The organism is Mesorhizobium sp. AA23 (genome assembly GCF_001672435.1).
Lineage (GTDB): Bacteria > Pseudomonadota > Alphaproteobacteria > Rhizobiales > Rhizobiaceae > Mesorhizobium.
The window spans coordinates 164,549-219,912 of the sequence record NZ_LYTP01000012.1 but is presented as its reverse complement, the minus strand read 5'-3'; the positions used below and the strand labels follow the sequence as shown (position 1 = coordinate 219,912).

Here is a 55,364-nt window from a genome sequence, read left to right as displayed (position 1 = left end):
GTTTTCACCCGCAACTCGCCCTTGATGCCGTGCGCGGCGCCGATCACGGCCATCTGTACAGGGTTCTCGAGCTTCGACATCGGCATCACTTCCTTTGCCCTGCTCTAACCCTCTGAAGCCGCCATTTCAATGATCGGCTCTTCACCGCTTCCTAACCTGACTGCCCGAAAATGCCCGCATGCAGGAATTCCTCATCCCGGCAAAACCCGACCTCCAGGCGGCGCGCGAGAGCTGGCTCAAGATGCTGGCGCGCGAGCGCCGGCTGTCGCCCGAAACGGTCGAAGCCTATGAGCGCGACACGCGCCAGTTCCTGCATTTCCTGACCGGGCATTGCGGCGGCCCGCCCGGCATCTCCGATATCGCCGACCTGCAGCCGGCCGACCTGCGCGGCTTCCTCGCCGCGCGCCGCAACGGCGGCGCCGGCGCCCGCACGCTCGGCCGCGGCCTGGCCGGCATCCGTTCGCTGCTGCGGTTTCTCGAAAAGCGCGGCCTCGTCAACGCGGCGGGTGCGGCCGCCCTGCGCGCGCCGCGCCAGCCGAAATCGCTACCGAAACCACTGACGGCGAGCGATGCCAAGCAGGTCGTGACTGTCGAGGGCCAACTGGCGGAAGAACCCTGGATCGCCGCCCGCAACGCCGCCGTGCTGACGCTGCTCTACGGCTCCGGGCTGCGCATCTCGGAAGCGCTGGGCCTGACCGGGGCCGATCTCGCCACCGAGGCCGACACGGTGCTGCGCATCACCGGCAAGGGCGGCAAGACAAGGCTGGTGCCGGTGCTGCCGGTGGCGCTCAGGGCGGTCGCCGAATACCGGCGGCTGTGTCCCTTCCACATCGATCCGAAAGAGCTGCTGTTCCGCGGCGCTCGCGGCGGCCCGCTCAATCCGGCCATCGTCCAGCGCGAGATGGCGAAGCTGCGCTCGGCCCTCAACCTGCCGGAAACCGCGACGCCGCATGCCTTGCGCCATTCCTTCGCCACTCATCTGCTCGGCCGTGGCGGCGACCTGCGCACCATCCAGGAACTGCTCGGCCATGCCAGCCTGTCGACCACCCAGATCTATACCGGCGTCGACACGGCAAGGCTGCTCGACATTTACGACCGGGCGCATCCAAGGGCGTGAAGCGTTTGACGGAGCCACCCCGCTTCCTCGTGCCAAGACGGAGCAACGAGCGGAGTGAACCCTGAAATCGAGGCTGCAGGTCGAAATCGGCGGCTGTCGAGCAGCTGCAGGTAGCCTGACCCAACCTTGACATTCTTCGAAAGGCGGCCGCCCGTTTCCCGGCGGCCGCCTTTCGAATACCCTGGATCAGCGCATCACATAGACGATGCGCCGCGTGCCCGGATCAACCAGCGCCGGCTGGTTGTTCACATAGACATAGCGGTAGTTGTAATCCGGGATCTCGCGCAGCTCGACCGTGTCGGGCAGCACCGCGCCGGTCACCACTTCGCCCTCGAGATAGACCGGTTCGACCCGGTGCGTGGTGACATAGGTGCCGACCTCGGCCGGCGGCCTGGCGATCGGCTCGATGGCGTCGTCGCCGGAAACGATGGCGCCGGTGTAGGTGTCAGTGGTGTAGATATCATCGGTCGGCGGAGCCACGACGGCAATGCCGGCATCGGCCGGCCGGCGTGTCACCACAACACGGCTGCCGCCGAATTCGGCAGTCACATAGTCGGAATAGACCCAACCTTTGCCGCCGGCTTCGGCGATGGTGCACCATTTGCTGCCTTCGATGCAGCCTCTGAGCGTCGCCGACTGGCCGGCAGCCAGCACGCCGATAACGGGATATTGCGGGCCGGGGCCGGCGCGGACATTCAGATCCGTCACTGCCGAGACGGGCGTGTCGGCAAGCGCCGCGCCCGACATGGCAAGCAGCGCACCGGCAAGTGCCGGAAACAATAGACTTTTCATGATTTCTCTCCGTTCTCAACGCTCCCTCGGGCTCGAAAACGAACCAGAACCTTATGCGTTCCGGCTAAAGTGCCGTCGCCTGCTCACAAATTGTTCCATTTGTTTTGGGCAAGTCGGTCAAAAGCTGGTGAACGAAGGCCAGTTTTTGCGCCGTCACCTCCGAAATGACGAAGGGATAAAGGTCGGGCAGACCCATGCAGCGGTTGATCGAATTGGAGGCCTCCGACAGCACCAGCCAGCGGGCGAGGATCCTTTCGAACGGTTCCGGCGCCGGATCGGGTTCGGCGGGCTCCCGCAGCGGATCTCCCCCTGTATCGCCAGGCGGCAGGTCGTTGGCTTCCACTGTCTCCAGCCGGCCGAGCGGAAAATTCAGCGCATGCACCATCTCCAGCGTGTCCGTGATGTGCAGGTGGTGCGCCCAGGTCTCGGCCCAGTCTTCCCAGGGGTGGGACGCCGCATAGGCCGAGATGTGGCGCTGCTCCCAGTCCGGCGGCGCGCCCTTGGCGTAGTGGGCCTTCAGCGCTTGCTCGTAGTCAACCCGCTCGTCGCCGAACAGAGCGCGAAAGCTCGAAAGTCGCTCGGGATCGTCGCGGATCAGCCGGTCCCAGTAATAATGGCCGAGCTCGTGGCGGAAGTGACCGAGCAAGGTGCGGTAGTTCTCGCCCATTTCGACGCGCCGCCGCTCGCGCTCGGCGGAATCGGCCTCGGCGACGTTGAGGGTGATCCTGCCGTTGTCGTGGCCGGTCAGGATGCGCTCGCCGCCTGGTCCGCCGCCGATCGGATCGGCGAGGAAGTCGAAAGCGAGCCCGGCCTCGTCCTGCGGTCCGGCCTTGGGCGCGACCGGCAAGCCGAAGGCAAGCAGCGAATAGACGGCGCGTTTCTTGGCCGCCTCGACGCGGATCCAGCGCCGGCGGTTGCCCTCCACCGAAAGGTCGGGGATCAATTGGTTGAGCGCGCAAGCGCGGCAGAAAATCCTGCCCGGCTCGGCCCGCCAGTTGCAGGCACACTCGTCGGCATTTCCGCATGGAACGGCGTCGCCGCCGGAAAGCACGAAACACGCCCGCTCCGGATCGTAAAGCACCAGGCTTGAACAGTTCAGGCATTGCGCGTTCTCGAAATAGAGACGGTGGCCGCAATGAGGGCAGTCGAACAGCTTCATCGGTCGTCGAACCGCGGGAAAAAGGTCAACGAAGTTGGGCAACGCCCAAACGCCCGTCGCCGGCCGTCGTTCCGTTTCTATTTCGTCGCGAGCAGGGCGACGCCCCGCCTGGCCACGCTTTCGCCTGACAATGTCGCACCGCCACAAGTCTGGATGAGCGGTCCGGCGACATGCTCGCCGGCGAAGAAGATCTTCTCCGCCACCGCCTGCAACAGTGTGGCGCGCGCTTCGGAACGGTCTGATTGGGCAGCCGCATAGGCGAGCCTGCGCCAATGATCACAACATCGACGTCTTCCCAAAAGACACACACAATAAATCCTTGCGCCATAATTTATGCTTGATCGTGGGCAAATTCCCCGGCATTCGCCAGCTTCAAGCGCCGCGCAGCCCGCGCGGGCGGTGACAACCGGGCGCTTCACTGGCAGATTTGCAGCCGGGACGTGATTCAGGCAACCAGGAGAACGATATGGCATTTTTTGCCAAGGGAAGGATTTTCATGGCCGCCGTTGTGGCGGCTTTCGGGCTGGCGACAGGCGCGCAGGCCGCGGCCAGCTGCGGCAAGAACGGCGCCGGCTTCGACGCATGGAAACAGCAGTTTGCCGCGGAAGCACAAGCCGAGGGCGTGGGCCAGAGGGGTCTGTCCGCGTTGGCCGGCGCGACTTACGCGACAAGGACGATCGCTGCCGACCGCGCGATCCACAAGGCTTTCAGCGGCTCGGTGGAAGCGTTCATGCAGCGTCGTGGCGGGGCCGCGATTATTTCCAAGGGCCGTGCGTTGAAGAAGCAGAACGCGGCGATGTTCGACAGGATCGAACAGACTTACGGCGTGCCGCCGGGCGTCCTGCTTGCGATCTGGGGCATGGAGACTGGCTTCGGCGCGTCGATGGGCAACCAGAACACGGTCTCCGCCATTCTGACGCTGGCCTATGATTGCCGCCGCCCGGACTATTTCACCCCCCATGCCATCGCCGCCCTGAAGCTGGTCGATCGCGGCGCGCTGACCGCCTCCTCGGTCGGCGCCATGCATGGCGAGATCGGCCATACGCAGTTCCTGCCCGGAAATGTTCTGAAGTATGGCGTCGGCAACGGAAATCTGCGCGACAGGAACACCGCGCTGGCTTCCACCGCCAACTTCCTCAAAGCCCATGGCTGGCAGGCCGGCGCGGGATATGAGGCGAATATGGGCGCCATCGCCGGCTGGAATTCGGCAAGCGTCTACCAGCAGGCCATCGCCCGCATCGCCGAGGCGATCGACGCCAACTGATGCAATATCTCCATTCCAACGAGAAGCCCGGCCTGCGCCGGGCTTTTTGTTACGGAGCAAGGATCAAAACCCAACCACCCGGAACGACCAGGTTCGATCTCATCACCTAACTCTCAATCGTTCGCGTAGCCGCTCAATGGACATTTCCGGGAAACGGGAATCTGGAAGGTACCGGTAGTGCCGTTGCAGGTACGGAATTTGGGTTCCGCGGCGCTGAAGGAGCCGCCTTTGGCCTGTCCTCGATCACCGTCGGGACTCCGGCAGCTTGCGAGTAGCTGCCGCCTAAGGGGCATTTCTCGGAAGCGGCAACCTCGAAGGAGCCGGTGATAACATTTGAGCAGGTACGGAATTTAGAGTTCCGCGGCGCCGTTGTGGCCGCAGCAGCCGCCTTGGACTTGCCCTTGATGACCAACCAGATTTCGGTCGGTTGGTCGAGCTGCAGCCTGTTTATGTCGGAGTAGCTGATGCGGCCGCTGCGTATCCCCTCGGCTATGCGCTGGCAGAACAAGGCCGGCATGCGCTCCTGCGAGACGCCCATGAAGGAGGCGATTTCGTGCTTGAACGTGATGCTCCATAAATGGACAGCCGAGATGCACCCGTCCAAATTAGCCGCAGACGCCTGCTTCGTGGCTGCTTGCGAGGACCCGCACGTCATCAAGGTCAACGCCGTCGCGACCAGAAGAGAAATACTACTTTTCACTGTTGAAACCCCCCGCATCCCGCTGGGAACTTAATTGGAGCGGCGGAAAGGTCAAACGATAATTTCTCTGAAGTGGTCTGAACTTTTCTTAGATTAGATACGCGAAATAAAACCCGGCGTCTCCGCCGGGTTTTCCCGCTTATCTCAACTTTCGACGTTCGGATATCAGCCTTCGCGGTTCCTTGCCGCCAGCGTCCGCAACCGCAGCGCGTTGAGACGGATGAAGCCGGCGGCGTCCTTCTGGTCGTAAGCGCCGCGGTCGTCCTCGAAGGTGACCAGCGCATCGGAATAGAGCGTCTTCTTCGACCTGCGGCCGGTGACGATGACATTGCCCTTGTAGAGCTTCAGCCGCACCGCGCCTTCGACGTCTTCCTGGCTCTTGTCGATCATTGCCTGCAGCATCACGCGCTCGGGCGAGAACCAGAAGCCGTTGTAGATCAGCTCGGCATAGCGCGGCATGAACTCGTCCTTGAGGTGCGCGGCACCGCGGTCGAGCGTGATCGATTCGATCGCCCGGTGGGCGGCGATCAGGATGGTGCCGCCGGGGGTCTCGTAGACGCCGCGCGACTTCATGCCGACGAAGCGGTTTTCGACAAGGTCGAGACGGCCGATGCCGTTGTCGCGGCCGAGGTCGTTGAGCGCCGCCAGCATGGCAGCCGGCGACAGCTTCTTGCCATTGAGCGCGACCGGATCGCCCTTCAGGAACTCGATCTCGATCTCGGTGACGACGTCCGGCGCGTCCATCGGCGAGACGGTGCGCTGGTGGACGAATTCCGGCGGCTCGCTCCACGGATCCTCGAGCACCTTGCCTTCCGAGGAGGAATGCAAAAGGTTGGCGTCGACCGAGAACGGCGCATCGCCGCGCTTGTCCTTCGGCACCGGGATCTGATGCTGCTCGGCGAAGTTGATGAGATCGGTGCGCGACTTGAACGACCAGTCGCGCCACGGCGCGATGACCTTGATGTCGGGGTTCAGCGCGTAAGCCGACAATTCGAAGCGAACCTGGTCATTGCCCTTGCCCGTGGCGCCGTGGGCGATCGCGTCGGCGCCGGTCTCCTTGGCGATCTCGACCAGGTGCTTCGAGATCAGCGGCCGGGCGATCGAGGTGCCGAGCAAATAGGTGCCTTCATAGACGGCATTGGCGCGGAACATCGGGAAGACGAAGTCGGCGACGAATTCCTCGCGCACGTCGACGATGCGGATGTCCTTGATGCCCATCATCTCGGCTTTGCGGCGCGCGGGCTCCAGCTCGCCGCCCTGGCCGAGATCGGCGGTGAAGGTGACGACCTCGGCGCCGAGCTCGGTCTGCAGCCACTTCAGGATGATGGAGGTGTCGAGGCCGCCGGAATAGGCGAGCACGACTTTCTTGACGTTCTTGGTCTTGGACATTTTTGGCGGTTCCGCGGGAAAAGAGCTTCGCGGGCGAGGTATCACGGCCTTTCCGGGCGGCGCAAGAGACGAAGCTGCGCCTCGCCATGGCACAGGCTGGGCCAGATGTTTGCTCCGGCAGGGGCTGGCGAGGGAAAAAACGCCGCGCTATAGGCAGTGCGATCCAGTCCGAGGCGACCCCCAAGGCGACCCATGTCCTTCATTCCCGACACTTCGACGCTCATCCAGTTCGCCATCGCCACGGTCATCCTGGCGATCACGCCGGGACCGGACATGACGCTGTTCGTGTCGCGCACGCTGAGCCAGGGCCGCGCCACCGGCTTCGCCTCGATGGCAGGCGCGCTATGCGGCACGTTGGTCCACACCACGCTGGTGGTGGTCGGCGTCTCGGCGCTGATCGTGGCCTCTCCCATGGCTTTCTTTGCGCTGAAGATTTTCGGCGCCGGCTATCTGGTGTTCCTGGCCTGGCAGGCGATCGCCAAGGGCTCGGCCTTTTCGCCGGAGAAGAAGACGGGACCGCAAATCTCGCTGTTCCGCAGCTGGGCGGCCGGGCTCGGGGTCAATCTCCTCAACCCGAAGATCATCCTGTTCTTCATGACCTTCCTGCCGCAATTCGTCTCCGCGCATGACCCGAACGCACCCGGCAAGCTGTTCTTCCTCGGCATCACATTCATCGTGCTGTCGATCCCGGTGACGGCGCCGATGGTGCTCGCGGCGGAGAAATTCGCGGCGGCGATGAAGGCGAGCCCGCGCGTCACGCGCGTGGTCGATTATCTGTTCGGCGGCGTGTTCTCGGCCTTCGCGCTCAAGATCCTGACGGCACAGGCGAAGTAGAGCCCGCGCCGAGCTCAGGGCTCCAGATCGGGCAGCGCCTCGCGGCGCCAGCTTCCGGCCCAGCGGCCGGCAGAGAGCCAATAGAAGATGCCGCCGACCATGCCGCTGCCGATCAGCGCGAGCCTGACATTGTTGTCGGCGACATCGAAATCGCCGTCGCCGATGTTATGCGCGAAGCCGAGGAAGACGACGGCGATGACGGCGCCGCCCAGCGCATAGAACAGCCAGTCGCGGCGGCCGAGCACTTCCGCGATCAGGATGACGATCGCTGCCGGCATGAAGCCGAAATAGGCGACGAACAATGCCAGGAAAGGCACCGAAAAATAGAGCGCGGGCGCGATCGTCTGATGTCCGGGCTCCGGCGCATAGCCGAAATAGCCGAGGAACAGCACGTTGAGAAAGGCGCTCGCCGCCAGCGAGGCGATCACATAGCCGATCAGGATGGCGGCGAAGCGGACGAGATAGGCGATGATACGCTTCACGCCTCGCCGTGCCCCGCGATCATCATCGCTTCAAGCGCCAGCCGGTCGACCTTGCGCATGCGTTCCGATTCCGACTTGAGCTGGCCGCAGGCGGCGAGGATGTCGCGGCCGCGGGGGGTGCGGATCGGCGAGGCGTAGCCGGCATTGTTGATGTAGTCGGCGAACCTCTCGATCGTCTCCCAGTCCGAGCACTGATAGTTGGTGCCGGGCCACGGGTTGAACGGGATCAGGTTTATCTTGGCCGGAATGCCCTTGAGCAGCTTGACCAGCGCCTTGGCGTCCTCGAGGGAATCGTTGACGTCCTTCAGCATCACATATTCGAAGGTGATGCGGCGGGCGTTGGAGAGACCCGGATAGGCGCGGCAGGCAGCGATCAGCTCCTTCAGCGGATACTTCTTGTTGATCGGCACCAGCAGGTCGCGCAGGTCGTCATTGGTGGCATGCAGCGAGATCGCCAGCATAACGCCGATCTCCTTGCCGGTGCGGGCAATCTCCGGCACGACGCCCGAGGTCGACAGCGTGATGCGTCTTTTCGACAGGGAAAGTCCGTCGCCGTCGGAAGCGATCAGCAGCGCCTTCTTCACCGCCTCGAAATTGTAGAGCGGCTCGCCCATGCCCATCATGACGATGTTGGATACCTTGCGGCCCTCGGCCGGCACGATGGCGCCGTCCGGCGTGCCGCGGTCGGGGAAGTCCCCGAGCCGGTCGCGCGCGGTAAGCAGCTGCGCCAGGATCTCTTCCGTCGTCAGGTTGCGCACCAGCTTCTGCGTGCCGGTGTGGCAGAAGGAGCAGGTCAGCGTGCAGCCGACCTGCGAGGAGATGCAGAGCGTGCCGCGGCCTTCCTCCGGAATATAGACGGTCTCGATCTCGACCGGACGGCCGGCGCCGCGCGGCGGAAAGCGAAACAGCCATTTGCGCGTGCCGTCGGAAGAGATCTGCTCCTCGACGATCTCGGGCCGCGCGACGGTGAAATGCTTGTCGAGCTCGGCGCGCAGATCCTTGGAGATGTTGAACATATGGGCGAAGTCGGAGATCCCGCGCACATACATCCAGTGCCAGAGCTGCTGGGCGCGCATCTTCGCCTGGCGCTCCGGCACGATGCCGGCCTCAACCAGAGCGGCGCCAAGCTCGGCTCGCGTCAGGCCGATCAGCGACGGCTTTTCGGCCGGCGTGGCGCGGGCGCGCAAGGCGTCGCGGGCGCCTTCGGCGGTCAGATCGAATGAAAGGGTCATGGTTGCGCCAATATAAGCGGTTTGCGGCCGATTTCAGCATCGTGCCTGAAATGAAGCGCGGCGCATAGCACAGCTTGCGGCCGGAGTCATGTCGGCGGCACAGGCGGCCGGTGTCGCTATTCCCGCCCCGGCTGAGATCACATATTCGTGTTGGCGTAACAGCTCGAAGCGCACCCGCGAACCTGAAAGGGGCGAGCATGCCCTTGCAGAAATGGGAGTACGCGGAATGCATTCGATCAAGCTTGTTGCCATCGCCGGTCTCGCAAGCCTTTTTGCCTCGCAGGCGTTTGCCGAGGATACGATGGGCACGATGACCATGATGAAGGGTGGGCAAATGACGGCGATCATGCCCGACGGCCATATGGGCACCATGATGCCTGACGCCAAGATGAGCGCCGAAATGATGAAGATGGCGAAGCCGATCAAGCATTGCATGATGATAATCACCGACGCCAAAGGCAAAGCCTACATGATCGATACGTCGACCAAGAAGGCCCAGGCCGAATGTGAAAAGATGGCGATGTGAGAATGGTGGGACTCGCCAGCCCTGCTGCCCGCCGGCGCAGGCCGGCGGGATATCCAAACCGCGGTCCTGCCCTGGCTCCTCGATCTCCGATTTTCGTCGCTCGCCTCGACCTGACCTGACCTCGCAGGCTTGATCCTCCCTCTCAGTGTGCTAGGGGCGGGTCATCACCCAGAGGACAGGCATGGCCGGCATATCGCGTAGATACCCGATGCTGCGGCGCTCGCAGGCTATGTGGGCGTCGCGCCGCGTCTGGCAGCCGCGCCTTGTGTTCTGGGCCGGCGCCATCTCGATCGGCTTGATCAGCGTGCTGTTCGCCCTGCTGGCCGACCGGGCGCAGGCGCTGTTCCACGTCGTCACCGGCGGCGATAGCGGCAGCTGGCGCTTTTATCTGCCGCTGGTCATGACGCCCGCGGGCTTCGTGATTTGCGCCTGGCTTGCCCATTCCTTCTTTCCGGGATCGCAAGGCAGCGGCATTCCGCAGGCGATCGCCGCCCGTCACCTGCGCGATGACGAGGATCGCGGCCACCTTCTTTCGCTGCGCCTGGCAGCGGGCAAGGTTGCGCTTACCGTCATCGGTCTCGCCTGCGGCGGATCGATCGGCCGCGAGGGCCCGACGGTGCAGGTCGGCGCGTCGCTCATGCTTCAGGCGGCGCGCTGGGGCGGCATGGCGCAGGCGCGCGGCCTGATCCTGGCCGGCTCGGCTGCCGGCGTCGCCGCCGCCTTCAACACGCCGCTCGCCGGCATCGTCTTCGCCATCGAGGAGATGGGTCGCGCCTATGAGTCGCGCACCAACGGGCTGGTGCTGACGGCGGTGATCCTCGCCGGCCTCGCCTCGCTCGGCCTGCTCGGCAACTACACCTATTTCGGCGTCGCCAGGGACACGGTGGCCTTCGCCACCGACTGGCCGCTGGTGATTGCCTGCGGCGTCATCGGCGGCGGCTTCGGCGCGCTGTTTTCGCTGTTGGCGCTGAGGATCACGCGACGCGTCCGACGCTGGAATGGCCTGCAGCCATTGTGGCGCGCGCTGCTCGTGGCAGGCATCTGCGGCCTGGCGGTTGCCGCGATCGGTCTCGTCTCGGGGGGCCTTACGTTCGGAACCGGCTACGCTCAGGCCCGCGGCGCCGTCGAAGGCGCGCCGCTACCCGCGTTCTTCTTCCTGGAAAAATTCGCGGCCGGCGTGCTGTCGATGGTGTCGGGCATTCCGGGCGGCATCTTCGCGCCGTCGCTGGCGGTGGGCGCCGGTCTCGGCAGCACGCTTGGCCTGGCGTTCGGCGCCGGAACAGGCCTCGCCGCGCTGCTCGGCATGGCCGGTTATTTCGCCGGCGTCGTGCAGGCGCCGATGACGGCCTTCGTCATCATCCTCGAAATGACCGGCAACCACGACAACGTCATCGCGCTGATGTGCGCGGCGATGCTGGGCTACGGCACGGCGCGGCTGATCTCCAACGAGCCGCTCTATCACGCGCTGTCACGCGTGTTCATCGCCGAGGCGATCAGGCGGCGCAGGGCCGTCGAGCAGCAAGGCTGAATGGCGAGCTTGGCGCTGTCGCCTTATTCGCTTGTCCCTGGCAGCACTTGCGGGAGGCGGACTTCCATATTGCCATCCTCCACCAAGGGAGCCTCAGCCTATTTGCACTTGGCGATCGAGGCCAGCGCGGCCGAGATGCCCTTCAGAGAAAAGACGTAGGAAGTCGGGTTGCCGCGACCGGACTTCGCCTGCACCTTCATGTCGGTACCCGTCTTCATGGCGGCGATCAGCACCGGCTCTTCAGCGGCGTTCTCGACCCAGGCCGACTTGCCGCGGGTGAACATCGAGAAGGACTTCTTGTCGATGGTGACGGTGGCCTTGGAGCCTTCCTGGAAGTTGTAGCCGGCGATGAACTGCGGCTCATAGGACACCTGCTGCCCGGGCCGTTGGCTGACGAAGAAGAACATGTCGCCATGGTCGAGCTTTGGCGGCTGCTTGTCGGTCGGCACCGTCAGCACATAGCAGACCTTGCCGCCTGCCGACTGATAGCTGTAGGTGCCCCAGGCGTTGTGCTGGCCGATCTTGGTCGCCTGCTGCGCCAGCGCCGGCGCCGCGAAGGCGGCCGCCAGGACCAGGCTGGAAACTGTAGCAATCAATCCGCGCATCGTTCTTCCCGTATTCCGAAATGGTGCGGAGGCGGGCCGCATGGCGTCCTGCCGTCGCTTCATTTTGATTTAATCAGGGTTACCAAACGGTGAATTTTTCCCAACAAAAGGAACTCACCCCAGGAAACCGCCGCCATTCGCGCCGCCGCTTCCACGCGGCGGTCGCGATGTCCCGGCGCGAACTTGGAGGGCACGAAAGCGGCAAGAGTTTGTCTTTTCGCGCGGGCGGTTTCGCGGTTTCGTTGTGGCGAAAAGTCAGCCAGGATCAACCTTTGTCGGCGAGGGCGTCCCTGGCGGCCTGCCGGTGCGCCGGGGTGATATGGGCGCTGACGGCGGTGATTGCCGCGGTGAGCACGGCAAGGTCATCGGTGAACCCGAGACCGAGCACGAAGTCGGGGATGAAATCCACCGGCAGCACGAAATAGCCGAGCGCGGCAAGCAGGGTACCCTTGGTGCGCAGCGGCGTGTCCTTGTCCATGGCACAATAGTAGGCGGCGACCACCTCTTCCATGAACGGGATCTGCCGGGCAGCCTTCTTGGCCGTGCGCCAGAACTTCTCGCGCACCTCGCCTTCGCCGGCGAGCGTGTCGCCGAAGCCAAAGAAATCGAAACGGGATTCCTGCGCCATCAATCTCTCCTCGGCCACGCGCCAGCTTGCGTTGCGGCCACCGCGGAAGATGTGGTGAAAGCGGCATCCCCCTGCAAGGTCTCCACCGTTGCCAGCCCGGCAAATCGGAATCGGACTTATCGGCAGTCGTCAGCCGAAATAGCGGTTCATCCGCTTCGCCAGTTCGATGTCGAGCGCCGTGACGCCGCCGGCGTCATGCGTGTTCAGCGTGACGTCGACGGTCTTGTAGACGTTCGACCAATCGGGGTGGTGGTCCATCTTCTCGGCGGCCAGCGCCACGCGGGTCATGAAGGCGAAGGCCTCGGAGAAGTTCTTGAAGCCGAAGCTGCGCTTGATGGAGGCGCCGTCGGCCGCCAGCGACCAGCCTTCGAGTTCCGCCAGCGCTGCGGTGATCGCTTCCTTGTTGAGTTTTTCCCTGGTCATGTCGGGTTCCCGTGCTATTCGGAGGTATTCCAACCATAGCGCCGGATCGATGAGCGCAAAGCCCATAAAATCCATTCTGTTCGTCTGCCTCGGCAACATCTGCCGCTCGCCCTTGGCCGAAGGCGTCTTCCGCGCCGTGTGGGCCGAGCGCGGGGAAGGTCGGGACATCCTGCTCGATTCGGCCGCGACCAGCGGCTGGGAGGTCGGCTCCGCGCCCGATCCGCGTTCGATCGCGGTTGCCACAAGGCACGGCATCGACATTTCCGCGCAAAAGGCGCAGGATAGCGCTGGACGATTTCTCGCGCTTCGACCTGATTCTCGGCATGGACCGGACAAATGTGCGCGATCTGAAGGCGTTAGCGCCGCAGGCCGCGCGCGACCGCATCCATCTCTTCCTGGAGTTTGCCAGCGGAAATGCGCGCGATGTGCCGGACCCCTATTACGAAGACCAGCAGGCCTTCGTTTCGGTCTACCGCATGATCCGCGAGGCGTCGGAGGCGCTGGCGAAGCGGCTGGAAGCGAGCGGATCGGCGCCAACCAGCGGCCAGGCTTCCTCGACGATGTAGGGGCCGCCGCCGACCGAATCGCGCGACGACATCAAGACGAAGCGGCCGACCCGGAAGGGCAGCGTGGAAAAGTTGCCGCGCGCCGACAGATATTGCGCGACATCCGCCGGGCTCGAATTGCGCAGGCGCGCGAGCGTCACATGCGGCGAGAATTTGCGCGGATCGGCCGGCAGGCCGAGCCGCTGGCAGATGCGGTCGATCTCGCCCTGCAGCGCTACCAGGTCCGGCGAGGCGGACACGCCGGCCCATACGGCGTGCGGCTTCTTGCCGCCGAAAGCGCCCACGCCGGAGAGCGCCAGGGGGAAGGAGGGACGGTTGACGCGATCGAGCGCATTGGCGATGTCGTCGGCGATATGGCCCTCCACATCGCCGATGAAGCGCAGCGTCAGATGATAGTTTTCGACGTCGATCCAGCGGGCTCCGGGCAGGCCGCCCCGGAGCAGCGAGAGTGAAAGCGCGGCATCACGCGGAATTTCGAGGGCGGTGAAAAGACGTGGCATGGGAAGCCTCCTGTCCTCGAATCGAAACTCTCGCCCCTAGCGAATCATCGATAGCCATGCGGGGCAAGCGGTTTGTTGTCCACAAGCTTTCCCCTGGGGAAACCGTGGCGTTTTGGTCCCATCACGCGCCGCCCTTGGCGGCGATGGCCTTTTCCACGACCGGTAGAATGCCTTTGACCATGACGTCTATTCCCTTCGGGTTGGGATGAAGACCGTCCTCCAGCTGCATGGCCGGGTGGCCGGCGACCCCGTCAAGAAAAAACGGATAGAGCGGAACGGCGTATTTCGCGGCAAGCTTCGGGTAGATGGCGTCGAAGGCCTTCTGGTACTCGGCGCCCAGATTGGGCGCTGCAAGCATGCCTGCCAGGAGCACCGGGATGTTCCGCTGCTTCAACTTGGCCAACATAGCGTCGAGATTTTTCTCGGCGATCTCGGGCGACACGCCGCGCAGCATGTCGTTGGCGCCGAGCTCGAGGATGACGAGCCCGGTGCCGTCAGGCACCGACCAGTCGAGCCGCGCGAGGCCGCCGCTTGTGGTGTCGCCGGAAACCCCGGCATTGCCGACGGCCACGTCGAGGCCTTTTGCCTTCAAGGCCGCCTGCAATTTATCGGTGAAGCCCTCATCGGGACCAAGGCTGAACCCCGCCATCAGGCTGTCGCCGAAGCCGACGATCTTGAACGTATCGGCGCGCGCCGGCGAAATGGCACCGCAAACCACCAGGAGAAGAGTGAGGGCTGCGGCAGCTGAGTGTTTGAAAGCCATGCGGCGAGCCCCATATGACCGACACGATTCATGCAAAGGAGACATTTTTTGCCTCCTTCTTCCACCATATAGGGCGCATTCATTGTGACAGAAGCCGTCATCGCATTGAGGGATGTCTCGCTGACGCTCGGCGAGGGCGCCTCCTCCGTCCATGTGCTGAAGGGCGTCAGCCTCGATGTGGCCGCCGGCGAAGCCACCGGCATCGTCGGCCCGTCGGGATCCGGCAAATCCACCTTGCTGATGGTTCTGGCCGGGCTGGAAAGGGTCGATTCGGGCACGGTGCGGATCGCCGGCGAATTGCTCAACGGCAAAAGCGAGGACCAGATTGCTTCGTTTCGAGGGCGAAACATCGGCATTGTCTTCCAGTCCTTCCACCTCATCCCCAACATGACGGCGCTCGAGAATGTCGCGGTGCCGCTGGAGCTCGCCGGGCACAACGACCCGTTCGGCGTGGCCGCGCAGGAACTCGCGGCGGTCGGCTTGAGCGACCGCGTGACGCACTATCCGGGAGAGCTTTCGGGCGGCGAGCAGCAGCGCGTGGCGATCGCCAGGGCGCTGGCGCCCTCGCCGCGCATCCTCATTGCCGACGAGCCGACCGGCAACCTCGACCAGGCGACGGGAAAGCAGATCGCCGACCTCCTCTTCGCCAAGGCGGCCGAGCGCGGCATGACGCTGGTGCTGGTCACGCATGATCCGGCGCTTGCGGGCCGCTGCTCGCGTCAGGTGTCGATGCGCTCGGGACGCATCGAGGACGCGCCAAGACAGGCTAGGGTGCCGGCCTGATGCGGACTTTGAGGCTGGCCCTCCGCTTCTCGCTGCGCGAGATGCGCGGCGGCCTGTCCGGCTTCATGATCTTCCTCGCCTGCATCGCGCTTGGCGTCGCGGCGATCGGCGGCGTCAATTCGGTGGCGCAGGCGATTACCGCCGGCGTCGCCAACCAGGGCCAGACGCTGCTCGGCGGCGACCTGCGCTTCCAGATCAACCAGCGCAGCGCTTCGGACGCCGAGCTCGGCTTCATCAAGAGCCTCGGCACGGTCTCGCTGAATTCCGGCATGCGCTCGATGGCGCGGCTCGAGGACGGCTCCGACCAGGCGCTGGTCGAAGCCAAGGCGGTCGACGACGCCTATCCGCTTTACGGCACGCTGGAGACCGATCCGCCGCTGCCCAGGAATGAATTGTTCGGCGAAAGATCCGGCATCTTCGGCGCCGCCGCGCCCGCTCTCTTGTTCGATCGCCTCAATCTGCATATCGGCGACCGCTTGAAGCTTGGCGGCGCAACGTTCGAGCTGAGGGCCCGATTGGTCAGCGAACCCGACGCGATTTCCGACGGTTTCGGCTTCGCGCCGCGGCTGATGATTTCGCACGACGGGCTGGTCGCGTCAGGGCTGGTTCAGCCCGGCAGCCTGGTCGAGAACGCCTATAAGATCCGACTGCCCGATGGCGCGAGCGAGGCGCGGATCAAAGGCATACAAGCCGAAGCGGCGAAGGATTTTCCGCAGGCCGGCTGGTCGATTCGCACGCGCAGCAACGCAGCACCGGCGCTTTCCGCCAACATCCAGCGCTTCTCGCAGTTCCTGACGCTGGTCGGGCTGACGGCGCTTGTGGTCGGCGGCGTCGGCGTGGCGAATGCGGTCCGCGCCTATCTCGACGGCAAGCGCGGCGTCATCGCCACCTTCAAGAGCCTCGGCGCCTCCGGGGGCTTCGTCTTCGCCATCTATCTCGTGCAGATCCTTTTGATTGCCGGCCTCGGCATCGTGCTCGGCCTGATCCTGGGTGCGGCAATGCCGTTCGTGGCGAGCGCGCTCCTGCAGTCGGTCATTCCGGTGCCGGCGCAAGGCGGCTTTTATCCCGGCGCGCTTGCGATCGCGGCCCTGTTCGGCCTTTTGGTGACGCTGGCCTTCGCGCTGCTGCCGCTCGGCCGCGCCCGCGACGTGCCGGCAACGGCGCTGTTTCGCGAAATGGGGTTCGAAAGCCGCGGCCTGCCGCGCCTGCCCTATGTCGGCGCCGCGCTGACGATCGTGCTTGCGCTGGCGGCGCTCGCCATCCTTTCCGCCGACGATCGGCGCATCGCCTCGATCTTCGTCGGCGCCACCGTCTTTGCCTTCCTGGTGCTGCGGCTGGTGGCGGCGCTGGTCCAATGGCTGGCCCGGCGAAGCCCGCGGCTGCGGTCGGTCTCTCTCAGGCTGGCGCTCGGCAATATCCATCGGCCCGGCGCGCTCACGCCATCGGTGGTGCTGTCGCTCGGGCTCGGCCTGACGCTGCTGGTGACGCTGGCGCTGATCGACGGGAATCTCAGACGCCAGATCTCCGGCAGCCTGCCGGAGCGGGCGCCGAACTTCTTCTTCGTCGACATCCAGAGCAGCGATGTCGATGCCTTTGCCGGCCTGGTCGAAAAGGAAGCGCCGCAAGGGATGCTGGTCAAGGTGCCGATGCTGCGCGGCCGCATCATGGCGCTCAACGGCATCGCCGTCGACAAGGTGAAGGTCCCGGCCGACGGCGCATGGGTGCTGCGCGGCGACCGCGGGCTGACCTATGACGCAAAGCAGCCGGAAAACGCTACGCTGACCGAAGGCAAATGGTGGCCGCAGGACTATTCCGGCGAGCCGCTGGTGTCGTTCTCGGCCGAGGAAGGCAAAGCGATCGGGCTGAAGCTCGGCGACACCGTCACGGTCAACGTGCTCGGCCGCAACGTGACGGCAAGAATAGCCAGCTTCCGCCAGGTCGAGTGGGAAACCATGGGTATCAATTTCGTCATGATCTTCTCGCCCAATACGTTCGCCGGCGCGCCGCATGGCTGGCTGGCGACGCTGACCGACAGAAAGGCCACCACGGCCGACGACGCGCGGCTGCTCAACGCTGTCACCCGCGCCTTTCCGGCAGTGACGACGGTGAGGGTCAAGGACGCGCTCGACATCGTCAACCGGCTGGTCGCACAGCTGGGCACTGCGATCCGCGCCGCAGCCGGCGTGGCGCTGATCGCCTCCGTGCTGGTGCTCTCCGGGGCTTTGGCCGCCGGCAACCGGGCGCGCATCCACGACGCGGTGGTGCTGAAGACGCTCGGCGCGACAAGGAGGACGCTGATTGCGGCCTTCTCGCTGGAATATGTGCTGATCGGTCTTGCGACCGCGCTGTTCGCGCTTGCCGCGGGCGGCGTCGCGGCGTGGTTCGTGGTGGCCCGCATCATGACGCTGCCGTCGCACTTCATGCCGGAAGTTGCGGTGGCGACGATCCTCGTCTCGCTCGCCGTCACCGTCGGCATCGGCCTTGCCGGCACCTGGCGGGTGCTTGGCCACAAGGCGGCGCCGGTGCTGCGCGAGCTTTGATCCGGCAGCGCCCTTCGGTGGCCTGTCTGCGTTAAATCTTGGTAAGAATGCCGGCGGGAAAAGGCTGAAAATCGGGCTTTTGCCTTCTCACGAAGCGTTACCGCTCGTTACCGTCTTGTTCTTGAGGTCGAGAACGCTCATATTTCGCGCTAGGCATGCTGGAGTCCCGCCAGCGGCGCCTGGTCCAAGGAGGTCGCTCCAAGGACCTGTCACCGGACGGGGCAGAAGCAATAGAGGATTTCCAATGGCTGATCCCATTCGCAACTACCAGACGTCCGCCGCCTCCGGCGCGCGCGTCGATATCGATCAGGGCCTGCGGGCCTATATGATCAAAGTCTATAACCTGATGGGGCTTGGCCTGCTCATCACAGGCATTGCCGCCTGGGGCGCATTCCAGCTGGCCGTCACCGGCGACGGCCAGCTCACCGCCTTCGGCCAGCTCATCTATGCTAGCGCGTTCCGCTGGGTCGTTATCCTGGCGCCTCTCGCTGCCGTGATGTTCCTGTCCTTCAGGATCCAATCGATGAGCGTGGCTGCGGCGCAGACCACATTCTGGGTTTATGCCGGCCTTGTCGGCCTGTCGCTGTCGACGATCTTCCTCGTCTACACCGGCACCAGCATCACCCAGACCTTCTTTGCCACGGCCGCGGCCTTCGGCGGCCTGTCGCTCTACGGCTACACGACCAGGCGCGATTTGAGCGCGTTCGGCTCGTTCCTGATCATGGGCGTGATCGGCCTGCTGATCGCGATGGTCATCAACATCTTCCTGGCGTCGTCGGCGCTGGCCTTCGCCATTTCGGCGATCGGCGTGCTGGTGTTCGCGGGTCTGACCGCCTACGACACGCAGCGCATCAAGGAGATGTATTTCGAGGGTGACGTCGCGGATGTCGCCGGCCGCAAGGCGATCATGGGCGCGCTGCAGCTCTATCTCGACTTCATCAACCTGTTCATGTTCCTGCTGCAGTTCATGGGCGACCGCCGCTAAACGGTAGCCGTCCGGCTGGACCATAGACTTCGGAAAGGGCGGCCCAACGGCCGCCCTTTCCTTTTGTGCGCTCCTCTGCTGATATTGAGGCAACAGGAAGAACTGCACAAATTATGAGCAATCTGGCGATCAGAGCCGCTACTGCGGCCGACCTCGACCGAATAACCGAAATCTATGCGGACGCGGTCACGCACGGCACCGCAAGCTACGAACTGGAGCCGCCCAGCCGCGCCGAAATGGGCGATCGATTCGACAGTTTGGCACGAGGCGGCTTTCCCTATCTTGTGGCTGAAAGGGAGGGCGTCGTGCTCGGCTACGCCTATGCCGGACCGTTCCGGCCCCGGCCCGCCTATCGCTTCACCGTCGAGGACTCGGTCTATGTGGCGCCCGAGGCCAAGGGCCAGGGCATCGGCCGCCTGCTGATGCTGGCGCTCATCGAGGCGGCACGCCTGGCCGGCTTTCGCCAGATCGTCGCGGTGATCGGCGACGGACATGCCGACAGCGCCTCGGTGCGCCTGCACGAGAAGCTCGGCTTTCGTCACTCCGGGCGCCTGGAAGGCTCCGGCTACAAGCATGGGCGCTGGCTGGATACCGTGTTCATGCAGCTGCCGCTCAACGGCGGCGCGGAAGTGCCGCCGGATCCGGAGTCACTGCCGGAGCGGAGATTTCGCGGCAAATTGGATAGTTAAGCTTCGACCAGCTTCAGCTTGGAATCGAAGACGCGGAGCACGCGGCCGAGTTCCTGACTGCGCTTGAGGATGCGTCCGCCGGCGGCGATGACGGCGAAGGCGCCCTGTCGGCGCGCCAATTTCGGGTCCTTGACGATCTGGAACAGCGGCACTTCGCTGGCGCGGCGGAAGACCGAAAAGACAGCGCGATCGGAAAGATGGTCGATCGCATAGTCGCGCCATTCATTGGCCGCCACCATGCGTCCGTAAAGCCTTAGGATCTGGTCGAGCTCGCGCCGGTCGAAGCGCACCGGCTGGTCGAGGCGTGCGCTGCGCGCCTCATGCAGCGGGATCAGTATTCCGGATGCTTCCCCATCCTCCGTCCCGCTGCTGTGATCGGTCATGCCGCGATCCTTCGATTGAATCTTGCGCCGGCCAAGGTTCGCGCTTTCGCGGCCGAATTGCAAGGGCCGGCGAAGCAGGCTTGCGGCCCGCCGTTTCCGAAAGGTCCAGTCACGTTTGCAAAACGCGTGTTGGAATTGGTGATGCTCTGCCACATTGTCGCCACAAATTATCCGCGCTCATGCCCCAATGTCCGACGAGTTTACCCGCGTTGCCTGAGACGGTTCGGTCCGGCACCGGCTCGTAAACCCCAAGCCCCCCGCCCACGGGTCAGCGTCGGATCGAACCAACCTCGGTTTTTCCTTGGAAAAATCAGGTGCGACGATCCCAAAACCTGAATAACCGGCGTCAGAAGCAAGCTGACGCCGGTTTTTTCATGCCTGTCCGCTCTGGCCCGCCGGCCCCTGTCTCGCGGCCCGGCGGGCGTCATCACAATGCACGCTCAGGGAAGAGAGCTGGAACCGCTGCGCTGGATGAGCGACGAGTCCTAAGGAGCGCATACAGGATCTCATCGCGCCAGATGCCGCCGACACGCAGATGATCACGCAGTAGGCCTTCGCGCCCGAATCTGAGTTTCTCGACCAATTTGCGCGACGGGGTGTTGTTGGGATCGATGAACGCCTGCAGACGGTGCAGGCCGAGATCGTCGAAACAGAAGTCGAGCATCGCCGAGACAGCCTCGGTGGCCATGCCTCGGCTCTGATATGCGGGGTTGATGAAATAGCCGATGGCCGCACGCTTGTTGCGGATGTGGCCATCGTGATAGCTGACGAGGCCGAGGCAGCGGTCAGTCTCAATGTCGGCGACCGCCCAGTGCCGATGGTAGGACGGGGTGCAGGCGACATATCTGAGCACGGTGCGCTCGGTCTCGGTCCGCTTGGTGTGGACTGGTGCGTTCCAAAACCGCATCGCCTCCGGGTCGGCAAAGCATTCGTGCATCGCATCCGTGTCCTCAGCCCTGAACTGACGCAGGCGCAGCCGCGTCGTTAGGAGAATCGGGTGCGGCTCGGGTCGCTTTGCCATGGATGCTCTGCTTCGTGGGCCCCGGCCGGCTTTCGTCGGCGATCAGGTTTTGTCAGCGGAGCCGTCAGAGCCGGTCAGGCTTGCGGATGAGCGCGGCGCCGAGAATCGGTCCCGGGACGCCGTCTTTGCCGACGGACTGCAGCAGCACGGCACAGCCGCCCTTCTTCGCAATCTCCGTCATCGGCAGCTCGTAACGCTGCGCCTTGCCGTTCCACATGCCGGCGATCTGGATGTCGGAAACGGCGTTCCAATAGGTCATGTTGCGGCCGCTGTTTTCGCCCTGGCCGATCTTCACCATCTGCGGCGGATCGAAATAGACGATCACCACATGGGCGTCGGTCGGCCCATTGCCGGCATCGCCGGCGTCAATCATGACCCGATCGCTGGTGCGGCTCACCTTGATGCCGACCCGCATGCCCTCGCCGGCCCTGTCCATGCGGGCCAGCGCGCCGTCTATCTCCTTGCGGTTGGCGCCGTTGACATGGCTGCGGCCGTTGATGACGGCTTGCGGGGTGTAGACCGAACGGCTGCCGAAGGCGCGCATATAGTCATACTGCCGCTCGGTGTTCTCTTTGTTGCTCAGCGTGTCCTGCCAGCCCAGGTAGTCCCAGTAATTGACGTGATAAGCGAGCGCGACGACATTTTCCTTCGCCGCCAGCTCGGCAAAGAATTCATCGGCCGGCGGACAGGAGCTGCAGCCCTGGCTGGTGAACAACTCGACGACGCCCAAAGGCTTTTCAGTCTGCGGCTTGCCGGTCGCGACTTTCTCAAGCTCGGCTGCTGAGGCCACGCGGCTCAACGCCGTGAGGACCAGCGCAACTGCCGTAAGCCGCAATGGTCCTCGCAATGCCATGACCGTTCCAATTCCCGCCGGTCACGCCGGCCTTGTTCTGGTTGCTAAAATATGTGGCAGAACGGACAGTCAACGGGAAGTCACGTTGCGGTGAAATTTTGTCGCCGCGACCGCAGGTAAGGCGGCGACAGGAGGGGCCGCTGCATTTTTCGACCCGGTTCGATTTCGGGACCGCATCGCCGCGTTGGGGTAAGTTTGCTGCTGCCGGAGGATTTCTATTGCGCGCCAATCGGACTTGGACTTTGAGCCGGGCGGAGAATGCTTGGCCTGCCGCAGTTTAACTAGGACGTCAGTAGGCACCAGGCAGTGGGAAAATCTCCCCCTGCCTATGCCTACCGCCTATTCCCTGTCGCTACGCAGCCAAATCGCGCAGCACGTATTGCAGGATGCCGCCGTTCTTGAAGTAGTCGAGTTCGTCCAGCGTATCGATGCGACAGATGATCGGCACGTTCTTCAGCGTACCGTCGCCATAGGTGACCTTGGCCGTCATCTTCTGGCGCGGCTTGATGGCATCCAGGCCGTCGATCTCGACCAGCTCGTCGCCCTTGAGGTTGAGGGAAGCCCATGAGGTGCCGTCCTCGAAGACGAAGGGGATGACCCCCATGCCGACCAGGTTCGAGCGGTGGATGCGCTCGAAGGACTGGGCGATGACGGCGCGGACACCAAGGAGGTTGGTTCCCTTGGCTGCCCAATCGCGCGAGGAGCCGTTGCCATATTCGACGCCGGCGAAGATGACTAGCGGCACGCCTTCCTTCTTGTATTCCATGGCCGCGTCGTAGATCGACATCTCCTCCTTCGAAGGATAGTGGATCGTGTAGCCGCCTTCGCGGCCGTTCTCGCCCAGCATGTGATTGCGGATGCGGATGTTGGCGAAGGTGCCGCGCATCATCACCTCATGGTTGCCGCGCCGCGTGCCGTACTGGTTGAAGTCGGCGACGCCGACGCCGTGCTCGGTGAGGTACTTGCCTGCCGGCGAAGCCGCCTTGATCGAGCCGGCCGGCGAGATGTGGTCGGTGGTGATCTTGTCGCCGAAGAGACCAAGCACGCGCGCGCCCTTGATGTCGCCGACCTTGCCGAAGGCGCGGCCCATGCCGGCGAAATAAGGCGGGTTCTGCACATAGGTCGAATGATCGTCCCAGGCATAGGTCTGGCCTTCCGGCGCCTTCACCTTCTGCCAATATTCGTCGCCCTTGAAGACGTCGGCATATTTGCGGGCGAAAAGCTCGCGCGTGACGTTCTTCTCGATGAACTCCTGGATCTCGGCCGAGGTCGGCCAGATGTCCTTGAGATAGACCGGCTTGCCGTCGCTGCCCTCGCCGAGCGGCTCGGTGGTGAGGTCCTTGGTGACGGTGCCGGCCAGCGCATGCGCCACCACCAGCGGCGGCGAGGCGAGATAGTTCGCCTGGACGTCCGGAGAAACCCGGCCTTCGAAGTTGCGGTTGCCGGACAACACCGCGGCAGCAATCAGGCCTTTGTCGTTGATGGTCTTGGAGATCGGCGCCGGCAGTGGGCCGGAATTGCCGATGCAGGTGGTGCAGCCGAAGCCGACCAGGTTGAAGCCGATCTGGTCGAGTTCCTTCTGCAGGCCGGATTTCTCGAGATATTCGGCGACCACCTGGCTTCCGGGCGCCAGCGAGGTCTTCACCCACGGCTTCTGCTTCAGGCCGCGCCGGTTGGCATTGCGAGCCAACAGGCCGGCGCCGATCAAGACGCTTGGGTTGGAGGTGTTGGTGCACGACGTGATGGCGGCGATCACGACGTCGCCATGGCCGAGATCGTGAGCGGTGCCTTCGACGGCGTAACGCTTCGAGATCTCGACGGCCTTTTTGTACTCGGTCTCCATCGCCTTGGCGAAGCCGGCGGGAATATCCTGCAGCGCGACGCGGCCTTCCGGGCGCTTCGGGCCGGCCATCGACGGCACGACGTCGCCGAGATCGAGCTCGAGCAGATCGGTAAAGACCGGATCGGCCGAGCCGGCGTCGCGCCACATGCCCTGCGCCTTGGAATAGGCCTCGACCAGCGCGATGCGGCTTTCCTCGCGGCCGGACATTGTCAGATAGCGGATGGTCTCGCTATCGACCGGGAAAAAGCCGCAGGTGGCGCCATATTCCGGCGCCATGTTGCCGATGGTGGCGCGGTCGGCCAGCGTCATGTTGGACAGGCCTGGGCCGAAGAACTCGACGAACTTGCCGACGACGCCCTTCTTGCGCAGCATCTGGGTGACGGTGAGCACGAGGTCGGTGGCGGTGACGCCTTCCTTGAGCCTGCCGGTGAGGCGGAAGCCGATCACCTCCGGCAGAAGCATGGAGACCGGCTGGCCAAGCATCGCGGCCTCGGCCTCGATGCCGCCGACGCCCCAGCCGAGCACGCCCAGGCCGTTGATCATGGTGGTGTGCGAATCGGTGCCGACACAGGTGTCGGGATAGGCTGTGGTCTCGCCCTCTTCCGCGTTGGTCCACACCACCTGTCCCAGATATTCGAGATTGACCTGGTGGCAGATGCCGGTGCCCGGCGGCACGACGCGGAAGTTGCGGAAGGCCTGCTGGCCCCACTTCAGGAACTTGTAGCGCTCCTCGTTGCGCTCATATTCGAGCTCGACATTGCGGGCGAAGGCCATCGGCGTGCCGAATTCGTCGACGATGACGGAGTGGTCGATGACGAGATCCACAGGCACCAACGGGTTGATCTTCTCCGGATCGCCGCCGAGCGCCCTGATGCCGTCGCGCATGGCCGCGAGATCGACAACGGCCGGAACGCCGGTGAAATCCTGCATCAGCACGCGCGCCGGGCGGTAGGCGATCTCGACGCCGGCAGTGCCCTTGTCGGTGAGCCATGCCGCGACCGCCTGGATGCTTTCCTTGGTGACCGAGCGGCCGTCTTCGTTGCGCAGCAGGTTCTCCAGCAGCACCTTCATCGAATAGGGCAGCTGGGCAATGCCGCCAAGGCCGTTTTTCTCCGCCTCTGCGAGGTCGAAATAGACATAGTCCGCGCCCCCCACGGTCAGGGTGCGGCGGCAGTTGAAACTATCGAGGGATTTCGTCACGGCGATCCGTCCTTGTCTGTTCAGCCTGAAAGGGAACGGACGCCGTTGGCATGCAATCACGCGCAAAGGTGCGGGTACGGCCATTTCCGCTGTCCGCTCCCGAGCAACCCGAGCCGTTGAAGGCGGCGCGTGCGCTGGTTCGGCGCTAATTCTGTTCCCGCGCCGACCGCTGGCACGGATGAACCGCATATAGAGAATTTTCTGGAATAGTTCTAGACAGTCGAAAAGCAAATTTGTGCGATGCGGCGGCGGCCGCGAAACGGTGCTTTCGGGACGGGCAAGGATGCGGCTGATCGCCGAAAATCTGGGCGGCGAGCGCGGCGGCGAGACGGTTTTTTCCGGCATCGAATTCGCCCTCGACAGGGGCGAGGCACTCGTCGTCACCGGGCCGAACGGCGCCGGCAAATCGACCCTTTTGCGGGCCATCGCCGGCTTGCTGCCGCCGGCCGAAGGCAAGGTGAAGGTCGAGGGCGGCGGCGACGAGTTTCCATCGGTCGCTTCGGCCTCGCACTATCTCGGCCATCTCAATGCGATGAAGACCGCCCTCAGCGTCGAAGAAAACCTGGGCTTCTGGCGCGCCTTCCAGGGCGAGACTGGTTTGAGCGTGGGGCAGGCGCTGGAGACGGTCGGCTTGGATGGGCTCGGGCACCTGCCGTTCGGCTACCTTTCGACCGGGCAAAGGCGGCGCGCCTCGATCGCGAAGCTCCTGGTCAGCCCCCGGCCGGTCTGGCTGCTCGACGAACCGACCGCGGGATTGGACAAGGCCTCGGAGGAACGATTCGCGGGATTGATGAGAGGGCATTGCCGAGAGGGAGGCATCATCGTGGCGGCCACGCATTTGCCGCTCGGGCTCGAGGGAGCAAAGACGTTGAGGATGGGTGACTGATGTCGGCGCGAGGCACCCCTGGGCGAAGGCATATCAAGTCATGCTAGCCCTCTTCCTCCGCGATGTCCGCCTCTCCGTCCGCGCCGGCGGCGGCGCGCTGATTGGCGTCATCTTCTTCTTGGCGGTGATTGCCACGGTCCCGTTCGGCGTCGGGCCCGACCTCAACCTGTTGTCGCGCATCGGTCCGGCGATCCTGTGGATCGCCGCCCTGCTCGCCTGCCTGCTTGGGCTCGACCGCCTCTTCCAGGCCGATCGGGAGGACGGCTCGCTCGATCTTCTGGTGCTCAACAGCGACCGTCACATGCTGGCGTTGACGGTGCTGACCAAGTGTCTGGCGCATTGGGCGGGCAGCGTGCTGCCGCTGGTGATCGCGGCACCTTTGCTCGGCCTGTTCATGAACATGGAGCCGCTCGGTATCGGCGCGACGGCATTTACGCTTCTTGTCGGCACGCCGGCCATAACCTTCATCGGCGCCGCCGGAGCGGCTGTGGCTGTGGCGCTGCCGCGCGGCGGGCTCTTGATCTCCGTGCTGGTGCTGCCGCTCACCATTCCAGTGCTGATCTTCGGCGTCTCGGCGAGCTATGGCGCGGTGGCCGATCCCGCGCCGTTCCTGCAGCCCTTCCTCATTCTTGCCGCGCTGACGCTGTTTCTTGCCGTGGTGGGGCCGCTGGCCGCGGCGCTGGCGTTGCGGCACGGGACGGATTGAGGCGCTGGGGCGTTTCTCAACTGCGGCACCGCGCCTGATTGCGCGGCATGTGACGCAGAGTTAAGGGAAGGCATGGTCGAACGGATTGGCATGGCAGGCGCGAAAGGTGCCCAGATGGAGCGGCTGATATGAGTGCTCATGCTCTCTATGTCGCCGCAGCCTATGCCATCAGCGCGATCGTGCTCGTCGGGCTGATCGCCTGGATCCTGCTTGACCGACGGGCGCGCAAGCGTGAGCTCGCGGCGCTCGACGCGGCCGGCGTGCGGCGGCGCTCCGACAAGGCCGGGACGGCGAAGCCGTGAGCGCCGAAACCGGAGCCCCGGCGTCGCCCCGTCGCCGCCTGTTCGTGCTGCTTCCGCTGCTGGTATTCCTGGGCTTGGCGGGGTTGTTCCTGTCGCAGCTTTTGTCCGGCCGCGACGAGTCTGAAATTCCCTCGGCTCTGATCGGCCTGCCGGCGCCGCAGACGAACCTGCCGCCGCTCGGAGGCTCGAACCTGCCGGGGCTGGACTCAAGATCCTTCGCCGGCAAAGTGACGCTGGTCAACGTCTTCGCATCTTGGTGCGCGCCGTGTCGGGAAGAGCATCCGGTGCTTCTGGCGTTGTCGCAGGACAAGCGGTTCACGCTTGCCGCGCTGAACTACAAGGACGAGCCGGCAAACGCCCGTCGCTTCCTTGGCGATCTCGGCAATCCCTACCAGGCGATCGGCGTCGATCCGGCCGGGCGCGCGGCGATCGACTGGGGCGTCTACGGCGTGCCGGAGACCTTCGTCATCGGCAAGGACGGCAAGATTGCCTACAAGCATGTCGGGCCGCTGACGCCGGAATCGGCGAAGGATTTGCTGTTGCCGCAGATCGAGAAGGCCCTGGCGGTTTCGGGTTAGGCGCCCCTTGCGTCGTCATTCCAGTGCGAGGCAAGGAGCGAAGCGACGCGGCGCAAAGGCCGGCTCGACCGGCTTCGAACTCAACCGTAAATCTGCTTGTGGATCTGGTAGAGCATCTCGGAGCGGTCGGCACGCAGATCGGCGAGATCGCGGCTCGACAGGTTCTCGATTTCTGCGACGAGACGATTGTAGTGGCGGCGCTTGGCGAGGTTGGTGCGAGCGCGGGTGACGAGGTTGTCGAAGATCATGACGAGGTTCCTTCTGAGTTATTCCTCCCTGATCTATTGCGAGAATGACATAGGAATGGTGCATTGCAAAAGAAAGATGTTGCAATGCACCATTGCAAGCAGCGCATAGCCGGTTAATGGCGTGTTAGCCCCTCCACGCGTCAACATGCCGTGAGAGGCATCCGCGATCTTGCCTTCTCCTCTCTGTGCTGGCTTGATCGCGCGTCTTTTGATTGCCGGGAGGGAAAGCATGACGGCCGCTGACTATGAACTTCTCGATCCGCGTTTTTCGCGGCTGTTCAACGCCAATGAGCGGGTTGAGAAGCTGTTCACCGGGTGCCGGTGGGCGGAAGGCCCGGCCTGGTTCGCCGCCGGCCGCTACCTCGTCTGGTCCGACATCCCCAACAACCGCATGCTGCGCTACGATGAGACCGATGGCAGCGTCAGCGTCTTCCGCCAGCCGTCCGGCAATTCCAACGGCAACACCGTCGACCGTCAGGGCCGGCTGATCACCTGCGAGCATTCGGGCCGCCGCGTCAGCCGCACCGAGCCTGACGGTTCGGTCACCACCGTCGCCGACAAATGGCGCGGCAAGCGGCTCAACTCGCCCAACGACGTCGTCGTCCGTTCCGACGGCTCGATCTGGTTCACCGATCCCGCCTACGGCATCGACAGCGATTATGAAGGCGATCACGCCGAGAGCGAGATCGGCGCCTGCAATGTCTACCGCGTCGACCCCGGCACGGGCGAGATCGATGCCGTCATCACCGACATGGTCAGGCCCAATGGGCTCGCCTTCTCGCTCGATGAAAGCCTGCTTTATGTCGCCGACACGGGCCGCACCCATGGCGCCAAGAACCCCGCGCATATCCGCGTCTTCAATGTCGGCAAGGCCGGCAAGAAGGTCTCGGGCGGCAAGGTCTTCGCCGACTGCACGGCCGGCCTGTTCGACGGCTTCCGGCTGGACGAAAGCGGGCGCATCTGGACGAGCGCCGCCGACGGCATCCATTGCTACGATCCGGATGGTACGCTGATCGGCAAGGTCAAAGTGCCGGAAGTCGTCGCCAATTGCGTCTTCGGCGGCGCCAAGCGCAACCGCCTTTACATCTGCGGCACCACCTCGCTCTATGTGGTCTGGCTGATGGTGAATGGGGCCAAGACGTATTGACCGGCAACGGCGTCAGCGGGGGCGGATAAAGCCGGCGAAAACCTGAAGTGCCTCGCGCATCGCCTGTCGGTTCGACGGCTCAGCCAGGATTTCTTCCACCTCCGGCGGCTTCTTGCCGAGCAGCGCGATCTCGAGCGCGGTCTCTTCGTAAAGCGCGAAGGACATCGTGCCCATGATCTCGGCAAGGGCGGCGCGGGCAAAGAGCGAGCGCGGCGAGGCGTGCACCAGCAACGCCGGCTTGCCGACGGCGGCGTCGCGCGACACCAGCCAGTCGAGCGCGTTCTTCATGCCGCCCGGCACGCCATGGGCGTATTCGGGACAGGAGACGATGACGCCATCGGCGCGGGTGACGGCCTCGATCAGGTATCTTGCCTCACACGGCGTGCGCTCGCCCTCTTCATCCGGGTTGAAGATCGGCAAGCGGCCGAGCCCGTCATAGACGGTGACGCGGCAATCCGCAGGCACGTTGGCGGCAAGCGCCGCGACAAGGGCCGAATTCGTCGAGGCGGCGCGCAGGCTGCCGGATATGGCGAGGAGGTTCAGCAAGGGTGACGGGGGCGGTTCGGACGAATCGTGCCCGGGAGCCTACCACATGGTCTGCCGGTAATCGTCGTCCAGTTCGCGGTCGATCTCGCCGGCGCTCTCTGTAAGCGCCAGCTGGTCGCGGATGATCTGGCCGAGCGTCGGCAGGCTCGCGCGGTCATACCAAGTCTCCGGCTCCCACAGCTCGGAGCGCATAAAGGCCTTGGCGCAGTGCATGTAAGCGGCCTTGACCGTCACCACGATGACGCTCAGCGGCTCCTTGCCGTCGACGGCCAGTCGGGCGCGCAGTCCGGCGTCGATGGTTATGTGGGCTTCGCCGTTGACGCGCAGCGTCTCGTTCATGCCGGGAATGAGGAAGAGCAGCCCTACCGACGGGTAACGAACGATGTTTTCCAGCGTGTCCAGCCGGTTGTTGCCTGGACGGTCAGGGATGGCGATGGTGGAACTGTCGAGGATGGCGGTGAAGCCGGGCTTGTCGCCCTTCGGGGTCACGTCGGCATTGCCGGCGCCGTCGGAGGAGCCGATCAGCACGAATGGGCTCTTGCCGATGAAGGAACGGCAGTGGCCATCGAGCGCCTTGAGTTCCTTGCGGATCGACCCGTCGGTCGGCCGCGGCGTCTTGTAGATCGTCCTCAGCTCATCGCGCGTGGTGAGGAATTCCATGCCGCCCCCTCCCCGGAACCTGCTCTATTTACTCGCCTGCTCTTCCTTGGCTTTTTCCTCCAGCGAATGGCGCATGATCAGCGGCATCTGGCTGAAGGTGAAGAGAAGCGTGATCGGCATGATGCCCCAGACCTTGAAGGTAACCCAGGCATCGGTTGAAAAATTCCGCCACACGACTTCATTGACGAGGGCCAGGAAGAGGAAGAACAGGCCCCAGCGGAAGGTGAGCTTGCGCCAGCCTTCGGCATCGAGGCTGAAAGCCGAGTCGAAGACATAGCCAAGCAGCGACTTGCCGAAGAAAAGGCCGCCGAGCAGCACGCCGCCGAACAGCGTGTTGACGATGGTCGGCTTCATCTTGATGAAGACGTCGTCCTGCAAATAGAGCGTCAGCGCGCCGAAGATAAGGACGACGACGCCCGACACCAGCGGCATGATCGGCAAGGTGCGGGTGAGCAGCCACGAGGCGATCAGCGCCAACGCGGTGGCGGCCATGAACAGGCCGGTGGCGACGAAGATCGGGCCGCCGAGCTCGGCCAAGGCCGGAAATTTCTGCGCCAGCCATTCGCCGCGCGCATTGGCGAAGAAGAAGACCAGCAGCGGCCCGAGCTCGAGCACCAGCTTGAGCTGGGGGTTGATGCCCTCCTTCTTCTGTTTCTGCGGGTCGGACGGGTCGCGTTCGAGGATGTTCATGAAAGTCCTTGTTGTCCCGAAAGTCGGCGCTTTTGGGATCGTTCAAGCAACGCCGGCGATCGCTCTGGCGAATTCGCTGGCCGAGAAGGGTTCGAGGTCGTCGACCTGCTCGCCGACGCCGATAAAATAGACCGGCAATCCATGCTTGGCGGCGATCGCCACCAGAATACCGCCGCGCGCCGTGCCGTCCAGCTTGGTCATCACCAGGCCGTTGACGCCGGCGACGTTGCGGAAGATCTCGACCTGGCTGAGCGCATTCTGACCGGTGGTGGCGTCGACGGTCTGCAGCACGGTGTGCGGCGCCTCCGGATCGAGCTTGCCCAGCACGCGCACGATCTTTTCCAGCTCCGCCATCAGCTCGGTCTTGTTCTGCAGGCGGCCGGCCGTGTCGATGATCAGCACGTCGGAGCCTGCCTCCTTCGCCTTCTCGAAGGCATCGTAGGCGAGGCCGGCAGCGTCGGCGCCAAGCTTGGTGGCGATGACCGGCGACTTCGTGCGTTCGCCCCAGATCTTCAGCTGCTCGATGGCGGCCGCGCGGAACGTGTCGCCGGCCGCCAGCATGACCGAAAGCCCGCCTTCGGTCAGCTTGGCCGCCAGCTTGCCGATGGTCGTGGTCTTGCCGGTGCCGTTGACGCCGACGACCAGGATGACATGCGGCTTGTGGCTGAGATCGAGCTCGAGCGGCTTGGCGACCGGGGTCAGGACTTTTTCGACTTCCGCCGCCATCACGGCGCGGACCTCCGAGTCGGAAACGTCCTTGCCGTATCGGCTTGAGGCGAGAGAATCGGTGACGCGCAGCGCCGTCTCGACGCCAAGATCGGCGCGGATCAGCACGTCCTCCAGATCCTGCAGCGTGTCTTCGTCCAGCTTGCGCTTGGTGAAGACGCCGGCGATGTTGCCGGTGAGCTCGCGCGAGGAACGGGCAAGCCCGTCGCGCATGCGCTGGAACCAGGAGCGTCGCGGCGCCGGCTCCGGTGCCTTCTGCGGCTCGGCCTTCTGCTCGACCTTTTTGGCGACCGTCACCTTGCCGGCAGCGGGGGTCGGCGGCGGCGCGGGGACGGCTTCCGGCTCGGGCGCGATCTCGGCAAGGATCCGCCCCGGCTCGACCGGCGCAGCCTGGCGAATGGGAGGCAGGGCTTCCGCCGGCGGAGCCGGCTCCGGTGGCGGCAAATCCTCCGCAGGCTGACGCTGCGCCTCACCCTCATCCTCTCCCCGTGAAGAACGGGGAGAAGGGGGCGTTGGCGTTGGCGCTTCTTCCTTCTCCCCGTCACTATACGGGGAGAAGGTGCCGGCAGGCGGATGGGGCGCGGCGCCGACCTCTAAAGATGGCTCGATAGAAGGTGCCTCGCCCGGTGGAACTTCGATCGGCGCTGGCGCCTCGGCCGGGACTTCGCTGGGCGTCGTCGGCACTTCGACGGGCCCCGGCACCGGCTGCGGCTCCGGACGCGAAGGCTCGATCTCCGGCTCGGCCGGCGCGGGTGCAGGCACCTCCTGCGGTGCCGGCGCGGGCACCGGCTCAGGTGCAGGTCCGGGCGGAGCGGGCACTTCCTCGGGTGCAGGCGGCTGCGGCTGCTCCGGGGCGGGCCGCGGCTCTTCTTCCGGCTGGGGCTGCGGCAGCGGCTCCGGCTCGGATGGAACGACCGGCTCCGGTGCCGGCGGGATGACGGGTTCCGGCGCCGGCGGAATGTCCGGTGCGGGTTCGGGCTTCGGCTCCTCGGGAACCGGTTGTGGCGCAGGTCCTGCCTCCCCCTCGATGGGGGAGGTCCCGAGCGCAGCTCGAGGGTGATTGGCGCCGGCGTCGGCGCTGCGGGACGCAGGCTCCTGCTCGGTTTCCGGTTTCAGCGCCTCGAGCGCGTCCCATTTGATCGGCGGCAGGGGCGCGGTCTCGTCGACGCGCTCCTCGACGACTTCCTTCTTGCCGAACGAAAATATCTTTTTGAAGAAACCAGCCATACGTCTTGCAGTCTCAGGCGGCTTGCGCGGCGAGCGGCGCCGCGATCAGCCGGGCGCCGTCATGGCCGGTGACAACCGCCTCGACGATCTCGCCCGGCTGTCCAACGCCAATCGCGGCAAGCGTGAAACCTTCGGTGCGGCCGAGCCCGTCGCGCTCGATCAGGATCGACTGCCGCGTGCCGGCAAGGGCGGCCAGATGGCGGCGATAGGCGGCCTCGCCGGCGGCGCGCAGCCGTGCGGCGCGCTCTTTCACCACCTCGCGGCGCAGCTGCGGCATGCGCGCGGCGGGCGTGCCCTCGCGCGGGCTGAACGGGAAGACGTGAAGATGCGTCAGGCCGCATTCCTCGACGATTTTCTCCGAGTTTTTGAACATAGCCTCGGTCTCGGTCGGGAAGCCGGCGATGATGTCGGCTCCGAAGACGATGCCGGGACGGAGCTTCCGCACGTCCTCGCAGAAGCGGATCGACTGATCGCGCAAATGCCGCCGCTTCATGCGCTTCAGGATCATGTCGTCGCCCGATTGCAGCGACAGATGCAAATGCGGCATCAGCCGCGGCTCGGTGGCAATCGCGTCGAGCAGCTCGTCGTCGGCTTCTATCGAATCGATCGACGACAGCCTCAGGCGCTTCACCTCGGGCACCTGGCGCAGGATCGTCTTCACCAGCTTCCCAAGCTTCGGGCTGCCCGGCAAGTCGGCGCCGAAGCTGGTCATGTCGACGCCGGTGAGCACGATCTCGGCATAGCCGTTGCCTGCGAGACGCTTGACCTGCTCGACCACGACGCCCATCGGCACCGAGCGCGAATTGCCGCGGCCGTAAGGAATGATGCAGAAGGTGCAGCGATGGTCGCAGCCATTCTGCACCTGCACGAAGGCGCGCGCCCGGCCCTCAATGGCGTCGACCATGTGGCTCGCCGTCTCGCGCACCGAGAAGATGTCGTTGACGCGCGCCTTCTCGGTATCGTTGACGCCGAAGTCCGGCAGCGCGCGGTAGGAGTTCGCCTTGAGCTTCTCCTCATTGCCGAGCACCAGGTCTACCTCGTCCATGGCGACGAAGTTCTGCGGCTCGGTCTGCGCGGCGCAGCCGGTGACGATGATGCGCGCTTCAGGGTTCTCGCGACGGGCCTTGCGGATCGCCTGCTTGGCCTGGCGCACGGCTTCGGCGGTGACGGCGCAGGTGTTGAAGATGACGGCGCCGCCTTCCCGCGCGCCGAGGCCGGCGCTCTCGGCCTCGCGGCGCATCACCTCCGATTCATAGGTGTTGAGGCGGCAGCCGAACGTGACCACGTCGATACCGTTGCCGATAGGCCCTTCGGGCGCCGGGCCCTTTTGAAGAGCGGACATCAGGCGGCGCTTTCGGTGTCGCGGGCCCAGGCGCCGTTCGAAGGGTCGAAGCTGCCGGAAAACTCCCATTCGGCGGCGCCAGTCAAAATGACGTGATCGTCGTCGCGCCACTCGACATTGAGCTCGCCGCCGCCGGGCGTGACCAGCGACACGCTGCGGCCGGTGCGCTTGGTGCGGGCGGCTGCCACCACGGCGGCGCAGGCCGCGGAGCCGCAGGCCTTGGTGAGACCCGCGCCGCGCTCCCAGGTGCGGATGATCATCGTCTCCGGCGAGGTGACCTGAGCGATGGTGATGTTGGCGCGCTCGGGAAAGATCGGATGGTTCTCGAGCAGCGGACCGAATCGGTCGAGCTCGTAGGACCAGACGTCGCGGTCGACCCAGAAGATCGCGTGCGGATTGCCCATCGAGACGACCGAAGGCGAGTGCAGCACCGGCGCATCGATCGGGCCGATCTGCAGTTCGATCATGCGAGTGTCGCGGAACTCCTCGGCAAGCGGGATCTCCTGCCAGCCGAAACGCGGCTTGCCCATGTCGACCGAGATCGAGCCGTCGGCATGTTCCTGAGCATTGAGAATGCCGGCGCGGGTTTCGAAGGTGAAGGTCTTTTGGCCGGTCTCGGCCGCAAGCGCCTGCACGACGCAGCGCATGCCATTGCCGCAGGCCTGCGCACCGGTGCCGTCCGAATTCAAGATGTCGACGTAATAAGCAGTGCCGGTCGTGCGCGGATCATGGATCGCCATGATCTGATCGAACTTGGTCGCCGCGTCGGCATTGAGGGCAATCGCCGCGGCTGCGGTCACCTTGTCGCCACGGCCGCGCATATCGGCGACGATGATCTCGTTGCCGATGCCGTTCATCTTGGCGAATGGGGCAGTGCCTGCCATCTAACCGGTCGTTCCAATTCCGTTTGGCGCTATATGGCGGAAACGGGCGGGAATTACCAGTGCAACGCGACTCCTGGCCAGGAACGCGGCTCTGGCCTGCCGCGGCGAATATGCGAGCTAAGTCACGGCGAAGACGCCGAGCACGATCAGCAGGAAGATGATCAGCACAATACCGATCAGGATGCGGGCACCTGTGGCGGCGGCGCCGGCGAGCGCGGGCATGCCAAGCAGGCTTGCCGCAGCGGCAACGATAAGAAGGATGATGATCCACTTGATCATGGAAAGCTCCGAGGCGGATTTGCGCTGTGCAACCAACGCGTTTGCCCGGGCTGGGTTCCTTAGCCAGGCGGCGGCACATCCCATGCTTCGCCCGGGCGCATGGCGCGAAAACGCTTCGGCGAAATGCCTTCGGCCGTCAGTGCCTCGGCGAGCTTTTGCGCCGGTTCCTCGATCGGCTCGTCGGTGAGCTGAAAGGTGCCCCAGTGGCAGCCGGCAGCATGGACGGCGCCGCACAGCCTCATGCCCTGGACGGCTTCCGCCGGATTCTGGTGCTGCGGGGCCATGAACCAGCGCGGCTCATAGGCGCCGATCGGCAGGATGGCCAGCCGAAACCCGCCATGCTTTTCCGCCATTCGGCGGTAGTTGGTGCCGCCGTGGAAGCCGGTGTCGCCGGCGAAATAGACCTTGCCGCCCGCCGTATCGACGACGAAGCCCGCCCACAGCGCCATGCGCCGGTCGCGCCCGCCACGCGCCGACCAGTGATGCACCGGCTCGATGTGGATGATGCCGCCGCTGGCGACTTCGACGCTGTCGCCCCAATCATGTACCGACACTCGCATGCCGGGCACGGCAGTGCCGATGATCGCATCGTTGCCGAGCGGCGTGATCACCATCGGGTCGTGGCTTTGCTTTAGCCGCTTGAGGGTCGCGAGGTCGAGATGGTCGTAGTGGTTGTGACTGAGCAGCACCAGGTCGATCGGCGGCAAGTCGCAAAAGGCGATGCCCGGCGCGTTGACCCGCTTCGGTCCGGCGAAGCCGAAAGGCGAGGCACGCTCGGACCAAACCGGGTCGGTCAGGATATTCAGGCCGGCTGTCTGGATGAGCAGCGAGGCGTGACCCACCATGGTGAGCCGAAGCGCGGCGCCTTCGATCCGTTGTTCGGGCTTCGCCTGGGGATATGGGCTCGGCCAGGCCGCCGGCCATTTCGAGCGCCCACCGCTCAATTGCCATTTCAGCAAATCGGTGAAGCGCGCCGGCGGCCTGCCCTCGGGATTGAAAAAGAGGCTACCGTCGAAATGATCGCTGAGTGGGCCGCTATAGTAGCGGTTGGCTGCTCTTGTTCTTGCGGCCATCGTTTCTCCGCCCACTCCCTGTCGCTTGTCCTGAAATAAGGACGCCGCCGCCTGGCGCAAGCATTTTGCTGGGGAATGCCAAGGGCCAACGGTCGGCTTCGACTAGGATCGACGATGTGTGGAGGGACAGCACCGTGGCGAAGAAGCGGACCGGGACACCGTGGATGAAGGCCGAGGATTTCGGCCGCTCGCTGTCGCATGGGCTGGGCGTCAACTTGCTTGTCACCGACATGGCGGCGATGGAGGCTTTCTGCCGCGATGTGCTAGGCGCGCGCATCATCTATGCCGACGAGGATTTCGCGGCCATCGAGCTGCTCGGCTCGATCTTCATGCTGCATGCCGACCATTCCTATCTCGACAATCCGATAACCGGCGTCTTCGCCGGAGCCGAAACGCGTGGCGCCGGCATCGAGCTGCGCCTCTATGGCGCCGATCCGGATGCGGTCGAAAAAAAGGCCGCAGCACTCGGCCACATCGTGCTGGCCGGCTCGATCGACAAGCCGCATGGCTTGCGCGAATGCTATATCGTTGGTCCGGACGGGTATGTCTTCGTGCCCAGCGCGCGGCTGCGAGCCTGAAACTTCAATACGTTAGGGTCCAACTTCTCGATTGGGGCCGCGGTGAGCAAGGCCGTCGCGACAAATTTGCAACACCAGCTCCGAAAACCCTATTTTAACCATATCGGGTTGAAATTCTGCCACCTTCGCCATCTTGGTGAAGCGAGTGTTTACGCGGACGGCGCCCCCCACCGGATCCGACGGAGGTTGGAATGATTTTTTCGAAGACTGGCCTTTTGGCCGTATCGCTGGCCGCGCTCGTTGCGAGCGGCTGCTCGACCTCGCGCTTCTCATCGATGGACGATCAGCAGCCGGCGCCGCTCACGCCGGCGCCCTCCGGCACGGTGACGCAGAACCAGCTGCCGCCGCCGGCTGCTCCGGGCACCACCGACCCGTCGCAATTCCCCACCGCGCCGAAGAACAGTCAGATGGCTTCGCTGCCGCCGGACGGTTCGGCGCCCACGGGCGCCGCGGACCTGACCGCGGCCAGCGTCGCCGGCGTCTGGAATGTCAGTGTCTCCGGCCAGAGCTGCAAAGTGGCGACGCCGCAGACCAAGTTCGGCGCCGGCTACCGCGCCGGTCCGCTGCATTGCCCGGCTCCGATCGACGGCATCAAGTCGTGGAATGTCGCCGGCAAGCAGCTGACGCTCTACGACGAAAACGGCGGCACGCTGGCCAGGCTCTATTCCTCCGGCGGCGAAAAGTTCGACGGCCAGACTTCCAACGGCCAGCCGATCTCGCTTACAAGGTAGGGCGGACCCTCCCCTATTGTTTCACGCAGTTTCGGATGGCAAGCCGCTTTCCGAAATTGCCCGAGAACGACGTGACCTATGCACCTGCGTGACGGCCTTCAGACGCATGCGACCGTCAGGCAGCGCTACGACCATCTGGTCGAAACCGGCGTGGTCGAACGCGATCCGGCGCAGGAGCGCGTCGTCGCCGCGCTCGACCGGCTGACCGACGAGATCTCCGCAAAAAGGCTGGCGCAGAAATCGAGCGCGCTGGGCTGGCTGTTCGCGCGCAGCAACAAGCCGCGCGAGGCCGTCAAGGGCCTTTACATCCATGGCGGCGTCGGGCGCGGCAAGACGATGCTGATGGACATGTTCTTCGATCTCCTGCCGGTCAGGCGAAAGCGCCGCGTCCATTTCAACGATTTCATGGCCGACGTGCAGGACCGCATCCAAAAACACCGGGCGGCGCGCAAGAACGGCGATGTCAAGGAAGACGATCCGGTCCCGCCGGTGGCGCGGGCGCTGGCCGAGGAGGCCTGGGTGCTGTGCTTCGACGAGTTTTCGGTCACCGACATTGCCGATGCCATGATCCTGTCGCGCCTGTTCTCGGCGCTGTTTTCCAAAGGCGTCGTGCTGGTCGCCACCTCCAACGTCGCGCCTCATGACCTTTATCGAGACGGCCTCAACCGGCAGCTTTTCCTGCCCTTCATCGGCCTGCTCGAACGTCACGCGCATGTGCTGACGCTGGATGCCGAAAAGGACTACCGGCAGGAAAAGCTCAACCGCTTGCCGATCTATGTCACGCCCGCCGACGCCGCGGCCGACCGCGCGCTCGACGACGCTTGGAAGACGATGACACATGGCAGGCCGACCGAGGCGATGACGCTGACGCTGAAAGGGCGTCAGCTCGTGGTCCCGCGCGCTGCCGGCGATGCCGCCCGTTTCTCCTTCGCCGATCTCTGCGAAAAGCCGCTCGGCGCGCGCGACTATCTGGCCATCGCCGACCGCTTCTCGACCGTCTTCATCGACCATGTGCCGGTGCTCGGGGAAGGCAAGCGCAACGAAGCCAAGCGTTTTATTCTGCTCATCGACACGCTCTACGACCACCACATGCGGCTGGTGATGAGCGCCGCGGCTCCCCCCGAAGGGCTCTACACCGCCAGGCGCGGCACGGAAGTCTTCGAATTCGAGCGCACCGCCTCGCGGCTGATCGAAATGCAGAGCCGCGACTGGCTGGAAGGCTGGGCGGAGAGGCGGCAAGTCGGGGCAGAGCCCGCGGAGGCGCGGCAGGCGTGAACGTAGCCGCCTGGAGTCGTCATCCTTAGACAGAGCGGCGCGAAGCGATAAGCGCTTCGTCGCTTGAATGCGCACCTCCCAAACCGCTCGGCCGCCCCACTTGCCTGTCCGCCCGTCCTAAAATCACAACGGCGTCATCGCCGGGATGAAGGCCTTCTGATTTCATCGTTTATTGTATAAATTCTGTTCAGTTACCTTCGAAAATTTTGACGTTTACGTAATTCCCAATGCATCTAACCGATTGAAAACACTGGGTGCAAAATAACCGTTTGAATTTTCTCCATGCCGGAGCTATTGGGTTCGGCGAAATCCCGCGGTTTCCCGCATTCCTTCCGGCCCCCGGCCCCCGTCACGGCACCGTCACAGACAAAGGGAAAACATCCTGACATGGCACGCAACAAGATAGCGCTCATCGGCTCGGGCATGATCGGCGGCACGCTCGCCCATATGATCGGCCTGAAGGATCTCGGCGACGTGGTGCTATTCGACATCGCCGAGGGCATTCCGCAGGGCAAGGGTCTCGACATCGCCCAGTCCTCGCCGGTCGACGGATTCGACTCCAGACTGACAGGCGTCAACGACTATGCCGGCATCGAGGGCGCGGATGTCTGCATCGTCACCGCCGGCGTGCCGCGCAAGCCCGGCATGAGCCGCGACGATCTTCTCGGCATCAATCTCAAGGTCATGGAACAGGTCGGCGCGGGTCTCAAGAAATACGCGCCGAAGGCGTTCGTCATCTGCATCACCAACCCGCTCGATGCCATGGTCTGGGCGCTGCAGAAGTTTTCGGGCCTGCCGACCAGCCATGTCATCGGCATGGCCGGCGTGCTGGACAGCGCCCGCTTCCGCTACTTCCTGGCGGAAGAGTTCAAGGTCTCGGTCGAGGACGTCACCGCCTTCGTGCTCGGCGGCCATGGCGATTCGATGGTACCGATGATCCGCTATTCGACCGTGTCGGGCATCCCGCTGCCCGACCTCGTCAAGATGGGCTGGACCTCCAAGGAGAAGCTCGACCAGATCGTGCAGCGCACTCGCGACGGCGGCGCCGAGATCGTCGGACTCTTGAAGACCGGCTCAGCCTATTACGCGCCGGCGGCCTCGGCCATCGCCATGGCCGAATCGTACCTGAAAGACAAGAAGCGCGTGCTGCCCTGCGCGGCGCACCTGTCCGGCCAGTACGGCGTCAAGGGGACCTATGTCGGCGTCCCCGTGGTGATCGGCGCCGGCGGTGTCGAGCGCGTCATCGAGATCGACCTCTCCAAGGCCGAGCAGAAGATGTTCGACAATTCGGTGGCGGCCGTGCAGGGCCTCACCGAGGCCTGCACCAAGATCGCCCCGCATCTCGCCGGCAAGTAATCGTCCTTCTCCGGAGACCAAGCGCATGAACATCCATGAATATCAGGCCAAGGCGCTGCTGAAGTCGTTCGGCGCGCCCGTCGCAAGCGGCGTTCCGGTGTTCAAGGCAAGCGAGGCGGAAGCCGCCGCCAAGACGCTGCCCGGCCCGCTCTATGTGGTGAAGAGCCAGATCCATGCCGGCGGCCGCGGCAAGGGCAAGTTCAAGGAACTGCCTGCCGACGCCAAGGGCGGCGTTCGGCTGGCGAAGTCGGCGGCGGAAGTGGTCGCCAACGCCAATGAGATGCTCGGTCATACGCTGGTCACCAAGCAGACCGGACCCGCCGGCAAGCAGGTCAATCGCCTCTATATCGAGGACGGCGCCGATATCGACCGTGAGCTCTATCTGTCGATCCTGGTCGACCGTTCGGTCGGGCGCATCGCCTTCGTCGTCTCGACCGAGGGCGGCATGGATATCGAGGCGGTCGCGCATGACACGCCGGAGAAGATCCTCACCGTCGCCATCGATCCGGAAAAGGGCGTGACGGCCGATGATGTGAAGAAGCTCAACGCCGCGCTGAAGCTCGACGGCGATGCGGCGCAAGACGGCGGCACGCTGTTCCCGCTGCTCTACAGGGCCTTCGTCGAGAAGGACATGAGCCTGCTCGAGGTCAATCCGCTGATCGTCATGAAGAACGGCCGGCTGCGCGTCCTGGATGCCAAGGTGTCGTTCGACAACAACGCTCTCTTCCGCCATCCGGACGTGATGGAGCTGCGCGACACCACCGAAGAGGACGAGAAGGAGATCGAGGCGTCGAAATACGACCTCGCCTATGTCGCGCTCGACGGCAATATCGGCTGCATGGTCAACGGCGCCGGCCTCGCCATGGCGACGATGGACATCATCAAGCTCTACGGTGCCGAGCCGGCCAACTTCCTCGACGTTGGCGGCGGAGCCTCGAAGGAGAAGGTGACGGCGGCCTTCAAGATCATCACCAAGGATCCGGCGGTCGAAGGCATCCTGATCAACATCTTCGGCGGCATCATGAAGTGCGATGTCATCGCCGAGGGCGTGATCGCCGCGGTCAAGGAAGTCGGGCTGAAGGTGCCGCTGGTCGTGCGGCTGGAAGGCACCAATGCCGAGCTCGGCAAGAAGATCATCAATGACAGCGGCTTGAACGTCGTCTCGGCAGACGACCTCGACGACGCGGCCAAGAAGATCGTCAAGGCGGTGAAGGGCTAAAGCGGATGCCTCCGCGCAAGATAAACCTGGTCGAGGCGGCGGATGCGAAGATCGCCAAGGTCTTCGATCCGCACATCGCCGGCGACGTCAATGACAGCCAGGCCAAGGTCGCCAAGTTCGGCGAGGTTTTCGACTGGCACGCGCATGATGACGAGGACGAGGCCTTCCTCGTGCTGCGCGGCAAGATCGCCATCGATTTCCGCGATGGACCGGTCGAGCTCGGCGAGCGCGATTTCATTGTCGTGCCGCGCGGCGTCGAGCATCGGCCGCGTTCGCTGACTATCGAGCCCGTGGTGCTTATGTTCGAGCCGGCGACCACCCTCAACACCGGCAATGCCCAAAGCGACCTCACCGTCACCGATCTGAAGCGGCTCTGAGCCATGAACGCGACGCCTTTCTCATCCCTCTCGGCCGATCACCAGCGCCTGCAGGCGCTGGTCGGCGCGTGGCGTGGCGAGGAAGATGTCGCGGCGACGCAATGGACCGATGCCGGCGCCGCGACTTCGGAAGTGCTTGCGGACGCGCAGTTCGGCGGCCAGTTCGTGGTCCAGCGCTACCGCCAGCGCCGCGACGGCACGATCTCGTTCGGCGCGCATAATGTGTTCGGCTTCGATCAGCCGAACGACGTCGTCACCATGCATCAGTTCGACTCGATGGGTTTCGTGCCGGTCACACCGGCTACGGGCACATGGAACGGCAACGAGCTTGTGCTGGAACGGTCGTCGCCGCGCGGCTCGGCTCGCGTGACTTACAGCTTTGACGGCACTGATACTTACCGCATGCGATTGCACTTCAAGCCCGCCGGCAGCGACGCCTGGCAAGACATGGTGAGCGGCCTCTACCGGCGCGTTTCGCCTTCCTCGATCAACGGTTTTTAGAAAAGGGGCGCGATGTCCATTCTCGTCGACAAGAATACCAAGGTGCTGGTGCAGGGCCTGACCGGCAAGACCGGCACCTTCCATACCGAGCAGGCGCTGGCCTATCACGCCACCAAGATGGTTGGCGGCGTCCATCCGAAGAAGGGCGGCGAGACCTGGACCGGCGCGAAGGGAGAGACCCTGCCGATCTTCGCCACCGTCGCCGAGGGCAAGGAGAAGACCGGCGCCACCGCCTCCGTCATCTATGTGCCGCCGGCAGGCGCGGGCGAAGCGATCATCGAGGCGATCGAGGCCGAGATCCCGCTGATCGTCTGCATCACCGAGGGCATCCCGGTTATGGACATGGTCAAGGTCAAGGCGCGGCTCGACCGCTCCTCCTCGCGGCTGATCGGCCCGAACTGCCCGGGAGTTTTGACCCCCGACGAATGCAAGATCGGCATCATGCCCGGCAACATCTTCCGCAAGGGCTCGGTCGGCGTTGTTTCCCGCTCGGGAACGCTTACCTATGAAGCGGTCTTCCAGACCAGCAATGTCGGCCTCGGCCAGACCACTGCTGTCGGCATCGGCGGCGACCCGGTCAAGGGCACCGAGTTCATCGACGTGCTCGAGATGTTCCTCGCCGACGACGAGACCAAGTCGATCATCATGATCGGCGAGATCGGCGGCTCGGCCGAGGAAGACGCCGCGCAGTTCTTGAAGGACGAGGCAAAGCGCGGCCGCAAGAAACCGATGGCGGGCTTCATTGCCGGGCGCACGGCGCCCGCCGGCCGCACCATGGGCCATGCGGGCGCGGTGATCTCCGGCGGCAAGGGCGGCGCGGAAGACAAGATCGCGGCGATGGAATCGGCCGGCATCAAGGTTTCGCCGTCACCGGCGCGGCTCGGCACGACGCTGGTCGAGGCGATCAAAGGTTAAGGGCGTAGGGAGTAAGCGAATAGGGCAGCAGGGAAAGATCAGCGGCAAAAATGCCCTACTCCCCTACTGCCTTACTCCCCTACTCCCTTCCATAAAAGGAGACGGAGCCAGGCTCCGCAGACGAAAATGGCAAGACAAGATCAGGCCAACGACCAATTCTCGCTCACCTCGTTCCTTTATGGCGGCAATGCCGACTATATCGACGCGCTCTATGCCGCCTATGAGGACAACCCCGGCTCCGTCGATCCGGAATGGCAGGACTTCTTCGCCGCGCTGAAGGACGACGCGGGCGACGTGCGCAAGAACGCCAAGGGCGCTTCCTGGGCGAAGCCGTCCTGGCCGATGCAGGCCAATGGTGAGCTGGTTTCGGCGCTCGACGGCAATTGGGGCCTGGTCGAAAAGCACATCGAAAAGAAGGTGAAGGAAAAGGCGGTCGTCAACGGCGCGGCCCTTTCCGATGCGGACGTTCACCAGGCGACGCGCGATTCCGTGCGTGCCATCATGATGATCCGCGCCTTTCGCATGCGCGGCCACCTGCACGCCAATCTAGACCCGCTGGGCATCGCCAAGCCGCTTGAGGACTATAACGAGCTGTCGCCGGAGAATTACGGCTTCACCGAAGCCGACTACGACCGGCCGATCTTCCTCGACAATGTGCTGGGGCTCGAGTTCGGCACCATCCGGCAGATGCTGGATATCCTCACCCGCACCTATTGCTCGACGCTTGGCGTCGAGTTCATGCACATCTCCGACCCCGAGGAGAAGGCCTGGATCCAGGCGCGCATCGAGGGCGCCGACAAGGAGATCACCTTCACCGCCACCGGCAAGAAGGCGATCCTGTCGAAGCTGGTCGAGGCCGAAGGCTTCGAGCAATTTATCGACGTCAAGTACAAGGGCACCAAGCGCTTCGGCCTCGACGGCGGCGAGTCGCTGATCCCGGCGCTGGAGCAGATCATCAAGCGCGGCGGCCAGCTCGGCCTGAAGGAGGCCGTGCTCGGCATGGCCCATCGCGGCCGCCTCAACGTGCTTTCGCAGGTCATGGCCAAGCCGCACCGCGCCATCTTCCATGAGTTCAAGGGCGGCTCGGCCGCTCCCGACGATGTCGAGGGCTCGGGCGACGTGAAGTACCATCTCGGCGCCTCCTCGGACCGCGAGTTCGACGGCAACAAGGTGCACCTGTCGCTGACCGCCAACCCCTCGCATCTGGAAATCGTCGACCCGGTCGTGATGGGCAAAGCGCGCGCCAAGCAGGACCAGCTCGCTGGCCGCGAGCGCGGCGAGATCGTGCCGCTGTCCGAGCGCGCCAAGGTGATGCCGCTGCTGCTGCATGGCGACGCGGCGTTCGCCGGCCAGGGCGTGATCGCGGAGATGTTCGGGCTCTCCGGCCTGCGCGGCCACCGCGTCGCCGGCACGCTGCATTTCATCATCAACAACCAGATCGGCTTCACCACCAATCCGCGCTTCTCGCGTTCGTCGCCCTATCCGTCGGATGTGGCGAAGATGATTGAGGCGCCGATCTTCCACGTCAACGGCGACGATCCGGAAGCGGTGGTGCATGCCGCGAAGGTGGCGACGGAATTCCGCATGAAGTTCCACAAGCCGGTGGTGGTGGACATGTTCTGCTACCGCCGCTTCGGCCACAATGAAGGCGACGAGCCGTCCTTCACGCAGCCGATCATGTACCGCAACATCCGCAGCCATAAGACGGTTGTGCAGGTCTATGCCGACCGGCTGATCGCCGAGGGTCACATCACCCAGGCCGAGGTCGACAAGATGCGGGCCGACTGGCGCGCGCATCTGGAACAGGAGTGGGAAGTCGGCCAGTCCTACAAGCCGAACAAGGCCGACTGGCTTGACGGCGCCTGGTCCGGCCTGCGCACGGCCGACAACCAGGACGAACAGCGGCGCGGCAAGACCGCGGTGCCGGTCCGCACGCTGAAGGAAATCGGCAAGAAGCTGACCGACGTGCCGAAGGATTTCGAGGCACACAAGACGATCCTGCGCTTCCTCGAGAACCGCCGCCAGGCGATCGAATCCGGCGACGGCATCGACTGGTCGACCGCCGAGGCGCTGGCATTCGGCGCCATCCTGCTCGACGGCAATCCGATCCGGCTCTCCGGCCAGGATTCGGAGCGCGGCACCTTCTCGCAGCGCCATTCCGTGCTCTACGACCAGCGTGACGAGACGCGCTACATTCCACTCAACAATCTATCTGCGGCCCAGGCCGGCTACGAAGTCATCAACTCGATGCTCTCGGAAGAGGCGGTGCTCGGCTTCGAATATGGCTACAGCCTTGCCGAGCCCAAGGCGCTGACGCTTTGGGAAGCGCAGTTCGGCGATTTCGCCAACGGCGCCCAGGTGGTGTTCGACCAGTTCATCTCGTCCGGCGAGCGCAAGTGGCTGAGAATGTCGGGCCTCGTCTGCCTCCTGCCGCACGGCTATGAAGGCCAGGGGCCGGAGCATTCCTCGGCCCGCCTCGAACGCTTCCTGCAGCTCTGCGCCGAGGACAACATGCAGGTGGCGAACGTCACGACGCCGGCTAACTATTTCCACATCCTGCGCCGGCAGTTGAAGCGCGACTTCCGCAAGCCGCTGATCCTGATGACGCCGAAGTCGCTGCTGCGCCACAAGCGGGCGGTGTCGACGCTGTCGGAGATGGCGGGCGAAAGCTCGTTCCACCGACTGTTGTGGGACGATGCGCAGCTCTTGGCCGACCAGCCGATCAAGCTCGTGAAGGATTCCAAGATCCGCCGTGTCGTGCTCTGCTCCGGCAAGGTCTATTACGACCTCTACGAGGAGCGCGAGAAGCGCGGCATCACCGACATCTACCTGTTGCGCGTCGAGCAGCTCTACCCGTTCCCGGCCAAGGCGCTGATCACCGAGCTGTCGCGTTTCCGCAACGCCGAGATGGTGTGGTGCCAGGAGGAGCCCAAGAACATGGGCGCCTGGTCGTTCATCGATCCTTATCTCGAATGGGTGCTGGCGCATATCGACGCCAAGCATCAGCGGGTGCGCTATACCGGCCGGCCGGCCTCGGCCTCGCCGGCCACCGGGCTGATGTCGAAGCATCTCAGCCAGCTTTCCGCCCTGCTCGACGACGCGCTGGGCGAATAAGCAGACCCGGACCAAACAGACCTCAAGAAGACAAGAGAACGGACAGGCACAATGGCTACCGAAATCCGCGTCCCCACTCTCGGCGAATCCGTCACCGAGGCGACCGTCGGCAAGTGGTTCAAGAAGGTCGGCGACGCGATCGCCGCCGATGAGCCGCTGGTCGAGCTCGAAACCGACAAGGTGACGGTGGAGGTGCCCGCCGCGGGCGCCGGGACGCTCTCCGAGATCACCGTCAAGGAAGGCGAGACGGTCAATGTCGGGGCGCTGCTCGGCTCGATTTCGGCCGGCGGCGCAGCCGCCGCTCCCGCCACCAAGCCGCAGGCGGTGGCGCAGGCGTCCAGTCCGGACGCCGCATCCACGACCAAGCAGGCCGCCGCCGAAACCGCCAAGATGGCCGGCGACGCCGGGCCGGTCGAGCCGCGCACCATGCCGCCGGCGCCGGCCGCGGCCAAACTGATCGCCGAGCACAATCTCTCGGTCGAGCAGCTGACGGGCTCCGGCAAGCGCGGCCAGGTGCTGAAGGGCGACGTCCTCGATGCCATCGCCAAGGGCGCGCCCTCGCAGCCGGCCGAGACGCCGAAAGCGGCTCCTGCTCCTGCTCCCGCACCGGTCGCGGCCCGCGCGCCGTCGACGGCCGACGATGCTTCGCGCGAGGAGCGCGTGCGCATGACCAAGCTGCGCCAGACGATCGCGCGCCGGCTCAAGGAGGCGCAGTCGACCGCCGCCATGCTCACCACCTTTAACGAGGTGGACATGAGCGCGGTGATGGCGCTGAGGGCTAAGTATAAGGACGTGTTCGAAAAGAAGCATGGCGTGAAGCTCGGCTTCATGGGCTTCTTCACCAAGGCCGTCACCCATGCGCTGAAGGAGATCCCGGCGGTCAATGCCGAGATCGACGGCGCCGACATCATCTACAAGAACTTTGCGCATGTCGGCGTCGCCGTCGGCACCGACAAGGGCCTGGTGGTCCCGGTCGTGCGCGATGCCGACCAGATGTCCATCGCCGAGATCGAGAAGGAGATCGGCCGGCTGGGCCTCGCCGCGCGCGACGGCAAGCTTTCGGTTGCCGACATGCAGGGCGGCACCTTTACGATCTCCAACGGCGGCGTCTACGGATCGCTGATGTCGACGCCGATCCTCAATGCGCCGCAGTCCGGTATCCTCGGCATGCACAAGATCCAGGAGCGGCCGGTGGTGGTCGGCGGCCAGATCGTCATCCGCCCGATGATGTATCTGGCGCTCAGCTACGACCACCGCATCGTCGACGGCAAGGAAGCGGTGACCTTCCTCGTCCGCGTCAAGGAAAGCCTGGAGGATCCCGAGCGGCTGGTGCTCGATCTCTGAGGTGAGAGCATGAAGGCTCGCGGGCGGGGCGGCGAGTGAAGGCCCGTTGGCTCAGCACCGCGAGGCCGGTCGCGCTTGCCGCCGGTGCGGCTCTCGTAGCAGCCGATGCCCAGGCCGCTTGCCCGATCCAGCTTGCCGCCTATGGCGAGGCGAAAAGCGGCGCCGAGATCGATTTCAGCCCGACGGGTACCTCGGCGACGATCGCCAACACATTCCGCATGATACTCGACAACAATACCGTGCTCGATGGCATCGCCATGTGGACCGAGGGCTCCGCCGGGCGGCCGCACGGCTCGCTGATGTACAAATGCCCGACCGGCGACGTCACCGGCGAGGAGCTCGCCGCCTGCACGGTCTGGGAAGGCGTGATCTATAGCGCCGATGAGAAGGGCGTCGTGGGTCTGCTGCCGGCCGAGGGCGCGGATGCGCCGAAGAGCCTGATCTTTCCCGATCTCGGACCGTCGCTCGAAATGTCAGCCGCTTATGGTCCGGCGGGCTTCTCAAAAGTACCGTGGGACGTCTTTGCCCTGAAAGGCTGCCAGGAATGAATGCCGACAAGAAGACGCTGCTGGTCACCGGCGGCAGCCGCGGCATCGGCGCTGCCATATGCCGGCAGGCCAGTCGGGCAGGCTATGGGGTGGCGATCAACTATGTCTCCAACCGGGCCGCCGCCGAGGCGCTCGTCGCCGAGCTCGAAGCCGCGGGCGGCGAGGCCTTCGCGGTCAGGGGCGATGTCGGCAACGAGGCCGATGTGGTGGCGATGTTCGAGGCGGTGGACCGGGCCTTCGGCCGGCTCGACGCCTTCGTCAACAATGCCGGCATCGTCGACGTCAAGGCGCGTGTCGATGAGATGAGCGCCGAGCGGATCGAGCGCATGATGCGCATCAACGTCGTCGGCTCCTTCCTCTGCGCCCGCGAGGCCGTCAAGCGCATGTCGACCCGTCACTGCGGCAAGGGCGGCGCCATCGTCAATCTGTCCTCGGCGGCGGCACGACTGGGCTCGCCCGGCGAATATGTCGACTACGCCGCTTCCAAGGGCGCGATCGACACGCTGACCGTTGGTCTGGCGCGCGAGGTGGCGCTGGAAGGCATCCGCGTCAATGCCGTCAGTCCAGGCATCACCGAAACCGACATCCATGCCTCCGGCGGCCAGCCCGAGCGCGTGGCGCGGATGCAGGATCTGCTGCCGCTGAAGCGCGCGGGCACGGCCGACGAGGTCGCGAGCGCGGTTCTCTACCTTTTGTCGGACGCGGCCTCCTATATAACGGGCGCGATCCTGAATGTGAGCGGCGGCCGCTGAAGGCCAGACCAGAAGGACACCATCATGGCTTATGACGTCGTAATCATCGGATCGGGACCGGGCGGCTATGTCTGCGCCATCAAGGCGGCACAGCTCGGCCTGAAGACAGCGGTGGTCGAGAAGAACGCCACCTTCGGCGGCACCTGCCTCAATATCGGCTGCATCCCGTCGAAAGCCCTGCTCCACGCCTCCGAGATGTTCGCCGAAGCCGGTCATGCCTTCGATATGCTCGGCATCGAGGTCGGCGCGCCAAAACTCAATCTGAAGAAGATGCTGGCGCACAAGGATGCGACCGTGGCCTCCAACGTCAACGGCGTCGCTTTTCTCTTCAAGAAGAACAAGATCGACTCGTTCCGCGGCACCGGCAAGGTGATCGGCGCCGGCAAGGTGTCGGTCACCGGCGAGGGCGGCAAGGTCGAGGAGATCGAGACCAAGAACATCGTCATCGCCACCGGTTCCGACGTCGCCGGCATTCCGGGTGTCAAGGTCGACTTCGACGAGAAGGTGATCGTGTCCTCGACCGGCGCGCTGTCGCTGGCCAAGGTGCCGGGCAGTCTTGTGGTGGTCGGCGGCGGCGTCATCGGGCTCGAGCTCGGCTCGGTCTGGGCCAGGCTCGGCGCCAAGGTCACGGTTGTCGAGTTCCTCGACACCATCCTCGGCGGCATGGATGGCGAGGTCTCGAAGCAATTCCAGCGGCTGCTGTCCAAGCAGGGCTTCGAGTTGAAGCTCGGCGCCAAGGTCACCGGCGTCGCCAAATCCAAGAAGGGCGCCAGCGTGACGTTCGAGCCGGTCAAGGGCGGCGCGGCGGAAACGATCGAGGCCGATGTCGTGCTGGTCGCGACCGGACGCCGCCCCTATGCCGACAGCCTTGGATTGAAAGAAGCCGGCGTCGAGATGGACGAGCGCGGCCGGGTCAAGTCCGACGGGCATCTGAGGACCAACGTGCCCGGCATCTATGCCATCGGCGACGTCATTGCCGGGCCGATGCTGGCGCACAAGGCCGAGGACGAGGGCGTGGCGGTAGCCGAGACGATCGCCGGCCAGGCCGGTCATGTGAACTACGACGTTATCCCGAGCGTCGTCTACACCAGTCCCGAAATCGCCTCGGTCGGCAAGACCGAAGAGGAGCTGAAAAAGGCCGGCATCGACTACAAGGTCGGCAAGTTCCCTTTCAGCGCCAATGGCCGCGCGCGGGCCATGCTGCACACCGACGGCTTCGTGAAGATCCTCGCCGACAAGGCGAGCGACCGCGTGCTCGGCGTTCATATCGTCGGCTTCGGCGCCGGCGAGATGATCCACGAGGCGGCGGTGCTGATGGAGTTCGGCGGCTCCTCGGAAGACCTCGCCCGCACCTGCCATGCCCACCCGACCATGTCGGAGGCGGTCAAGGAAGCGGCGCTGGCCACGTTCTTCAAGCCGATCCATATTTAGGTGCTCGTCACGGCCGGCGCCGAACGCCCGAGGATGGCAAAGGTGTAGTTAAACAAAAACGGCCCGCCTTTCGGCGGGCCGTTCGTCGTGGAGCTATAGCCTGATCACGGAGACGGCGCAGGTGCCGGAGCCGGGGCAGGCGTCGGAGTGGGCGCGGGTGCCGGGGCTGGCGTCGGAGCTGGAGCAGGCGTTGCGGGCGCAGGTTCAGGCGTTGCAGGCGCCGGGGCCGGCGTCGTCGCGGCCGGCGGCTCGGAAGTCGCGGGGGCGTGCTCGCCACCGGTTCTGCCAAAAACATAATACGCAACAATGGCCAGGATAATGACAACTAGGGCGATCAGCCACCCGCTGCCGCCACCACCGCCCCTCGAGGGCGGCGTGCTCGACGGGGTGTAGGGGTCGTTAGGGTTCGCCATGAAACGTGTCCTCCTTGGAATGAAAGGCATCAAATAGCAGCCATCAACGCGCGGATCCCCTAATGGGTTTCACGCAGGCGGACGGAAAGCGCTGAAAAACCGGCATTTTCCGCTCCCCAGCCGCCAGACGACTCAGTTGACGGCGGTAACACTATACCCCGCTTTGCGGAAATCTTCGACCAGTCCGTCAGGGCCGGGCAGATGCAGCGCGCCGACCGCCATGAAGGCATTGCCCCTGGCCAGAATCGGCATGGCATGCGCGACCATGACCTTGTTGCGGCTGGTGATCATGGTCTGCTCGAAGGCGGCATAGCCGGCCTGGTCGTCCGCCGTGTCGGGCAGCACGGTGCGAAACAGCGGCCAGAACATGCCGACCTCGCCGCGTTGGTAGAGCACGATCATGGTTTCGTTGACGTCGTTCACCTTGTCGCCGAGCTTCAGCGTCTCGACCAACCCCTTCATGTGGTAGGCGAGCGGCAGCGAAGCCATGGCGCGCAGTTGGTCGACGGCGGTTTCCAACCCCTCGACGTCCTTGCCGGACGCTTTGGCGTCGGCGGCCAGCTTGACGTCCAGCACCGGCGCGCCGGCGCTCTGGCGCGCCACCTCGCAGGCCGGCAGCGCCACCATGGCCGACAGGATCCACGGCTTCATCTTGGCCACCGTCAGAGGCGGAATGCCGCGTGCATCGAGCCCCTTGTTCAGTACTGCCGCATCCTCGGGCGACAGCAGCGAGGATAGCGTCGTGTTGTCCGTGAACATCATCAGGCCAGGCTCGGCGGCCATGGCGGCCATCATCTTGGCCTTGTCGAGGGCGTCGGTGGTTTCGATGATGATGGTGTCGGCGCCTTCATAGGCTTTTTGGGCCGCGGCAGGCAGCGTGGTGACGCGCGCGTCCGTCATGTGCATGGTGCCGAAGAGATAGGACGGCTCCTCGCCTGGTTTCTCGAGCTTCCACAACAGCCCCCGGCCGTTTGGAACGGCGGCGGCTTCGGTCTCGACCTTCTTGAAGGCGGCGGGATCGCTCTTTGCAAGACCCGCCAGCAGGTCGCTGCCGCCGCAGGCGGGCGCTTCGGCATGCGCGCGGCCGGCCAGCAGCAGCACGAGCAGGAACGAAAGGAAAAACAGCAGGTTGAGCGCTGCGAGCAGCTTCAACGAGACGAGGGCCGCGCGGTCGGCGATGGCGATAACGCGTTTCATGGCAAGCTTCTTAAGGGCAAAAAGCGGCAAAACGGTTAATCGAGAGCCGAAATTGTTGTCGACCGGCTCGGATTCCCGGCGGCAGCGTTAGACGGGTGGCCCGGCGCCGATGGAAGGCCGTGGCTGATCTGCCGCCAGTTTCGATGATCCCCGCGGTCGAGCGGCCCAACTGGTTGCTGGATCTGACGGGAGAGATTGCGCCGAAAACGCCGATCCCCTAGATCATGCGACCGTAAAGCGCCCGGCAGGGGACCCCGTGTGATCATCGACAACGCCGCCTTCGAGCGCTACCGGCGCTCGCCGAACGAGAAAACCACCCTGCTCCGGCTCCTGCTCGGAACGGCGATCGTCGTTCTCTTCTGGCTCGCCGTGACGCTGGTCGTGCTCGTCGCCGGCACCGCCGCCTTCATCGTCTTGCGCCTCCCGGGCCCGGCGACCGGACAGCCGATCCAGGATTTCCTTGCCTCTCCCGCCGGCATCCTCACCGCGCTGGCGTCCTTTCTCGGCATCTGGATCGGTCTTTGGGCCGCGATGCGCTTCGTTCATGGCGAGCCGCTCTCGGCGCTGATCGGCCCAGACCGCCGCATCTCGCGCGGCGGGTTCCTCAAAGGCCTGATCGCGGTTCTGGTCACCTCCTTGTTCTCCGAGGTGCTGCTCTATTGGCTGCAGCCGGAGATCGTCCGCGGATCGATCGCCTTCTCGTCCTGGCTGCTCTTGCTTCTCGCGATCGTGCCGCTCGCCTTTCTGCAGACCTCATCGGAGGAGGCTCTGTTCCGTGGCTATCTGCTGCGTGGCCTCGCCAGCCGCTTTGGCAGCCCGCTGATCTGGGCCGCGCTGCCGGGGCTTCTGTTCACCGCCTTGCATTGGAGCCCGGCCTCGACCCTTGCCATCAATGCCAGCGTGCTGGTCTCGATCGCCGCCTTCGCGCTGCTGTTGACGCTGCTGGTCTATGTGACCGGCAATCTCGGCTCTGCATTCGGCGCCCATCTCGGCAACAACCTGACCGGCTTCCTGCTGATCTCGCACCAGCAGAGCTACAATTCCTTCGCCCTGTTCAACGCCAAGCCGCTGGAAGGCCCCGGCTGGACCAATTGGGACGCCGTTCTCATCGCCGCGATCGGCATCGTAAGCACGCTGCTGACGATGCTCCTGCTTCTGCATCGCCGCTCCCCCCTGAAGGTCGGGCCGGACGAGCCATGATCCAAAAAAGCGGAAACCGGTTTCTTGATCGGATCGTGGTCAGGCGGAAAACCGACGGGCTCGCCTGATGCGCATCACGCTGGTGGCGGAACGCACCATTCCCTGCAAAGGCTATGGCGGCACTGAGCGGCAGGTCGACTGGCTGGCAACAGAGCTTTCGCGTCTCGGCCACAAGGTGGTCCTGATCGCCGGTCGCGGCTCGAGCCATCCGCTGTGCGAAGTGCGGCAGGCCTCTTCGGCCGCCGAATGCCGCGCTGCGATCCCGGCCGACACCGACATCGTGCATTTCAATGGCTGGTACATCGAGATTTCGCGGCCGGCGCTCTATACGATGCACGGCTTCGACCCGGAATTCACGCAAAACAGGCCAAACTGGAACTTCGTCAGCGCCAGCCATGCGCGCAACCACGGGCGGGAAACCTTCGTCCACAACGGCTTTCCGGTCGACGCCTATCGGCTGTCCGCCGGCAAGACGGACAGGCTTCTGTTTCTGGCCGGCATCGCCCGCGCCGGCAAGAACCTCAACCGGGCTGTCGATCTCGCCCGTGCGTTCAATTTCCACCTCGATATCGCCGGCGGCTCGCGCTGGCAGCTCCTGCAGCGCACCAAGGTTCGCCGCCAGGGTGTCTTCTTCAAGAGCCTCGGCCGCCGCTTCCGCTACCACGGCGTCGTCGACGGCGACGAGAAGCTGCGCATGCTGGGAGAAGCCAGAGCTTTTCTCAACCCGATCGCCTGGGAAGAGCCGTTCGGCATGGCGCCGGTCGAAGCGATGCTCTGCGGCACGCCCGTGTTGACGACACGGCGCGGCGCGCTGCCCGAAATCGTCGACGGCGCCACCGGACGTCTCTTCGACACCGATGCCGAGTTCGCGCAGGCCTTGGCCGACATCGCCGGCTTGTCCCCTGAGCAGTGCCGTGCATCCGCCGCCGCGCGATTTCCCATCGCCAAGACGGCAAACGGCTATCTCGATCTCTATACGCGCATCCTGGACGGCGAAAAGCTGCCCTGAACCGCCTTTGGGCGCGGTGTCTTGCTCTTCAAAACGACCCCAGCCTTGACTCCGCCGCCGATTTCCTGTCTAGACGCGCACGAATTCCGCGACGAGACCCTCTCCGCGAAAGCCGACCAGGACGCCGAAGCCTCTTTGAGGCGAGAGCTGTAAACCGATCCTGGAGGCCAACACCCGGCAGCGCGATGCGCCCCCGGGTGCTTTTTGGCTTTGCGCTTTTGCTTGGCGACCCGGCGCGAACGCACTACCTCTCGGGTCGAATGAACCGAGATCGAAGGAAGCAAGATGTTTGAATCACTGCAGGAGCGCACAAGAGGCGTGGAGGGCCGCAGGCCCGACAGGGATCGGCATGAATCCAAGGCGCTCTCGCACGGCGGTCTGATCAATGTTTGAGTCCCTGCAAGAGCGCCTTGGCTCCATCCTGAACGGCCTGACCGGCCGCGGTGCGCTGTCGGAGGCGGACGTCTCTGCGGCGCTGCGCGAGGTGCGCCGGGCACTGCTTGAGGCCGATGTGGCGCTCGAGGTGGTTCGCTCTTTCACCGACAAGGTGCGCGAGAAGGCGGTCGGCGCCGCGGTGCTGAAGTCGATCAAGCCCGGACAGATGGTCGTCAAGATCGTCCATGACGAGCTGGTCGATATGCTCGGTGCCGAGGGCGTCGCTATCGACCTCAACGCGCCCGCGCCCGTCGTCGTCATGATGGTCGGCCTGCAGGGTTCCGGCAAGACGACGACCTCGGCCAAAATTGCCAAGCGGCTGACCGAGCGTCAGAACAAGAAAATCCTGATGGCCTCGCTCGACACGCGGCGTCCGGCCGCGCAGGAGCAGCTGCGCCAGCTCGGCGAGCAGACCAAGGTCGCCACGCTGCCGATCATCGCCGGCCAAAGCCCGGTCGATATCGCCAAGCGCGCCGTGCAGGCGGCAAAGCTCGGCGGCCACGACGTCGTCATCCTCGACACCGCCGGCCGCACCCATATCGACGAGCCGCTGATGGTCGAGATGGCCGACATCAAGAAGGTGTCGTCGCCGCACGAAATCCTGCTGGTCGCTGACTCGCTGACCGGCCAGGACGCGGTCAACCTGGCGAAAAGCTTCGACGAGCGCGTCGGCATCACCGGCCTGGTGCTGACCCGCATGGACGGCGACGGCCGCGGCGGCGCCGCGCTTTCGATGCGCGCCGTCACCGGCAAGCCGATCAAGCTGATCGGCACCGGCGAAAAGATGGACGGGCTGGAGGAATTCCACCCCAAGCGCATCGCCGACCGCATCCTCGGCATGGGCGACATCGTCAGCCTAGTCGAGAAGGC

General features: G+C 64.6%; 57 protein-coding genes and 1 pseudogene (2 of these 58 running past the window's edge). 32 read left to right on the top strand and 26 right to left on the bottom strand.

Annotated elements, in window-relative coordinates:
• A protein-coding gene (rimM, locus tag A9K66_RS11720; RefSeq protein ID WP_066991935.1) for a ribosome maturation factor RimM crosses the window boundary here: on the bottom strand, positions 1-80 show its 5' portion. The gene continues 517 nt to the left of window position 1, outside the view; the window shows 80 of its 597 coding nt (coding positions 1-80); its start codon is at positions 78-80; the stop codon falls past the left edge of the window.
• A gap of 98 nt (positions 81-178) precedes the next feature.
• On the opposite strand from rimM, the gene A9K66_RS11715 reads away from it, so the two are divergent.
• On the top strand, positions 179-1,117 hold the full coding sequence (locus tag A9K66_RS11715; protein WP_067323714.1) for a tyrosine recombinase XerC: 939 nt from the start codon (positions 179-181) through the stop codon (positions 1,115-1,117).
• A gap of 186 nt (positions 1,118-1,303) precedes the next feature.
• On the opposite strand, the gene A9K66_RS11710 is transcribed toward A9K66_RS11715, so the two are convergent.
• The gene (locus A9K66_RS11710; RefSeq protein WP_066991818.1) at positions 1,304-1,909 is read right to left on the bottom strand and encodes a DUF1236 domain-containing protein; all 606 of its coding nucleotides are present in this window, start codon (positions 1,907-1,909) and stop codon (positions 1,304-1,306) included.
• A gap of 64 nt (positions 1,910-1,973) precedes the next feature.
• On the bottom strand, positions 1,974-3,068 hold the full coding sequence (locus tag A9K66_RS11705) for a putative zinc-binding metallopeptidase (RefSeq protein WP_067323712.1): 1,095 nt from the start codon (positions 3,066-3,068) through the stop codon (positions 1,974-1,976).
• Positions 3,069-3,534: 466 nt separating this feature from the next.
• Between A9K66_RS11705 and A9K66_RS11700 the strand changes: the two genes are divergently transcribed.
• Complete coding sequence (locus A9K66_RS11700; RefSeq protein ID WP_066991813.1) at positions 3,535-4,332, top strand: lytic transglycosylase domain-containing protein; 798 nt, start codon at positions 3,535-3,537, stop codon at positions 4,330-4,332.
• Positions 4,333-4,796: 464 nt separating this feature from the next.
• Positions 4,797-5,066: a hypothetical protein gene (locus A9K66_RS30235; protein ID WP_067323710.1), complete on the top strand. Its 270-nt coding sequence runs from the start codon at positions 4,797-4,799 to the stop codon at positions 5,064-5,066.
• A 131-nt stretch (positions 5,067-5,197) separates the two neighbouring features.
• On the opposite strand, the gene A9K66_RS11690 is transcribed toward A9K66_RS30235, so the two are convergent.
• Positions 5,198-6,421, bottom strand: a complete 1,224-nt coding sequence (locus tag A9K66_RS11690; protein WP_067323708.1) for an argininosuccinate synthase — start codon at positions 6,419-6,421, stop codon at positions 5,198-5,200.
• Positions 6,422-6,613: 192 nt separating this feature from the next.
• Between A9K66_RS11690 and A9K66_RS11685 the strand changes: the two genes are divergently transcribed.
• The gene (locus A9K66_RS11685; RefSeq protein ID WP_067323706.1) at positions 6,614-7,255 is read left to right on the top strand and encodes a LysE family translocator; all 642 of its coding nucleotides are present in this window, start codon (positions 6,614-6,616) and stop codon (positions 7,253-7,255) included.
• Positions 7,256-7,269: 14 nt separating this feature from the next.
• Here A9K66_RS11685 and A9K66_RS11680 read toward each other — a convergent pair whose 3' ends face one another.
• Positions 7,270-7,737, bottom strand: a complete 468-nt coding sequence (locus A9K66_RS11680) for a hypothetical protein (protein WP_067323704.1) — start codon at positions 7,735-7,737, stop codon at positions 7,270-7,272.
• A complete protein-coding gene (gene rlmN / locus A9K66_RS11675) occupies positions 7,734-8,969 on the bottom strand; it encodes a 23S rRNA (adenine(2503)-C(2))-methyltransferase RlmN (protein ID WP_067323702.1) in 1,236 nt (411 codons plus the stop codon). The genes A9K66_RS11680 and rlmN overlap by 4 nt, the downstream gene beginning before the upstream one ends.
• An 88-nt stretch (positions 8,970-9,057) precedes the next feature.
• On the opposite strand from rlmN, the gene A9K66_RS11670 reads away from it, so the two are divergent.
• Both A9K66_RS11670 and A9K66_RS11665 read left to right on the top strand, forming a co-directional pair.
• Positions 9,058-9,495: a hypothetical protein gene (locus A9K66_RS11670; RefSeq protein WP_245307489.1), complete on the top strand. Its 438-nt coding sequence runs from the start codon at positions 9,058-9,060 to the stop codon at positions 9,493-9,495.
• 181 nt (positions 9,496-9,676) lie between these two features.
• Positions 9,677-11,023 carry a chloride channel protein gene (locus A9K66_RS11665; protein ID WP_067323698.1) on the top strand — a complete coding sequence of 449 codons (1,347 nt, stop codon included), beginning with the start codon at positions 9,677-9,679 and terminating at the stop codon, positions 11,021-11,023.
• A 98-nt stretch (positions 11,024-11,121) separates the two neighbouring features.
• Here the strand turns inward: A9K66_RS11665 and A9K66_RS11660 are convergent, their stop codons facing one another.
• The 4 genes from A9K66_RS11660 to A9K66_RS11650 all read right to left on the bottom strand — a co-directional run bounded on the left by A9K66_RS11660 (position 11,122) and on the right by A9K66_RS11650 (position 12,679).
• Positions 11,122-11,628, bottom strand: coding sequence for an invasion associated locus B family protein (locus A9K66_RS11660; protein WP_066991787.1), 507 nt, complete (start codon positions 11,626-11,628; stop codon positions 11,122-11,124).
• 59 nt (positions 11,629-11,687) lie between these two features.
• Positions 11,688-11,897, bottom strand: a complete 210-nt coding sequence (locus A9K66_RS30230) for a hypothetical protein (protein ID WP_127214559.1) — start codon at positions 11,895-11,897, stop codon at positions 11,688-11,690.
• On the bottom strand, positions 11,894-12,256 hold the full coding sequence (locus A9K66_RS11655) for a YkvA family protein (RefSeq protein WP_067323696.1): 363 nt from the start codon (positions 12,254-12,256) through the stop codon (positions 11,894-11,896). The genes A9K66_RS30230 and A9K66_RS11655 overlap by 4 nt, the downstream gene beginning before the upstream one ends.
• A 129-nt stretch (positions 12,257-12,385) precedes the next feature.
• On the bottom strand, positions 12,386-12,679 hold the full coding sequence (locus A9K66_RS11650) for a 4a-hydroxytetrahydrobiopterin dehydratase (protein WP_066991930.1): 294 nt from the start codon (positions 12,677-12,679) through the stop codon (positions 12,386-12,388).
• Positions 12,680-12,728: 49 nt separating this feature from the next.
• On the opposite strand from A9K66_RS11650, the pseudogene A9K66_RS29435 reads away from it, so the two are divergent.
• Positions 12,729-13,245, top strand: a pseudogene (locus A9K66_RS29435) (low molecular weight protein-tyrosine-phosphatase).
• Here A9K66_RS29435 and thpR read toward each other — a convergent pair.
• A complete protein-coding gene (gene thpR / locus A9K66_RS11645; protein ID WP_066991784.1) occupies positions 13,149-13,745 on the bottom strand; it encodes an RNA 2',3'-cyclic phosphodiesterase in 597 nt (198 codons plus the stop codon). The pseudogene A9K66_RS29435 and the gene thpR sit on opposite strands and share 97 nt — an antisense overlap.
• A 121-nt stretch (positions 13,746-13,866) precedes the next feature.
• Positions 13,867-14,508: an arylesterase gene (locus A9K66_RS11640; RefSeq protein ID WP_067323694.1), complete on the bottom strand. Its 642-nt coding sequence runs from the start codon at positions 14,506-14,508 to the stop codon at positions 13,867-13,869.
• Between the two features lie 84 nt (positions 14,509-14,592).
• On the opposite strand from A9K66_RS11640, the gene A9K66_RS11635 reads away from it, so the two are divergent.
• The 4 genes from A9K66_RS11635 (at position 14,593) to A9K66_RS11620 (ending at position 19,505) form a co-directional block, all read left to right on the top strand.
• Entirely contained in the window at positions 14,593-15,291 is a 699-nt protein-coding gene (locus A9K66_RS11635) for an ABC transporter ATP-binding protein (RefSeq protein ID WP_067323692.1), read from the top strand.
• Positions 15,291-17,831: an ABC transporter permease gene (locus A9K66_RS11630; RefSeq protein ID WP_067323690.1), complete on the top strand. Its 2,541-nt coding sequence runs from the start codon at positions 15,291-15,293 to the stop codon at positions 17,829-17,831. Before A9K66_RS11635 ends, A9K66_RS11630 begins: the two co-directional genes overlap by 1 nt.
• A gap of 244 nt (positions 17,832-18,075) precedes the next feature.
• Complete coding sequence (locus A9K66_RS11625; RefSeq protein ID WP_067323688.1) at positions 18,076-18,816, top strand: Bax inhibitor-1/YccA family protein; 741 nt, start codon at positions 18,076-18,078, stop codon at positions 18,814-18,816.
• Between the two features lie 113 nt (positions 18,817-18,929).
• Positions 18,930-19,505, top strand: coding sequence for a GNAT family N-acetyltransferase (locus A9K66_RS11620; RefSeq protein WP_067323686.1), 576 nt, complete (start codon positions 18,930-18,932; stop codon positions 19,503-19,505).
• Here A9K66_RS11620 and A9K66_RS11615 read toward each other — a convergent pair.
• From A9K66_RS11615 to acnA, 4 genes are all read right to left on the bottom strand, one after another.
• The gene (locus tag A9K66_RS11615) at positions 19,502-19,888 is read right to left on the bottom strand and encodes a DUF2794 domain-containing protein (protein ID WP_067324630.1); all 387 of its coding nucleotides are present in this window, start codon (positions 19,886-19,888) and stop codon (positions 19,502-19,504) included. The genes A9K66_RS11620 and A9K66_RS11615 overlap by 4 nt on opposite strands.
• Before the next feature lie 427 nt (positions 19,889-20,315).
• The gene (locus A9K66_RS11610; RefSeq protein ID WP_067323684.1) at positions 20,316-20,909 is read right to left on the bottom strand and encodes a GNAT family protein; all 594 of its coding nucleotides are present in this window, start codon (positions 20,907-20,909) and stop codon (positions 20,316-20,318) included.
• Positions 20,910-20,973: 64 nt separating this feature from the next.
• Positions 20,974-21,762, bottom strand: coding sequence for a thioredoxin family protein (locus tag A9K66_RS11605; RefSeq protein ID WP_067323682.1), 789 nt, complete (start codon positions 21,760-21,762; stop codon positions 20,974-20,976).
• 352 nt (positions 21,763-22,114) lie between these two features.
• Positions 22,115-24,805: an aconitate hydratase AcnA gene (gene acnA / locus A9K66_RS11600; protein WP_067323680.1), complete on the bottom strand. Its 2,691-nt coding sequence runs from the start codon at positions 24,803-24,805 to the stop codon at positions 22,115-22,117.
• 283 nt (positions 24,806-25,088) lie between these two features.
• Between acnA and ccmA the strand changes: the two genes are divergently transcribed.
• The 4 genes from ccmA to A9K66_RS11580 all read left to right on the top strand — a co-directional run bounded on the left by ccmA (position 25,089) and on the right by A9K66_RS11580 (position 27,277).
• Positions 25,089-25,691, top strand: a complete 603-nt coding sequence (gene ccmA, locus A9K66_RS11595) for a heme ABC exporter ATP-binding protein CcmA (RefSeq protein ID WP_067323678.1) — start codon at positions 25,089-25,091, stop codon at positions 25,689-25,691.
• Between the two features lie 40 nt (positions 25,692-25,731).
• Positions 25,732-26,397, top strand: coding sequence for a heme exporter protein CcmB (ccmB, locus tag A9K66_RS11590; protein WP_067323676.1), 666 nt, complete (start codon positions 25,732-25,734; stop codon positions 26,395-26,397).
• A 128-nt stretch (positions 26,398-26,525) separates the two neighbouring features.
• A complete protein-coding gene (gene ccmD, locus A9K66_RS11585; protein ID WP_067323674.1) occupies positions 26,526-26,699 on the top strand; it encodes a heme exporter protein CcmD in 174 nt (57 codons plus the stop codon).
• Positions 26,696-27,277: a DsbE family thiol:disulfide interchange protein gene (locus A9K66_RS11580; RefSeq protein ID WP_067323672.1), complete on the top strand. Its 582-nt coding sequence runs from the start codon at positions 26,696-26,698 to the stop codon at positions 27,275-27,277. Before ccmD ends, A9K66_RS11580 begins: the two co-directional genes overlap by 4 nt.
• Before the next feature lie 80 nt (positions 27,278-27,357).
• Here the strand turns inward: A9K66_RS11580 and A9K66_RS29430 are convergent, their stop codons facing one another.
• A complete protein-coding gene (locus tag A9K66_RS29430; RefSeq protein WP_082953829.1) occupies positions 27,358-27,525 on the bottom strand; it encodes a hypothetical protein in 168 nt (55 codons plus the stop codon).
• 229 nt (positions 27,526-27,754) lie between these two features.
• Between A9K66_RS29430 and A9K66_RS11575 the strand changes: the two genes are divergently transcribed.
• A complete protein-coding gene (locus tag A9K66_RS11575; protein WP_067323670.1) occupies positions 27,755-28,672 on the top strand; it encodes an SMP-30/gluconolactonase/LRE family protein in 918 nt (305 codons plus the stop codon).
• Positions 28,673-28,684: 12 nt separating this feature from the next.
• On the opposite strand, the gene A9K66_RS11570 is transcribed toward A9K66_RS11575, so the two are convergent.
• The 8 genes from A9K66_RS11570 to A9K66_RS11535 all read right to left on the bottom strand — a co-directional run bounded on the left by A9K66_RS11570 (position 28,685) and on the right by A9K66_RS11535 (position 36,099).
• Positions 28,685-29,218, bottom strand: coding sequence for an NADPH-dependent FMN reductase (locus A9K66_RS11570; RefSeq protein WP_067323668.1), 534 nt, complete (start codon positions 29,216-29,218; stop codon positions 28,685-28,687).
• 39 nt (positions 29,219-29,257) lie between these two features.
• Positions 29,258-29,878, bottom strand: a complete 621-nt coding sequence (locus A9K66_RS11565; RefSeq protein WP_066991742.1) for a pyridoxamine 5'-phosphate oxidase family protein — start codon at positions 29,876-29,878, stop codon at positions 29,258-29,260.
• A gap of 24 nt (positions 29,879-29,902) precedes the next feature.
• Positions 29,903-30,568 (bottom strand): septation protein A, encoded by a 666-nt coding sequence (locus A9K66_RS11560; protein ID WP_067323665.1) that lies wholly within the window; start codon positions 30,566-30,568, stop codon positions 29,903-29,905.
• 42 nt (positions 30,569-30,610) lie between these two features.
• Complete coding sequence (gene ftsY, locus A9K66_RS11555) at positions 30,611-32,521, bottom strand: signal recognition particle-docking protein FtsY (RefSeq protein ID WP_067323664.1); 1,911 nt, start codon at positions 32,519-32,521, stop codon at positions 30,611-30,613.
• A gap of 13 nt (positions 32,522-32,534) precedes the next feature.
• Positions 32,535-33,863, bottom strand: coding sequence for a tRNA (N(6)-L-threonylcarbamoyladenosine(37)-C(2))-methylthiotransferase MtaB (gene mtaB, locus A9K66_RS11550; protein WP_067323661.1), 1,329 nt, complete (start codon positions 33,861-33,863; stop codon positions 32,535-32,537).
• Positions 33,863-34,747, bottom strand: coding sequence for a diaminopimelate epimerase (gene dapF, locus A9K66_RS11545; protein WP_067323659.1), 885 nt, complete (start codon positions 34,745-34,747; stop codon positions 33,863-33,865). The genes mtaB and dapF overlap by 1 nt, the downstream gene beginning before the upstream one ends.
• Positions 34,748-34,864: 117 nt before the next feature.
• Positions 34,865-35,026 carry a DUF1328 family protein gene (locus tag A9K66_RS11540; protein WP_066991727.1) on the bottom strand — a complete coding sequence of 54 codons (162 nt, stop codon included), beginning with the start codon at positions 35,024-35,026 and terminating at the stop codon, positions 34,865-34,867.
• A gap of 59 nt (positions 35,027-35,085) precedes the next feature.
• Entirely contained in the window at positions 35,086-36,099 is a 1,014-nt protein-coding gene (locus tag A9K66_RS11535) for an MBL fold metallo-hydrolase (protein WP_067323657.1), read from the bottom strand.
• A gap of 134 nt (positions 36,100-36,233) precedes the next feature.
• On the opposite strand from A9K66_RS11535, the gene A9K66_RS11530 reads away from it, so the two are divergent.
• The 13 genes from A9K66_RS11530 to lpdA all read left to right on the top strand — a co-directional run bounded on the left by A9K66_RS11530 (position 36,234) and on the right by lpdA (position 50,240).
• Positions 36,234-36,677 carry a VOC family protein gene (locus A9K66_RS11530; protein WP_245307486.1) on the top strand — a complete coding sequence of 148 codons (444 nt, stop codon included), beginning with the start codon at positions 36,234-36,236 and terminating at the stop codon, positions 36,675-36,677.
• 191 nt (positions 36,678-36,868) lie between these two features.
• Positions 36,869-37,408 carry a protease inhibitor Inh/omp19 family protein gene (locus A9K66_RS11525; RefSeq protein ID WP_067323653.1) on the top strand — a complete coding sequence of 180 codons (540 nt, stop codon included), beginning with the start codon at positions 36,869-36,871 and terminating at the stop codon, positions 37,406-37,408.
• A 78-nt stretch (positions 37,409-37,486) separates the two neighbouring features.
• The gene (zapE, locus tag A9K66_RS11520; RefSeq protein WP_067323651.1) at positions 37,487-38,683 is read left to right on the top strand and encodes a cell division protein ZapE; all 1,197 of its coding nucleotides are present in this window, start codon (positions 37,487-37,489) and stop codon (positions 38,681-38,683) included.
• Positions 38,684-39,070: 387 nt separating this feature from the next.
• Positions 39,071-40,039 (top strand): malate dehydrogenase, encoded by a 969-nt coding sequence (gene mdh, locus A9K66_RS11515; RefSeq protein ID WP_067323649.1) that lies wholly within the window; start codon positions 39,071-39,073, stop codon positions 40,037-40,039.
• Between the two features lie 25 nt (positions 40,040-40,064).
• Entirely contained in the window at positions 40,065-41,258 is a 1,194-nt protein-coding gene (gene sucC / locus A9K66_RS11510; RefSeq protein ID WP_067323647.1) for an ADP-forming succinate--CoA ligase subunit beta, read from the top strand.
• A gap of 5 nt (positions 41,259-41,263) precedes the next feature.
• Positions 41,264-41,635 (top strand): cupin domain-containing protein, encoded by a 372-nt coding sequence (locus A9K66_RS11505; protein ID WP_067323645.1) that lies wholly within the window; start codon positions 41,264-41,266, stop codon positions 41,633-41,635.
• 3 nt (positions 41,636-41,638) lie between these two features.
• Positions 41,639-42,136, top strand: coding sequence for a DUF1579 family protein (locus A9K66_RS11500; protein ID WP_067323643.1), 498 nt, complete (start codon positions 41,639-41,641; stop codon positions 42,134-42,136).
• A 12-nt stretch (positions 42,137-42,148) separates the two neighbouring features.
• Positions 42,149-43,051 (top strand): succinate--CoA ligase subunit alpha, encoded by a 903-nt coding sequence (gene sucD / locus A9K66_RS11495; protein WP_067323640.1) that lies wholly within the window; start codon positions 42,149-42,151, stop codon positions 43,049-43,051.
• A 126-nt stretch (positions 43,052-43,177) separates the two neighbouring features.
• A complete protein-coding gene (locus A9K66_RS11490; protein WP_067323638.1) occupies positions 43,178-46,165 on the top strand; it encodes a 2-oxoglutarate dehydrogenase E1 component in 2,988 nt (995 codons plus the stop codon).
• 51 nt (positions 46,166-46,216) lie between these two features.
• Entirely contained in the window at positions 46,217-47,509 is a 1,293-nt protein-coding gene (gene odhB / locus A9K66_RS11485) for a 2-oxoglutarate dehydrogenase complex dihydrolipoyllysine-residue succinyltransferase (protein WP_067323636.1), read from the top strand.
• 125 nt (positions 47,510-47,634) lie between these two features.
• The gene (locus A9K66_RS11480) at positions 47,635-48,057 is read left to right on the top strand and encodes a hypothetical protein (RefSeq protein ID WP_245307513.1); all 423 of its coding nucleotides are present in this window, start codon (positions 47,635-47,637) and stop codon (positions 48,055-48,057) included.
• Positions 48,054-48,809: an SDR family oxidoreductase gene (locus tag A9K66_RS11475; protein WP_067323632.1), complete on the top strand. Its 756-nt coding sequence runs from the start codon at positions 48,054-48,056 to the stop codon at positions 48,807-48,809. The genes A9K66_RS11480 and A9K66_RS11475 overlap by 4 nt, the downstream gene beginning before the upstream one ends.
• 24 nt (positions 48,810-48,833) lie before the next feature.
• Positions 48,834-50,240, top strand: coding sequence for a dihydrolipoyl dehydrogenase (lpdA, locus tag A9K66_RS11470; RefSeq protein ID WP_067323630.1), 1,407 nt, complete (start codon positions 48,834-48,836; stop codon positions 50,238-50,240).
• A 545-nt stretch (positions 50,241-50,785) separates the two neighbouring features.
• Here the strand turns inward: lpdA and A9K66_RS11465 are convergent.
• Entirely contained in the window at positions 50,786-51,850 is a 1,065-nt protein-coding gene (locus tag A9K66_RS11465; protein ID WP_067324628.1) for a TraB/GumN family protein, read from the bottom strand.
• A gap of 258 nt (positions 51,851-52,108) precedes the next feature.
• Here A9K66_RS11465 and A9K66_RS11460 point away from each other — a divergent pair, with 258 nt between their 5' ends.
• From A9K66_RS11460 to ffh, 3 genes are all read left to right on the top strand, one after another.
• Positions 52,109-53,050 carry a CPBP family intramembrane glutamic endopeptidase gene (locus A9K66_RS11460; protein WP_067323628.1) on the top strand — a complete coding sequence of 314 codons (942 nt, stop codon included), beginning with the start codon at positions 52,109-52,111 and terminating at the stop codon, positions 53,048-53,050.
• Between the two features lie 67 nt (positions 53,051-53,117).
• On the top strand, positions 53,118-54,059 hold the full coding sequence (locus tag A9K66_RS11455) for a glycosyltransferase (protein WP_067323626.1): 942 nt from the start codon (positions 53,118-53,120) through the stop codon (positions 54,057-54,059).
• A 385-nt stretch (positions 54,060-54,444) separates the two neighbouring features.
• Positions 54,445-55,364, top strand: partial view of a signal recognition particle protein gene (ffh, locus tag A9K66_RS11450; protein WP_067323624.1) — the 5' portion only. It continues 670 nt past the right edge of the window; only the first 920 of its 1,590 coding nucleotides appear in the window; its start codon is at positions 54,445-54,447; its stop codon lies beyond the right edge, outside the window.

Coding starts and splice junctions, on each gene's coding strand:
- A9K66_RS11715 (WP_067323714.1), top strand. CDS start 179: ATGCAGGAATTCCTCATCCCGGCAAAACCCGACCTCCAGGCGGCGCGC.
- A9K66_RS11710 (WP_066991818.1), bottom strand. CDS start 1,909: ATGAAAAGTCTATTGTTTCCGGCACTTGCCGGTGCGCTGCTTGCCATG.
- A9K66_RS11705 (WP_067323712.1), bottom strand. CDS start 3,068: ATGAAGCTGTTCGACTGCCCTCATTGCGGCCACCGTCTCTATTTCGAG.
- A9K66_RS11700 (WP_066991813.1), top strand. CDS start 3,535: ATGGCATTTTTTGCCAAGGGAAGGATTTTCATGGCCGCCGTTGTGGCG.
- A9K66_RS30235 (WP_067323710.1), top strand. CDS start 4,797: ATGCGGCCGCTGCGTATCCCCTCGGCTATGCGCTGGCAGAACAAGGCC.
- A9K66_RS11690 (WP_067323708.1), bottom strand. CDS start 6,421: ATGTCCAAGACCAAGAACGTCAAGAAAGTCGTGCTCGCCTATTCCGGC.
- A9K66_RS11685 (WP_067323706.1), top strand. CDS start 6,614: ATGTCCTTCATTCCCGACACTTCGACGCTCATCCAGTTCGCCATCGCC.
- rlmN (WP_067323702.1), bottom strand. CDS start 8,969: ATGACCCTTTCATTCGATCTGACCGCCGAAGGCGCCCGCGACGCCTTG.
- A9K66_RS11670 (WP_245307489.1), top strand. CDS start 9,058: ATGTCGGCGGCACAGGCGGCCGGTGTCGCTATTCCCGCCCCGGCTGAG.
- A9K66_RS11665 (WP_067323698.1), top strand. CDS start 9,677: ATGGCCGGCATATCGCGTAGATACCCGATGCTGCGGCGCTCGCAGGCT.
- A9K66_RS11660 (WP_066991787.1), bottom strand. CDS start 11,628: ATGCGCGGATTGATTGCTACAGTTTCCAGCCTGGTCCTGGCGGCCGCC.
- A9K66_RS11655 (WP_067323696.1), bottom strand. CDS start 12,256: ATGGCGCAGGAATCCCGTTTCGATTTCTTTGGCTTCGGCGACACGCTC.
- A9K66_RS11650 (WP_066991930.1), bottom strand. CDS start 12,679: ATGACCAGGGAAAAACTCAACAAGGAAGCGATCACCGCAGCGCTGGCG.
- thpR (WP_066991784.1), bottom strand. CDS start 13,745: ATGCCACGTCTTTTCACCGCCCTCGAAATTCCGCGTGATGCCGCGCTT.
- A9K66_RS11640 (WP_067323694.1), bottom strand. CDS start 14,508: ATGGCTTTCAAACACTCAGCTGCCGCAGCCCTCACTCTTCTCCTGGTG.
- A9K66_RS11630 (WP_067323690.1), top strand. CDS start 15,291: ATGCGGACTTTGAGGCTGGCCCTCCGCTTCTCGCTGCGCGAGATGCGC.
- A9K66_RS11625 (WP_067323688.1), top strand. CDS start 18,076: ATGGCTGATCCCATTCGCAACTACCAGACGTCCGCCGCCTCCGGCGCG.
- A9K66_RS11620 (WP_067323686.1), top strand. CDS start 18,930: ATGAGCAATCTGGCGATCAGAGCCGCTACTGCGGCCGACCTCGACCGA.
- A9K66_RS11615 (WP_067324630.1), bottom strand. CDS start 19,888: ATGACCGATCACAGCAGCGGGACGGAGGATGGGGAAGCATCCGGAATA.
- A9K66_RS11610 (WP_067323684.1), bottom strand. CDS start 20,909: ATGGCAAAGCGACCCGAGCCGCACCCGATTCTCCTAACGACGCGGCTG.
- A9K66_RS11605 (WP_067323682.1), bottom strand. CDS start 21,762: ATGGCATTGCGAGGACCATTGCGGCTTACGGCAGTTGCGCTGGTCCTC.
- ccmA (WP_067323678.1), top strand. CDS start 25,089: ATGCGGCTGATCGCCGAAAATCTGGGCGGCGAGCGCGGCGGCGAGACG.
- ccmB (WP_067323676.1), top strand. CDS start 25,732: ATGCTAGCCCTCTTCCTCCGCGATGTCCGCCTCTCCGTCCGCGCCGGC.
- ccmD (WP_067323674.1), top strand. CDS start 26,526: ATGAGTGCTCATGCTCTCTATGTCGCCGCAGCCTATGCCATCAGCGCG.
- A9K66_RS29430 (WP_082953829.1), bottom strand. CDS start 27,525: ATGATCTTCGACAACCTCGTCACCCGCGCTCGCACCAACCTCGCCAAG.
- A9K66_RS11575 (WP_067323670.1), top strand. CDS start 27,755: ATGACGGCCGCTGACTATGAACTTCTCGATCCGCGTTTTTCGCGGCTG.
- A9K66_RS11565 (WP_066991742.1), bottom strand. CDS start 29,878: ATGGAATTCCTCACCACGCGCGATGAGCTGAGGACGATCTACAAGACG.
- A9K66_RS11560 (WP_067323665.1), bottom strand. CDS start 30,568: ATGAACATCCTCGAACGCGACCCGTCCGACCCGCAGAAACAGAAGAAG.
- ftsY (WP_067323664.1), bottom strand. CDS start 32,521: ATGGCTGGTTTCTTCAAAAAGATATTTTCGTTCGGCAAGAAGGAAGTC.
- mtaB (WP_067323661.1), bottom strand. CDS start 33,863: ATGTCCGCTCTTCAAAAGGGCCCGGCGCCCGAAGGGCCTATCGGCAAC.
- dapF (WP_067323659.1), bottom strand. CDS start 34,747: ATGGCAGGCACTGCCCCATTCGCCAAGATGAACGGCATCGGCAACGAG.
- A9K66_RS11540 (WP_066991727.1), bottom strand. CDS start 35,026: ATGATCAAGTGGATCATCATCCTTCTTATCGTTGCCGCTGCGGCAAGC.
- A9K66_RS11535 (WP_067323657.1), bottom strand. CDS start 36,099: ATGGCCGCAAGAACAAGAGCAGCCAACCGCTACTATAGCGGCCCACTC.
- A9K66_RS11525 (WP_067323653.1), top strand. CDS start 36,869: ATGATTTTTTCGAAGACTGGCCTTTTGGCCGTATCGCTGGCCGCGCTC.
- zapE (WP_067323651.1), top strand. CDS start 37,487: ATGCACCTGCGTGACGGCCTTCAGACGCATGCGACCGTCAGGCAGCGC.
- mdh (WP_067323649.1), top strand. CDS start 39,071: ATGGCACGCAACAAGATAGCGCTCATCGGCTCGGGCATGATCGGCGGC.
- sucC (WP_067323647.1), top strand. CDS start 40,065: ATGAACATCCATGAATATCAGGCCAAGGCGCTGCTGAAGTCGTTCGGC.
- A9K66_RS11505 (WP_067323645.1), top strand. CDS start 41,264: ATGCCTCCGCGCAAGATAAACCTGGTCGAGGCGGCGGATGCGAAGATC.
- A9K66_RS11500 (WP_067323643.1), top strand. CDS start 41,639: ATGAACGCGACGCCTTTCTCATCCCTCTCGGCCGATCACCAGCGCCTG.
- sucD (WP_067323640.1), top strand. CDS start 42,149: ATGTCCATTCTCGTCGACAAGAATACCAAGGTGCTGGTGCAGGGCCTG.
- A9K66_RS11490 (WP_067323638.1), top strand. CDS start 43,178: ATGGCAAGACAAGATCAGGCCAACGACCAATTCTCGCTCACCTCGTTC.
- odhB (WP_067323636.1), top strand. CDS start 46,217: ATGGCTACCGAAATCCGCGTCCCCACTCTCGGCGAATCCGTCACCGAG.
- A9K66_RS11475 (WP_067323632.1), top strand. CDS start 48,054: ATGAATGCCGACAAGAAGACGCTGCTGGTCACCGGCGGCAGCCGCGGC.
- lpdA (WP_067323630.1), top strand. CDS start 48,834: ATGGCTTATGACGTCGTAATCATCGGATCGGGACCGGGCGGCTATGTC.
- A9K66_RS11465 (WP_067324628.1), bottom strand. CDS start 51,850: ATGAAACGCGTTATCGCCATCGCCGACCGCGCGGCCCTCGTCTCGTTG.
- A9K66_RS11455 (WP_067323626.1), top strand. CDS start 53,118: ATGCGCATCACGCTGGTGGCGGAACGCACCATTCCCTGCAAAGGCTAT.